Annotated in this window: 47 protein-coding genes and 4 pseudogenes (2 of these 51 cut by a window edge); 30 read left to right on the forward strand and 21 right to left on the reverse strand. The window is 70.8% G+C overall.

All coding sequences use genetic code 11. From position 1 onward, the window contains the following. Window positions 1-630, reverse strand: partial view of an FAD-dependent oxidoreductase gene (locus ACIGWZ_RS01365; protein WP_400059577.1) — the 5' end (the start) only. 738 nt of this gene lie to the left of the window's left edge; the window shows 630 of its 1,368 coding nt (coding positions 1-630); the start codon lies at window positions 628-630; its stop codon lies beyond the left edge, outside the window. A 188-nt stretch (window positions 631-818) separates the two neighbouring features. On the opposite strand from ACIGWZ_RS01365, the gene ACIGWZ_RS01370 reads away from it, so the two are divergent. After that, window positions 819-1,643 (forward strand): DUF6214 family protein, encoded by an 825-nt coding sequence (locus ACIGWZ_RS01370; protein ID WP_400059579.1) that lies wholly within the window; start codon window positions 819-821, stop codon window positions 1,641-1,643. A gap of 16 nt (window positions 1,644-1,659) precedes the next feature. Here ACIGWZ_RS01370 and ACIGWZ_RS01375 read toward each other — a convergent pair whose 3' ends face one another. Further along, a complete protein-coding gene (locus tag ACIGWZ_RS01375) occupies window positions 1,660-2,322 on the reverse strand; it encodes a TetR/AcrR family transcriptional regulator (protein WP_400059581.1) in 663 nt (220 codons plus the stop codon). 630 nt (window positions 2,323-2,952) lie between these two features. Here ACIGWZ_RS01375 and ACIGWZ_RS01380 point away from each other — a divergent pair. The 7 genes and pseudogenes from ACIGWZ_RS01380 to ACIGWZ_RS01410 all read left to right on the forward strand — a co-directional run. Next, window positions 2,953-3,107: pseudogene (locus tag ACIGWZ_RS01380) on the forward strand (AAA family ATPase); the annotation flags it as partial. 96 nt (window positions 3,108-3,203) lie between these two features. After that, the gene (locus ACIGWZ_RS01385; RefSeq protein WP_400059583.1) at window positions 3,204-3,740 is read left to right on the forward strand and encodes an SMI1/KNR4 family protein; all 537 of its coding nucleotides are present in this window, start codon (window positions 3,204-3,206) and stop codon (window positions 3,738-3,740) included. A 317-nt stretch (window positions 3,741-4,057) separates the two neighbouring features. After that, window positions 4,058-4,375 carry a hypothetical protein gene (locus tag ACIGWZ_RS01390; RefSeq protein WP_400059584.1) on the forward strand — a complete coding sequence of 106 codons (318 nt, stop codon included), beginning with the start codon at window positions 4,058-4,060 and terminating at the stop codon, window positions 4,373-4,375. Between the two features lie 207 nt (window positions 4,376-4,582). Next, window positions 4,583-5,392 (forward strand): hypothetical protein, encoded by an 810-nt coding sequence (locus ACIGWZ_RS01395; RefSeq protein WP_400059586.1) that lies wholly within the window; start codon window positions 4,583-4,585, stop codon window positions 5,390-5,392. Window positions 5,393-5,816: 424 nt separating this feature from the next. Further along, on the forward strand, window positions 5,817-6,755 hold the full coding sequence (locus ACIGWZ_RS01400) for a YcxB family protein (RefSeq protein ID WP_400059588.1): 939 nt from the start codon (window positions 5,817-5,819) through the stop codon (window positions 6,753-6,755). A 280-nt stretch (window positions 6,756-7,035) separates the two neighbouring features. Next, window positions 7,036-7,224, forward strand: coding sequence for a hypothetical protein (locus ACIGWZ_RS01405; protein WP_400059590.1), 189 nt, complete (start codon window positions 7,036-7,038; stop codon window positions 7,222-7,224). 315 nt (window positions 7,225-7,539) lie between these two features. Beyond that, window positions 7,540-8,078: pseudogene (locus tag ACIGWZ_RS01410) on the forward strand (Tn3 family transposase); the annotation flags it as partial. Between the two features lie 47 nt (window positions 8,079-8,125). Here the strand turns inward: ACIGWZ_RS01410 and ACIGWZ_RS01415 are convergent. Continuing rightward, complete coding sequence (locus ACIGWZ_RS01415) at window positions 8,126-9,022, reverse strand: LysR substrate-binding domain-containing protein (protein ID WP_400059592.1); 897 nt, start codon at window positions 9,020-9,022, stop codon at window positions 8,126-8,128. Window positions 9,023-9,146: 124 nt separating this feature from the next. Here ACIGWZ_RS01415 and ACIGWZ_RS01420 point away from each other — a divergent pair, with 124 nt between their 5' ends. Together ACIGWZ_RS01420 and ACIGWZ_RS01425 are read left to right on the forward strand one after the other, a co-directional pair. Further along, window positions 9,147-9,656 carry a nuclear transport factor 2 family protein gene (locus tag ACIGWZ_RS01420; RefSeq protein WP_400059595.1) on the forward strand — a complete coding sequence of 170 codons (510 nt, stop codon included), beginning with the start codon at window positions 9,147-9,149 and terminating at the stop codon, window positions 9,654-9,656. 51 nt (window positions 9,657-9,707) lie between these two features. Further along, window positions 9,708-9,828: pseudogene (locus ACIGWZ_RS01425) on the forward strand (zinc-binding dehydrogenase); the annotation flags it as partial. Window positions 9,829-10,110: 282 nt separating this feature from the next. Here the strand turns inward: ACIGWZ_RS01425 and ACIGWZ_RS01430 are convergent. After that, a complete protein-coding gene (locus tag ACIGWZ_RS01430; protein WP_400059597.1) occupies window positions 10,111-10,545 on the reverse strand; it encodes a hypothetical protein in 435 nt (144 codons plus the stop codon). Between the two features lie 470 nt (window positions 10,546-11,015). Further along, a complete protein-coding gene (locus ACIGWZ_RS01435) occupies window positions 11,016-12,605 on the reverse strand; it encodes an APC family permease (protein WP_400059599.1) in 1,590 nt (529 codons plus the stop codon). 295 nt (window positions 12,606-12,900) lie between these two features. Between ACIGWZ_RS01435 and ACIGWZ_RS01440 the strand changes: the two genes are divergently transcribed. Beyond that, window positions 12,901-13,419, forward strand: coding sequence for a lytic polysaccharide monooxygenase auxiliary activity family 9 protein (locus tag ACIGWZ_RS01440; RefSeq protein ID WP_400059601.1), 519 nt, complete (start codon window positions 12,901-12,903; stop codon window positions 13,417-13,419). Window positions 13,420-13,579: 160 nt separating this feature from the next. Beyond that, window positions 13,580-14,527, forward strand: coding sequence for a hypothetical protein (locus tag ACIGWZ_RS01445; protein WP_400059603.1), 948 nt, complete (start codon window positions 13,580-13,582; stop codon window positions 14,525-14,527). A gap of 169 nt (window positions 14,528-14,696) precedes the next feature. Here ACIGWZ_RS01445 and ACIGWZ_RS01450 read toward each other — a convergent pair whose 3' ends face one another. Continuing rightward, window positions 14,697-15,101 (reverse strand): DUF779 domain-containing protein, encoded by a 405-nt coding sequence (locus tag ACIGWZ_RS01450; RefSeq protein ID WP_400059605.1) that lies wholly within the window; start codon window positions 15,099-15,101, stop codon window positions 14,697-14,699. Window positions 15,102-15,411: 310 nt separating this feature from the next. Here ACIGWZ_RS01450 and ACIGWZ_RS01455 point away from each other — a divergent pair, with 310 nt between their 5' ends. Beyond that, a complete protein-coding gene (locus tag ACIGWZ_RS01455) occupies window positions 15,412-15,969 on the forward strand; it encodes a PadR family transcriptional regulator (RefSeq protein ID WP_400059607.1) in 558 nt (185 codons plus the stop codon). Window positions 15,970-16,034: 65 nt separating this feature from the next. Further along, complete coding sequence (locus tag ACIGWZ_RS01460; protein ID WP_400059609.1) at window positions 16,035-17,756, forward strand: acyl-CoA dehydrogenase family protein; 1,722 nt, start codon at window positions 16,035-16,037, stop codon at window positions 17,754-17,756. Between the two features lie 84 nt (window positions 17,757-17,840). On the opposite strand, the gene ACIGWZ_RS01465 is transcribed toward ACIGWZ_RS01460, so the two are convergent. After that, complete coding sequence (locus ACIGWZ_RS01465) at window positions 17,841-19,946, reverse strand: trehalose-6-phosphate synthase (protein WP_400059611.1); 2,106 nt, start codon at window positions 19,944-19,946, stop codon at window positions 17,841-17,843. A gap of 57 nt (window positions 19,947-20,003) precedes the next feature. Further along, a complete protein-coding gene (locus ACIGWZ_RS01470; protein WP_400059613.1) occupies window positions 20,004-20,936 on the reverse strand; it encodes a carbohydrate kinase family protein in 933 nt (310 codons plus the stop codon). A 345-nt stretch (window positions 20,937-21,281) separates the two neighbouring features. On the opposite strand from ACIGWZ_RS01470, the gene ACIGWZ_RS01475 reads away from it, so the two are divergent. The 5 genes from ACIGWZ_RS01475 to ACIGWZ_RS01495 all read left to right on the forward strand — a co-directional run bounded on the left by ACIGWZ_RS01475 (window position 21,282) and on the right by ACIGWZ_RS01495 (window position 25,031). Further along, window positions 21,282-21,779 carry an FBP domain-containing protein gene (locus tag ACIGWZ_RS01475; RefSeq protein ID WP_400059615.1) on the forward strand — a complete coding sequence of 166 codons (498 nt, stop codon included), beginning with the start codon at window positions 21,282-21,284 and terminating at the stop codon, window positions 21,777-21,779. A 285-nt stretch (window positions 21,780-22,064) separates the two neighbouring features. Then, window positions 22,065-22,913, forward strand: a complete 849-nt coding sequence (locus ACIGWZ_RS01480; RefSeq protein WP_400059617.1) for a dienelactone hydrolase family protein — start codon at window positions 22,065-22,067, stop codon at window positions 22,911-22,913. A gap of 81 nt (window positions 22,914-22,994) precedes the next feature. Further along, on the forward strand, window positions 22,995-23,657 hold the full coding sequence (locus ACIGWZ_RS01485) for a lysophospholipid acyltransferase family protein (protein ID WP_400059619.1): 663 nt from the start codon (window positions 22,995-22,997) through the stop codon (window positions 23,655-23,657). A gap of 215 nt (window positions 23,658-23,872) precedes the next feature. Then, window positions 23,873-24,214 (forward strand): hypothetical protein, encoded by a 342-nt coding sequence (locus ACIGWZ_RS01490; RefSeq protein WP_400059621.1) that lies wholly within the window; start codon window positions 23,873-23,875, stop codon window positions 24,212-24,214. Between the two features lie 382 nt (window positions 24,215-24,596). After that, entirely contained in the window at window positions 24,597-25,031 is a 435-nt protein-coding gene (locus ACIGWZ_RS01495; RefSeq protein ID WP_400059623.1) for a hypothetical protein, read from the forward strand. 217 nt (window positions 25,032-25,248) lie between these two features. Here ACIGWZ_RS01495 and ggt read toward each other — a convergent pair whose 3' ends face one another. Further along, window positions 25,249-27,120 carry a gamma-glutamyltransferase gene (ggt, locus tag ACIGWZ_RS01500; protein ID WP_400059625.1) on the reverse strand — a complete coding sequence of 624 codons (1,872 nt, stop codon included), beginning with the start codon at window positions 27,118-27,120 and terminating at the stop codon, window positions 25,249-25,251. Between the two features lie 368 nt (window positions 27,121-27,488). Here ggt and rox point away from each other — a divergent pair, with 368 nt between their 5' ends. Next, window positions 27,489-28,934, forward strand: a complete 1,446-nt coding sequence (rox, locus tag ACIGWZ_RS01505; protein WP_400059626.1) for a rifampin monooxygenase — start codon at window positions 27,489-27,491, stop codon at window positions 28,932-28,934. 112 nt (window positions 28,935-29,046) lie between these two features. On the opposite strand, the gene ACIGWZ_RS01510 is transcribed toward rox, so the two are convergent. From ACIGWZ_RS01510 to ACIGWZ_RS01520, 3 genes are all read right to left on the reverse strand, one after another. After that, window positions 29,047-29,658 carry a DinB family protein gene (locus ACIGWZ_RS01510; protein ID WP_400059628.1) on the reverse strand — a complete coding sequence of 204 codons (612 nt, stop codon included), beginning with the start codon at window positions 29,656-29,658 and terminating at the stop codon, window positions 29,047-29,049. A 69-nt stretch (window positions 29,659-29,727) separates the two neighbouring features. After that, window positions 29,728-30,903, reverse strand: coding sequence for a GDSL-type esterase/lipase family protein (locus ACIGWZ_RS01515; protein ID WP_400059630.1), 1,176 nt, complete (start codon window positions 30,901-30,903; stop codon window positions 29,728-29,730). Between the two features lie 145 nt (window positions 30,904-31,048). Beyond that, window positions 31,049-31,984 (reverse strand): LysR substrate-binding domain-containing protein, encoded by a 936-nt coding sequence (locus ACIGWZ_RS01520; protein WP_400059632.1) that lies wholly within the window; start codon window positions 31,982-31,984, stop codon window positions 31,049-31,051. 264 nt (window positions 31,985-32,248) lie between these two features. Here ACIGWZ_RS01520 and ACIGWZ_RS01525 point away from each other — a divergent pair, with 264 nt between their 5' ends. The 3 genes from ACIGWZ_RS01525 (at window position 32,249) to ACIGWZ_RS01535 (ending at window position 34,925) form a co-directional block, all read left to right on the forward strand. Beyond that, window positions 32,249-33,415 (forward strand): MFS transporter, encoded by a 1,167-nt coding sequence (locus tag ACIGWZ_RS01525; protein WP_400059634.1) that lies wholly within the window; start codon window positions 32,249-32,251, stop codon window positions 33,413-33,415. An 81-nt stretch (window positions 33,416-33,496) separates the two neighbouring features. Then, window positions 33,497-34,297, forward strand: coding sequence for a thioesterase family protein (locus ACIGWZ_RS01530; RefSeq protein WP_400059635.1), 801 nt, complete (start codon window positions 33,497-33,499; stop codon window positions 34,295-34,297). Window positions 34,298-34,586: 289 nt separating this feature from the next. After that, on the forward strand, window positions 34,587-34,925 hold the full coding sequence (locus tag ACIGWZ_RS01535) for a hypothetical protein (RefSeq protein WP_400059637.1): 339 nt from the start codon (window positions 34,587-34,589) through the stop codon (window positions 34,923-34,925). A 239-nt stretch (window positions 34,926-35,164) separates the two neighbouring features. On the opposite strand, the gene ACIGWZ_RS01540 is transcribed toward ACIGWZ_RS01535, so the two are convergent. Further along, the gene (locus ACIGWZ_RS01540; protein ID WP_400059639.1) at window positions 35,165-35,863 is read right to left on the reverse strand and encodes a 2-phosphosulfolactate phosphatase; all 699 of its coding nucleotides are present in this window, start codon (window positions 35,861-35,863) and stop codon (window positions 35,165-35,167) included. A gap of 155 nt (window positions 35,864-36,018) precedes the next feature. Between ACIGWZ_RS01540 and ACIGWZ_RS01545 the strand changes: the two are divergent. From ACIGWZ_RS01545 to ACIGWZ_RS01555, 3 genes and pseudogenes are all read left to right on the forward strand, one after another. Next, a pseudogene (locus tag ACIGWZ_RS01545) lies at window positions 36,019-36,177 on the forward strand (IS5/IS1182 family transposase); the annotation flags it as partial. Between the two features lie 142 nt (window positions 36,178-36,319). Next, on the forward strand, window positions 36,320-36,841 hold the full coding sequence (locus ACIGWZ_RS01550) for a cupin domain-containing protein (RefSeq protein ID WP_400059642.1): 522 nt from the start codon (window positions 36,320-36,322) through the stop codon (window positions 36,839-36,841). Continuing rightward, the gene (locus tag ACIGWZ_RS01555) at window positions 36,811-37,236 is read left to right on the forward strand and encodes a VOC family protein (protein WP_400059644.1); all 426 of its coding nucleotides are present in this window, start codon (window positions 36,811-36,813) and stop codon (window positions 37,234-37,236) included. Before ACIGWZ_RS01550 ends, ACIGWZ_RS01555 begins: the two co-directional genes overlap by 31 nt. Window positions 37,237-37,372: 136 nt before the next feature. Here the strand turns inward: ACIGWZ_RS01555 and ACIGWZ_RS01560 are convergent, their stop codons facing one another. The 5 genes from ACIGWZ_RS01560 to ACIGWZ_RS01580 all read right to left on the reverse strand — a co-directional run bounded on the left by ACIGWZ_RS01560 (window position 37,373) and on the right by ACIGWZ_RS01580 (window position 45,683). Continuing rightward, window positions 37,373-39,124, reverse strand: a complete 1,752-nt coding sequence (locus tag ACIGWZ_RS01560; protein ID WP_400059646.1) for a PKD domain-containing protein — start codon at window positions 39,122-39,124, stop codon at window positions 37,373-37,375. Window positions 39,125-39,412: 288 nt separating this feature from the next. Beyond that, window positions 39,413-41,503, reverse strand: coding sequence for a serine/threonine-protein kinase (locus ACIGWZ_RS01565; RefSeq protein WP_400059648.1), 2,091 nt, complete (start codon window positions 41,501-41,503; stop codon window positions 39,413-39,415). Between the two features lie 36 nt (window positions 41,504-41,539). Continuing rightward, window positions 41,540-43,726, reverse strand: a complete 2,187-nt coding sequence (locus ACIGWZ_RS01570) for a protein kinase (RefSeq protein ID WP_400059650.1) — start codon at window positions 43,724-43,726, stop codon at window positions 41,540-41,542. Between the two features lie 4 nt (window positions 43,727-43,730). Continuing rightward, on the reverse strand, window positions 43,731-44,603 hold the full coding sequence (locus ACIGWZ_RS01575; RefSeq protein ID WP_400059652.1) for a serine/threonine protein kinase: 873 nt from the start codon (window positions 44,601-44,603) through the stop codon (window positions 43,731-43,733). A 177-nt stretch (window positions 44,604-44,780) separates the two neighbouring features. Then, window positions 44,781-45,683 carry a LysR family transcriptional regulator gene (locus ACIGWZ_RS01580; RefSeq protein WP_400059654.1) on the reverse strand — a complete coding sequence of 301 codons (903 nt, stop codon included), beginning with the start codon at window positions 45,681-45,683 and terminating at the stop codon, window positions 44,781-44,783. Window positions 45,684-45,753: 70 nt separating this feature from the next. Between ACIGWZ_RS01580 and ACIGWZ_RS01585 the strand changes: the two genes are divergently transcribed. Together ACIGWZ_RS01585 and ACIGWZ_RS01590 are read left to right on the forward strand one after the other, a co-directional pair. Then, window positions 45,754-46,695, forward strand: a complete 942-nt coding sequence (locus ACIGWZ_RS01585) for an NAD-dependent epimerase/dehydratase family protein (RefSeq protein ID WP_400059655.1) — start codon at window positions 45,754-45,756, stop codon at window positions 46,693-46,695. A 14-nt stretch (window positions 46,696-46,709) separates the two neighbouring features. Then, the gene (locus tag ACIGWZ_RS01590; protein WP_400059657.1) at window positions 46,710-47,627 is read left to right on the forward strand and encodes an aldo/keto reductase; all 918 of its coding nucleotides are present in this window, start codon (window positions 46,710-46,712) and stop codon (window positions 47,625-47,627) included. Here ACIGWZ_RS01590 and ccrA read toward each other — a convergent pair. From ccrA to ACIGWZ_RS01605, 3 genes are all read right to left on the reverse strand, one after another. Then, window positions 47,611-48,960, reverse strand: coding sequence for a crotonyl-CoA carboxylase/reductase (gene ccrA / locus ACIGWZ_RS01595; protein ID WP_400059659.1), 1,350 nt, complete (start codon window positions 48,958-48,960; stop codon window positions 47,611-47,613). The genes ACIGWZ_RS01590 and ccrA overlap by 17 nt on opposite strands. Window positions 48,961-49,034: 74 nt before the next feature. After that, entirely contained in the window at window positions 49,035-50,843 is a 1,809-nt protein-coding gene (locus ACIGWZ_RS01600) for an ABC transporter ATP-binding protein (RefSeq protein WP_400059661.1), read from the reverse strand. Beyond that, window positions 50,821-52,629 (reverse strand): ABC transporter ATP-binding protein, encoded by a 1,809-nt coding sequence (locus ACIGWZ_RS01605; protein WP_400059663.1) that lies wholly within the window; start codon window positions 52,627-52,629, stop codon window positions 50,821-50,823. The genes ACIGWZ_RS01600 and ACIGWZ_RS01605 overlap by 23 nt, the downstream gene beginning before the upstream one ends. A 408-nt stretch (window positions 52,630-53,037) precedes the next feature. Here ACIGWZ_RS01605 and ACIGWZ_RS01610 point away from each other — a divergent pair, with 408 nt between their 5' ends. Beyond that, on the forward strand, window positions 53,038-54,069 hold the full coding sequence (locus ACIGWZ_RS01610; protein ID WP_400059665.1) for a GDP-mannose 4,6-dehydratase: 1,032 nt from the start codon (window positions 53,038-53,040) through the stop codon (window positions 54,067-54,069). A 513-nt stretch (window positions 54,070-54,582) separates the two neighbouring features. Further along, a protein-coding gene (locus ACIGWZ_RS01615) for an AAA family ATPase (RefSeq protein ID WP_400059667.1) crosses the window boundary here: on the forward strand, window positions 54,583-56,925 show its 5' portion. The gene runs 558 nt beyond the window's last position; the window shows 2,343 of its 2,901 coding nt (coding positions 1-2,343); it begins with the start codon at window positions 54,583-54,585; the stop codon falls past the right edge of the window.

A 56,925-nucleotide genomic window follows, 5' to 3' on the forward strand; every position in this document is an offset into this window, starting at 1 on the left:
CTCCCGTAGCTCCTTGGTGGTGAACTTGGCCTGCGAGGGGCCGCGTCGGCCCACCATCCAGATGTCCTCGACGCGGCTGTCGGCGAGCGCGCCGAGCGCTCCCTGGGGCATATCGGTGGTGGCCAGCTCCGCGGCGCCGCGGGCCAGGATCCGGGCCACATCGACGGCCACATTGCCCACCCCGATCACCACCGCGGAGCGGGCGGCCAGGGCGAAGCGGGCGGCCGCGGCGTCCGGATGCGCGCTGTACCAGGCGACGAAATCGGTCGCGGAGTGGCTGCCGGGGAGGTCCTCGCCGGGGACGCCGAGGTGCCGGTCGGTGGCGGCTCCCACGCAGAACACCACCGCGTGGAAGATCTCGTGCAGCTCCGGCAGGCCCAGCCCCGGGGCGCCCACCTCCACATTCCCCAGGAAATGCACCCGGGGGTGCTCCAGCACCGTACGCAGGTTGCCCTGCAGCGACTTGATCTTCTCGTGGTCCGGCGCGACGCCGTAGCGGACCAGGCCGTACGGGCACGGCAGCCGGTCCAGGACATAGACCTCGATGTCCGGTACGGCCTGCTGCTCGACCAGGGATTGCGCGGTGTACACACCGCTCGGTCCCGATCCGATGACTGCGACACGAAGCACGGGTGGCCCCTTCCGCGGAGTACCCCCAGGATCGCACCGGCGGCCCCGCGACGGGAGATGAGCTATCGGGGTTGCTCCCGGTGCGATGAGCGTGCCGCGCCACTGGGGCTGATGAACAGGGAGCTACGTTTTCCCCTGTGTCGGAAAGCGACTTTTATACCGTTAATAGCCGATATAAAGCTCGGGACGTGGCCGTGGAGTGGCCCGCTTGGGAGCTCCAGGGGTACGGCTCCGCCGCGCCCGCCCCCGAGCACGCCGCCGCCGGCGACCCGGACGTACTCCTCGGCCTCGAGGCCCCGCCGCCCCGGCTCGATCCGCTGGGCCCCTGGTTCAGCGCTCGGCTGACCTTCGCCAGCGGCGCCCGGATCGATGTCCTGGTGACGGTCTCCGACGACGGCCTCACCGTCGAGGACATGCGGGCGGATCCGCCCCTGACCCTCGACGGGATGGCCACCCTGGCGCGCTGGATCGACGGCCCCCTGGACGAGGCCTGTCGACTGGCGACGGGGCGGCCGCGAAAGGGCCGGCCGACGCTGGACCTGCACCCGGAACCGGAATCCGCCCAGGGAGCGGATCGCGACGCGGCGGGAGACGAGGTGATCGCGGCGCGGCGCGCGGAGGACGCCGAGGCCGCCCCGGTGGACGCCGTCGTCCGCGGTGACGGCGTGCTCTGCGGCCCGGGGAGCGGCCCCGGGGACGACGACCGTACGGCTGTGGCCGGTATCGCCGCCCCCGTGGCTGCGGTGTACAACCGTCACCCGAAGCCCTCCGGGTCCACCGAGCCCGGCGCGCCCACCGCTGCTGCCGTCGCCCCGCCCGCCGTCCTCACCCGGTCGCGCACCACCGAGCGCCGCAAGCTCGCCGCGGACGCCTACCGGGCGGCGCAGCGGGACGGCCGGGACCCGGTGCTGGCCGTCATGAACGCCACCGGCCGTAACCGCCGCAGAGCGCTGCGCCTGATCGCCGGGGCCCGCGACGAAGGATTCCTGACACCCCGTCACAACAAGCGCTGACGGCGCCCTCCTCAGGTCACGTTCCGGCCCGCTCGGGAGCGGGCGGGGCCCCCGCCCGGGTCCCGCCCGGCGGCCGTGCTTCCGGTGGTGTTCCCCGCTCCCACTCCAGCCCGTAGCGCTGGAACAGCTCGGCGCGCATCACGGCCTGCGGAATCGGCGCTCCCGGCAACAGCATCGGCACCACCGAACCCATCAACTGCGCCCGCAGCAGGGGGTAGTCCGCGTCGGGATCCGGTGATCCGTACGCGACGACCACCCCGCGCAGCAACTGCGCCAGCCGCTGCTGCTCGGGGCACTGGATGAATCCCTCGGCCGTGAGAATTCCGGCCATATGGGTCCGCATCAGCAGCGGGTGGTCCTGCGCCAGCCCGAGGATCGCGTCGATGGCGCGTGCCAGCAGCTCAGCCCCCGCGTCCGGCCCGCTCGGCTGCGGCTCCCGCTCCAGTGCCGCCTGAAGCGTCAGATGCATCAGGCGATGCACGGCCGACTGCAGCAGCTGCCGCTTGCCGGGGAAGTAGTACGAGATCAGGCCGCGGGCCGCCCCCGCGCGCTCCGCGATATCGCCGAGCGTCGTCGCGTCGAAGCCGCGCTCACCGACCAGCTCGACGGTTGCCTGGAGCAGCCGCTCCCGGGAGCGCCGCCGCAAGGCTTCATTGACCGATGCGCTCCGGGGGGACATGCTGGACTCCTGCGTTGACTGGCTGAGAGCCAGTATACTCGGGGGGCCCGGATTTCTGCGGTCTGAGCAGGGATCCGGTCAAGCTGCCTGATTCGGGCGACGCGGGGGATCGCCCGAATCGGGTCCAGGCAGGGCCGGGGTTGGCTCCGTGACCAGCGTCTTGCCAGGTCATGGGGTTAACCCCGGTTCACGTCAGGTTGCAGGGTGGCTCCATCTTCGGTCCAGTGTGATCATGCCTGTGCTGACTGGTTGCCGACTTTCCTGATGCCCCGTCAGGTCCCTTCGAGACGTCCTGTGGGGCGATCCGGCGGTGGCCGTGACGGTCCAGTGATGCTGGCTGCGCGAGCCCGTCGGCCTGGTCGGCTTGACGCCACGATGCATCTCAAGCCGATCATCGCCATTGACGGATGCTTCATGGCGGAAGCGGCACCCCGGACTGACGCAACATCGCATGGTGGAAACCCGCGAGGCGCTGCTGGACCCGAGCCCCGGTCATCCGGTAGATCGCCATCTCTCTGCACTCGACCGCGCCACGGGCGCAGCCCACCGACTCCCGCAGCAACCCCGGCGACTCGCGCTGGAATGGGCCCCCAATGAGGCCGGCATGCCCAGAGCCGCGCCTGAAGGAGAGGGGAATGGCTATGCAAGACCTTCACCGACCCCCGACTCTGCGGGCCATCGTCGACCGCCTCGCCTTCAACGGCACCATCATCGAGACCCGCACTGACTCCTCTCGCCTCGCCGGCACACGAGCCCGGACTGAGGAACCCGCCGAGGTCGGCTGAGTGCGATAGCTGCCGATCTTGACGTGAGCAACGAGGGGGTGAGGGACACCGGAACGAAAACCGGTGCTAAAAGATTGTTGTATGTGGGTTCAGCGAGTGATCGAACTGACCGGGTGGGAGCCGCTCGGGATCTCCGTCGACTGGGCGGCGATCGAGGGAGAGCTGGGGGTTCCACTGCCGGCGGACTACAAGGAGCTCTACGAGGTGTTCGGCGGCGGCGTCTTCAGTGATTCCGTCTACTTTCTGGGGCGCGACGAGGGCCTCGCGTTCGACTTCCTGACACAGTGGCGGGTCTCTCTGTCGGTCGACCAGGACAGCAAGCTCGGAGACGTCTCCGCCGTCGAGCCCTTTGCGACCTACGCGCCGGGCGGCAAGGGGCTGGTCCCCTGGGGCTCCACCGAATGGGCCGACGAATACTGCTGGCTGATCGATGCCGAGCGGCCGGGCGATTACCCCGTCCTTGCGCGGTCCGATGACGGCGTCGCATGGAACCGGTACGACATGTCCACCTCTGAGTTCCTCTACCGCGTCCTTGCCGATGCCGATTTTCAACCTTTCGGGATCGCGCAGTACGACCTCGGCACGACATTCAAGCCCGGCTCCGGCGACCCCATCGACGACCAACCGCTCTGACGAGAGACTGGTCGCCCCACGTTCGTGGACACGGCAGTGCCGTCGTTTCTCATCGAGATCCGTGAGCCAGATGATCACCAACCCAACTGCCTCCGGAACCGGTCGTTGTCCCGTCTCAACGAACCGAGTCGATGCCGATTCGTCTCAACGCATCCAGTCGCCGCAGGTCGGCGATGGGAGGGGTAGGCCCGCCACATGGACGTGCTGATCGTCTCCGACGAAGGCCCCGACCGGTGACCGACCGCTTCCACCAGCCCCGCGCTACCAGCCCGCGTTGTTCAGGCGACGGGCTGCGGCGCCGCCTGCACGACGCGGGCATGTCCGCGTGGGAGCTCGCCGACCTCCTCGGAGTCCACGAGCACGACGTCACCATGGACGCCCTGCCCAACCAGCTGCTGCACGTCGTCCTCGAACTCGCCCGGCGCCTGGACCTCCACCCCGCCGGCCTCGCCCCGTACGCCGAAGTCGTCTACCGGGACCCCGTGATCATCACCGGCCGCAAAGCCACCCGCGGCCATCCCCTCAGCACCGCTCAGAAGGAAGCGAACAAGCTGATCAGCCGCGAGCGCGCGGCCAACGAGCACGGCTTCGCCGACCTGTGGAGAACTGGCGGACCCTCACCAAGGTCCACATGAACGCCCGACACGCGACCACGCTCCTGTGGGCCCTCCTCGTGCTGACGAATGCCGACGTCCAACGGTGACGGGCGATCACCCAATGCCGCGAAGTCAAGGCGTCGCGGCCGAGGCGAGCACCCCGGCCTCGGCCCGCGCCAGACCCGTGACCTGCAGCTTTAGGTTGGACGATGCCTATTGTCAGTGCGGTGCGCTTCACTGTCCGTTATGGAGCTCACGCAAGCGACCGTCAACGACCTGCTGGCCGAAATCGGCCCGGGAGACGGCTATATGTACCTGCCCAGCGACCTGGACCCGCAGGAGCTGACCGACCTGCTCGACGGCAGGTACGGCGCCGCGCGCACCCTTGTCCTCGACGGCTTCACCGATCCGACGGTCGACGAGTCCAGGGGCGCGGCTCTTCTCGTCCCCTTCGAGGACCGGGCCGTGAACATAAGGGCGTGGGCGTACGGGGGTCAGTGGGTCGGCGCGGGTACGGCGCGGGACGCCGAGGGGGCCGAGCGGCCGGTGTTGGTGGTCGCTCACAGGGAGGTGCCAGGGCCCTTGGCGGTCGCTCCGGATGAGGTCGAAGACGAAGGCATCGACTGGGTGGAGCGGCTCATACGGATCACCGGCTGGACACAGCCCGACCAGCGGCCGGACGTGGACTGGGCGGAGGTGGAGTCGCGTCTGGGCAGCGCGTTGCCGAGCGACTACAAGCGCATGGTCGAGACGTTCGGCGAGGGCGCCTTCGACGGATACCTGGACCTGAACCAGGAGCCGTGGACGCGTCTCAGGGAGGACGGTTTGCTCATCTGGGCGGGCACTGAGCACGAGGACCTGTACTGCTGGAGGGCCGACGGCGACGACCCCGACCGCTGGCCCGTCGTGGTCCGGTCCTTTGACGGCGAGGACGTCCCCTTCGACTGCCAGGCCGCGGAGTTCGTCTGCCGCATCCTCATCGACCCGCACCACCCCTTCACGATGGCCCGCTATTTCGACACCCACTGGTTCATGAACTACCGGGAAAACGGCTGACCGCACCCCGCCGCCAACGGCCCCCGGCTCTCCTCGGAGCCTACGAGGCACTCCAGACCCGGCACCGCGATTCCGGCGAACCGGCAATGTGCCGGATGATCACCTGCTACCGAGCACGCCCACGACCGGCACGAGCATCTCAGCCCCGCCCACGCCAGCCCCGTGACCAGCGAATTCAGGGTGAAACGCGCCGTTCGGACACTCCCCAGGGGCCGATCTTGGCCTGGCCCCGCCCATTCGGCCCCGGAGCCCTCTTAGGCCCGCGGGGGACGGTCTTGGTCTTGCCGAGGTGCCCGTACACCGTCGACCGCGACGCTCCGAACATCACGTGACCTCGATGACGTACGGCGCCGACCACCGCCCGGTCGCCGGAGCGGCTGAGACGGCCTCTACGATCCGGTTGATCACCGAACCGGGGAGGGACATGACCGAGGGCCGGGAAACGGACGCGGTCGTCGAGAGACCGGTGGAGCTGGCCTACCGGCCGACCGTCGGCGAATTGGCGTCCGCACTGCGGGCACGCGCGAGGAGCACCGGCGCGGGACGCTTTCAGCGCCGGGCGCTGGTCTGGACGGTGGCGGTCACGACCGTCGGCGCGCTGCTGTCGGCGGCCGGCTCCGGCCACCGGGACACACCGTGGCCGCTGTATGCGGGGGTGGTGGTCTTCGCCGCCTTCATGACTGCGGTGCCGTGGCTGCAGGCACGCCGCCTCCACCGGCTCGCCGAACGGCAGGGGGACATCCGCGGGACGGTCGACGACACCGGGGTCCGGCTCACCACCGCGCACAGCTCGGCCGGCCTCGACTGGCACCTCTACCCGCGCTACGCCGAGACCCCGGAGCTGTTCGTGCTCCTCAGCGCCGACAAGTCCGCCGTCGGCTTCCTCGTCCTGCCCAAGCGGGCCGTGGCGGACCCGGAGGAGGTGGACCGGCTCCGGGCGGTCCTCGACCGGCGGCTCGTGCGCGCGGACGCCGCCGAGGCGCCCGGAGGCCCGCGGAGCCGGGGCCGGGCCGTCGGCCGCGGTGCCGGCTCCGTCGGACTGTTGCTGCTGGGGCTGCTGCTGTTCTTCTTCGCCTTCGCCGCCGTTCAACAGGCGGCGCACCCGGACCGCTTTCCCGGGATTCAGAACAACACCGCCCCGATATCGGCCGTCATGCTGGGGCTGGGGACGCTTGCGGTCGCCGGGGCTTGGTGGCTCGTACGGCGGATGACGGCCATGCGGACCGTGACCGCCGTGCTCGCCGTCCTTGTCCTGCTGGCCGGTGGCGCCGCCCTGTACCGCGTTGGGCCGATGCTCCACTGCTGGGGATCGGGCCGGATCGCCCGCGGGCCCGAGGGCGCCTACGTCTGCTACGACTTCTGAGCGGGCCACGGTCTCCGAGCGGGCCCGGCTCCACTGGGCGAACCACCGGTGGACCGTCCTGCCGGGGTCGCACCTGGAGACGTCGGGCCTGCCTCGGTCGAGCCCGGCCAATGCGGCGATCGTCCCGCCGAGCACCCGGTCGCGTACCTCGCCCTGGCTGGTGACCCGCTCCACCATCGCCCGGGCGAGGACCGGGTCGCCGTACGGGGCGTCCGAGCCGAACAGGGTCCGGTCCGGGATCTCCTTGATGGCGAGCCGGACCGAGAAGACGATGTTGGCCGTGGACAGCTCCAGGTACATGTTCGGGGTGTCCCGGACCAGCTCGATGGCCGCCATCCAGTTCAGCCCTCCGAGCTGGCTGACCACCAGCGGAACCGTCGGATACCGGCCGGCGAGCGCCGCCAGAGTCCTCAGGTCGTCCGCCGTGGTCGGGGCGAATCCGTGCACGACCACGGGCAGCCGGCCGTGATCGGCCGCCGCCTGGAGCACCGGTTCGATCATCCCTGCCCGTCCCGGCGGCGGCGTCAGCTCGCCGATCCCGTGCATCCCACGCCCGACCACCTCGCGTTCCACGGTCGCGGCAATCTGTTCCGGCTCCAGGTCCAGCGGTACGGACAGGAAGCCGATGAACCGCTCCGGCCGTGCGGCGAGTGCGGCGTCCAACTGCCGCCACGCGCCGCGATATGCCTCGGCCGTGCCGGCCCGGCCCCCGATGGCCTCGTCCAGGACCGCCATCTCCCGGCGCAGCGAGGTAAGGTCACCGGCCCGCTCCGGGTGCGGGCGCCTGCTGAACCTGGACGGCGGGGTGAAGCCGGAGATGGTGGCCACCGACAACGCCTCGTACTCCGACATGGTGTTCGGCCCGTTCAAGATCCTGGGCTACAACTTCTCACCCCGGTTCCGGGACCTGGACGACCAGCGGTTCCGGCGGGCCACGATGCCCGGGGTGGAGACGGGCACGTACGGCGCGGTGGAGGAACTGGCCCGCAACATGGTCAGCCTGGGCAAGGTGATCACGCACGGGCCAGACATGCTGAAGGTCGCCGGCTCCCTGGTCACCAACCAGGTCCGGGCCTACGACCTGCTGCGCGTGGTCGACCCGGTCGACGACACCTACCGGCGGCAGATGAACCGCCGGCTCACCGTGCAGGAATCCCGCCACGCCACAAGCTGGCCCGGGACGTGTGCCACGGCAAGCGCGGCACCCTCCACCAGGCGTACCGCAACGGGATGGAGGACCAGCTCGGCGCGCTCGGCCTCGTCCTCAACGCCATCGTGCTCTGGACGAGGACGATGACTGCGGCGGTCATGAGTGAGTGCCGGGGCATGCGACTCGAGCCGGACAGCGGGGCGGAATGGCAGCCGCCGCGCTATGTGGGTCCGCCGACCAGCATGAGGGCGGACTCGTTGAAGGTGCGGATGCGGGCGGTGGTGGCGTCGGCGCGCCATTGGAGGGCCCATTCCAAGGGTGGGGCGCTACTGATCGGAACGTAAGCGACGTCGGGGCGAGCGTAGTAGCGCCGTACCTGCGCACCGACAATGAAGGCGCCCTGACCGGTGCCGATGAGGGTGAGCATCTCGTTGAACGTCGCGGTCGCGGGGCCGTGCTCGATCGGGCGTCCGGCCGGGGTGGCGCGGGGCGTGCAATTCCGCTGCAGGGAGTCCGGCACGTTTTCGGGCAACCGCAGGAGTCTCACCCGGGCCAGATCCTCAAGGGACAGCGACTCGCGGCGGGCGAAGGGATGTCCCGAGGGAACGGCCAGCATGCGTGCCTCGCGCACGAGTACCGGGCCGGATACGAGTCCGGGTTCGTCCACGGGGTGGTGGGTCAGGGCGATGTCGACCTCGCCATCACGGAGCCAGGGGAAGACTTCGGACATCTGCGCCTCGCGCAGCCGTACCTCGCAGCCCGGTTCGCGCCCGCGGAACAACTCGGCGGCTCCGGCCAGGAGCTGGCCGCCGGCGGCGCCGACGAATGCGACGCGCAGTGTGCCGGTGAGGCCGCGTCCGGCATCGACCGCCCGCTCGAAGGCGGCGGCGATCTGGATCCAGGCGGGCCGGAGCTCCTCCTCCAGCTGCCGGCCGACCGCGGTCAGTTCCACGCGGCGGCTGGTGCGGTTGAACAGCGGGACGCCGACACGGCGTTCCAGTTTGGCGATGGTCTGGCTGACCCGGGTGGTGGACAGGTGCAGACGCCCGGCGGTCCGGCCGAAATGCAGTTCCTCGGCCAGGGTGAGGAAGGCGTCCAGTTCATGTCGTTCCAACATCGCGCCCCCTGCATCGTGAATCCGGACTTCACGATCGTTGCACAGGTCGGCGTTGATCGGACCGCTGCGCCCAGCGAGGGTTGATGCAGTTCGCACGCCCAACTGACCTGCATAGGAGCATGCAATGTACGTAACCGAGGCGCACGCCCTTTCTGCCCCTGCCGCCGAGACCGAGAAGGTTGTCGCGGAGCTGCGCGACCGTACGGAGATCCTCGACGCGCTGTACCGGTTCGGCCTGGGCCAGGACCTGAAGGATCCGCAGCTGTTTGCCTCCGCCTTCGCCGCCGACGCCGAGCTGGACTTTGCCCCGGCGGCGGCGAAGTGGGGAGGCAGACCGCCGCTGATGGTCGGCCGGGACACGATCGTCACCACGATCCTCGGCCTGTTCACCGGCCGGGTGGACACCACCCACCAAGTCACCAATGCGCGCATCGCCGTCGACGGCGCCACCGCGCGTCTGACCGCGCTGGTGGAGGCCCAGCACCTGCTCGTTGCCGACCGCGGAACCTTTGCCCTGCTGAAGAACCCCTACGCCGTCGATCTGGTCCGCGACGGCGACCGCTGGGTGATCCGCAGGATGCGCATCGACAACGCCTGGTTCACCGGCGACCCCGCCGCGATCTTCGCCGCCTGACCATCGAACGCGAGGAAGAACCTGATGTCTGCACATCATGCACCGGGCACTCTTCTCGCCGACCGCGGACGCCTCACCGTCCCGCTGCACGCCGTGTTCCCGTTGAAGGAGACCGTCACAGCGCACGACGCCGGCGCCACGGGACACGCGCGGCAAGATCGTCATCACCGTGTCGCGGGGCGACTGCGGGGATCGTCCGAATCGGGCCGCTCCGGCGCTGTGGCCGGCGCCCGCGTCTCCGCGTTTCTGCGCTTCTCGTCGTTCCGCTTCGGTGCGTCGTTCTGCTTCCGTGCTTCCGTGCCGCTCACCGCAACTTGAATCGAAGCCGACCCTGTCCTGGACGCCGCACGCGCCGAACGGGCGGCGTCCACCGAGGATGCCGCCCGTTCGGCGCTCCGCTCCGGCGAAGGGCGCCCGGCCGCTCCCTGCCGGGCCCGCTCCGACGCCCCGAGCCTCAGTCCTCGACAATCCCCGGCGACGAGGTGCACAGCGCCCAGATGACGAACGCGTCGATCGCGATCATGACGATGGCCCACAAGGGGAAGTAGGGCAGCCAGATGAAGTTGGCGACCATGCTCACGCCCGCCACGATCACGCCGACCACACGCGCCCAGGTGGCACCGGTGAACAGGGCGACGCCGGCGCAGGCGACGATGATGCCGAGAATGAGATGGATCCAGCCCCAGGAGGTGAGGTTGAACTGGTAGGCGTAATGGGGGGCGGCTACGAACACCTTGTCCGTGGCGATGGCGGAGATTCCCTCGAATATCGCCATGATGCCGCCGAAAACCATCAGGACCGCGGCGAAGACGGTCCACCCCGCCGCGGCGCTACTTCCGCCGGTGCGGGAGGTGTTGCCCACGGGGGTCTCCCCGGCGTGAGTGGCCATTTTCGGGCTCCTTTTCGCGAAAGTCGCCGCGTCCGGACCAGCCGACCCGCGGCCTCATGAACCAGACTGACACGTCGTTTACGGGTCAGCATCCGAAAGGGCATCGCGCAAGGTCAGACGGCATTCGGGGCACATTCCGACCGGCTGCCGACGGAATCCGTACGTGGCCGAACGATCCGGCAATCGGGAAAACGGAAAGCCGGTAAGCGGTCATGAGCTCATGAGCTCATGAGTCCGCGAGTCCGCGAGTCCGCGAGTCCGCGAGTCCGCGAGTCCGCGAGTCCGCGAGTTCGTGGGTTCGCGAAAGGCCACGAAAGATCGGCGTGAATGGCCGTGAATCGCCGTTAAGGGCGTGCAGGAATACCGCACCGGACGCGCGGGACGACCGTGGGGCTGTGCCGAATGCGAAAATGGCACCCCCGGCGCCGAGTTGACGGCGCATCGGCAGCGGGAGAATCGGAAATCGGGAATCAGTCCCGCTCCGTATCCTCCGTATCCTCCTCATCCGCCTCGTGGGCCGTGACGGCGATGATCTCCTTGCGGAAGAATGCGGGGCTGAGCACCCGGTACACCAGCATCAGCACGGCGCCGAGGATCAGCCCGCCGAGGCCGGTGACGAAGACGCCGCCCAGCTGCCAGTGCGGCGGGAACGGCAGGGTCCATGAGGTGCTGCCGTAGTCCGGGGCGGCGTATACGACACAGGCGTAGACGAAGAAGTAGAGCAGCATCACGCCGCCCAGGCCCGGCATGATCCCCTTGGTCCACAGCGTGCGGGGGCTGCGCCGGAGCACCTTGCGGAAGTACCAGACGCAGGCGAAGCCGGTGAGCCCGTAGTAGAAGGCGATCATCAGGCCGACCGATCCGATGGAGTCCGCCAGCAGGTTCTCGCTCACCCGCGACAGCAGTACGAAGAAGACGATCGAGGCCAGGCCCATGCCGACGGTGGACCACGTCGGGGTCAGGAAGCGGGGGTGGATACGGGCGAAGTGCGCGGGCAGGGCCTTGAACGTGGCCATGGAGAGCGTCGTGCGGGCCGTGGGCAGGATGGTGGTCTGGGTGGAGGCCGCGGCGGAGGTCAGGACCATGAAGATCAGCAGCTTCGTCAGGGCCTGGCCGCCCGCGCCGCTGCCGAAGATCTCGTTGCCGAGGTTGGACAGCACATCCGCGGCATTGTCCGGATTGGCCAGCCCGATGCCGGTGGCCTTCACGCCGGCAAAGCTCTGCGCGGACGTGGTGACCAGGAGGTAGACGCAGAGCAGGATGACGGTGGAGGCGACCGCGGCGCGCCCCGGGGTGCGCGTACGGTCCGTGGTTTCCTCGTTGACCGATACGCAGCTGTCCCAGCCCCAGTAGATGAACACGGTGGTGAGGATGCCCGTGGTGAAGGCCTCGAGCGAGCTGATCCGGGTGGGGTCGAACCACGACCAGGCGATGTGCTGGGACGTGCCGGGCGCCGCACCCGAGTAGACCCTCACCAGCGCCGTCACCGCGAGCACCAGCAGCATCACCACTTCGACGGTCAGCAGGACCTTCTGCAGGTTGGCCGAGACCTCGATGCCGATGTAGCAGATCCACGTCATCAGGGCGATCCACACCACCCCGGCCACCATCGTCCACAAGGTGCTGTGCGCCAGCCCTGGGGCGCCGACCAGCTGGAACCCGTACTGGCCGGCGATCTGCGCCAGATTCGCCATGACGATGATGTCGGCGGCGACGATGCCCCAGCCGCCCAGCCAGCCGGTGTGCGGGCCGAACGCCCGCGAGGCCCAGGTGAAGGTGGTGCCGCAGTCCGGGTCGACCTGGTTGAGCCCCTTGTAGCCGTAGGCGATCAAGAACATGGGAACGAACGCCAGGATGATGATGACCGGCGACTGGAGGCCGACCACGGCCACGATGACGCCGAGGGTGGCGGCCAGGCTGTAGGCGGGGGCGGTGGACGACAGGCCGATCACGGTGCTGGCGAACAGTCCGAGTGCGCCGCCTTTGAGGCCCTTGTCCGTGCCGGCCGAGTGTGCTCCGCCGGAGGAGCCCGTGGGGGGCGGGGCAGCTGACGACGGCATGGTCTCCTCCGCTCGTTGAACAAGCGGCACGTCGCAACGAGCGGCGCCTCAACCCGAAATTCTCCTCCGTTCGCAAGGAGCTTTCAACACGAGTGGCTTCGGCGGGAGGGCCCCGGCGGTGCGGAGCGGTCCCCGGTACGCGCACCACGCACGCCTCTTGACCGTACACCGTCAGTGAGTAAAGTCTAGACCAATTGGCGTGCCGCCGCGGATCGCCCTCGGTCGGCGGGCACACCCCCGCACCCTCGCGTCATCCACCCCCCATTCAACGAGCGCGAAAGGGTTGACAGTTGACATGAACCGGAAAAGAAGGCTGGCCCTCGCCATCGGTGCCGGAATCGCACCGCTCCTCGTCGTCACCATGCCGGTCAGTCCGGCCAGTGCACACGGCTATGTGTCCACGCCGCCCAGCCGGCAGGCGCAGTGTGCCGCCGGCACCATCGAATGCGGCCCGATCAAATGGGAGCCGCAGAGCGTCGAGGGGCCCAAGGGGCTGACCAGTTGCAGCGGCGGCAACAGTCAGTTCGCCGATCTCGACGACGACTCCAAAGGGTGGCAGGTCACCCCGGTCGGCGGCTCCCAGACCTTCAGCTGGAAACTGACGGCACGTCATTCCACCAGCACCTGGCAGTACTTCGTCGGCGGGACGAAGGTCGCCGAATTCGACGACGGCGGCGCACGGCCGCCGGAGACGGTCACGCACACGGTCGACTTCGGCGGCATCACCGGCAAGCAGAAGGTCCTCGCGGTCTGGAACGTCGCCGATACCGCGAACGCCTTCTACGCCTGTATCGACGTCAACATCCGCGGCTAGGCGCTGCGGAGGCGGTACGGAGGCGTGCGCGGGCGCGTGCGGCGTCCATGCCGCCTCCGTACCGTCGCCGAGCAGGAGGAGCATGCCCGTGCGGCAGACGCACCCGTTACGATCGGCCCCATCACGGCCGTCGTTCGTGGCCGCTGCCGGGAGGAAAGAGATGGGACTGTTCCGCCGAGGACCGAAACGGGATTCCCGCGACCTCGCACGCGATGCCGAGTTCAGTTTCTTCTCCGAGCGCGAGGGCGGCTTCTTCAGATCGCAGGTCCGGCAGGCCTTCGCCGAACAGGGCCTGGAAGTCACCGCCTACGCAGGGGTGGTCACCGACTCCGCGGGACGTCAGTTCGGCCTCGGCAACCTCGCCGCCGTCTGCCACCGCGACCGGCGCGGCGAACGCAGCTGGCCCGCGCTCATCCGGGACCACGTCGGCAAGGTCCTGCGCACCATGGACGGCCCGCAGCCCCTGGAGATCCTCTCCGAGGACGAGATCCGGGCCTGCCTCTACCCCCGCATCGTCGCCCAGGAGACCCTGCCCGCCTCGGATTCCTTCCGGTACGGCCGCGAGCACGCCCCGGGGCTGCGCGAGGTGCTCGCCCTCGATCTGCCCGAGGCGGTGCAGACGCTGAGCGAGGACTCGCTGGACGATATCGGGGACGTGGCCGAGCTGCGGATCCGGGCGATGAACAATCTGCGCGCGCTGCCGGTCGAGGGGCACGAGACGGTGCGCCGCGGCGACGGCTCGTCGTTCGAGGTGCTGCTCGGCGACTCGTTCTTCACCGCGAGCCGGGTGCTGGTGCTCGACGAGCTGGTGCAGCGGCTCATGGGCGCCGAGCTCACCCCGGACGGTGCGCTGGTCGCGATGCCCTTCCGGCACCAGCTGGCCTTCCACCGCATCCAGGACGCCCAGGTCATCCCGGCGCTCCAGGCCATGGCGCAGTTCGCGGCGGCCGGGCACGAAGACGCGGCCGGTGCGATCAGCCCCAAGGTCTACTGGTGGCGCCGGGGCGTGCTGACCCCGTTGAGCGAGCCGCACGGCGACGGGCTGCGGGTGGTCGTGGACATGGACTTCCAGGACATGCTGGAGCGACTGGTGCAGGACGAGGCCTGAGCCGTCCGGACCCCCGTGGCGCAGCCGCAGCCGCGCCGCCTCCGCAGCCGCCGTAGCGAATCCGTAAGGAAACGGTCCGCGCCGGGAACCCTTACGGCCTCCCGCCCGTTCTCTTGAGTGAGGTCCCGCGTTCTCCCCCGTGCGCGGGGCCTCACCGCTGTCGGCACCGTCACTCCCCGAGAGCGGCCCGTTCCTCTTCGGTGAACAGCCGCGACCGGATCAGAAAGCGGACGCCCTCCGGCGCCTCCAGCGAGAATCCGCTGCCCCGCCCCGGGACGACGTCCACGGTCAGATGCGTATGCCGCCAGCGCGCGAACTGGTCCGCCGACATCCAGAACCCCACCGCCTCTGGTACGCCCTCCACGGCCAGCCGCGCCAGCAGCACGTCCGACGACCCGGTACGGAATTCCCCGGCCGGGTAGCACATGGGGGCGCTGCCGTCGCAGCAGCCGCCGGACTGGTGGAACATCAGCGGCCCGTGCTGGGCGCGCAGCAGCCGCAGCAGCTCGACGGCCGCCGCGGTGAGCCCGATCCGTGCCGCCTCCGCCGCCTCGGCCCCCCGCTCCTGCGCCATCACAGCCCTCCCGGCCTCGTCGCCGAGCGGCCGACCGGGGGAACCTGCATTTCGTGCGGGTACATCCGCCAACCCCTTCCTGACCAGCGAAAACGAACGAACGCCGCGGCTCGTGACGGCGGCGCGTCGGTCCGGAACCGGGCCGGATCGCGGTCACCGGGCCGGCCCGGCGGCGGTGGCTCAGTCAACCCGTTGCCACGTTGCACGAGGGTTGCACGCCCTCGCCGCGCGGAGAACGCCGTCGGTGAGCCGCGTCTCACCCGGGCCGTGCCGCTTGTCTATGCAACGAGTTGCATAGAAGGATCGGGGCATGGCGCTCGAACACGCGATCCTCGTCTCCCTGCTGGAGAAGCCGGGCTCCGGCTATGAGCTGTCCCGGCGGTTCGAGCGGTCCATCGGATACTTCTGGACCGCCAGCCACCAGCAGATCTACCGCGTCCTCAAGCGCATGGAGAGCGACGGCTGGATCGACGTCCGGGAGGTGCCGCAGCAGGCCCGTCCGGACAAGAAGGAGTACTCCGTCGCGGCCCGCGGCCAAGCGGCCCTCTCCCAGTGGCTGCACGAGCCGATCGAACCCGAGAGCATCCGGCACGAACTCGCCGTGAAGATCCGCGGTGCGGCCTTCGACGACCCGAGCGCGCTGATCGACGAGGTCGAGCGGCACCGCCAGGTGCACTCCGACCGGCTCGCGCACTATCTCGCGGGGGAGCGGCGGGACTTCACCGGCCCCGATGCCCCCGGAACGCCCGACCCCGGGCGCGAGCTCCAGCACGTCGTGCTCCGCGGCGGCATCGCCTACGAGCAGATGACGCTCGCCTGGCTCGACGACGTACTCGCCACCCTGCGTCGGCTCGCTCCCGAGCGCTGAACCGACGCCCACCCCGTCCATCGACCCACCGACCCTCAACTCCCGAGCCGGAAAGGCGAACACCCATGGCCGACCCGCTGCTGTTCAACCCCCGCACCTACGACCCGGCGCACTTCGACCCCGAGACCCGCAGGCTGCTGCGCGCCACCGTCGACTGGTTCGAGGAGCGCGGCAAGCGCAAGCTGATAGAGGACTACCGCTCCCGTGCCTGGCTGGCGGACTTCCTCGCGTTCTCCGCCAAGGAAGGGCTGTTCGCGGCCTTCCTCACCCCCGCCTCGGCCGCCGACGGGCACAAGGACAAGCGCTGGGACACCGCCCGGATCGCCGCCCTCAACGAGATCTTCGGCTTCTACGGGCTCGACTACTGGTACGCCTGGCAGGTCACCATCCTCGGCCTCGGCCCGGTCTGGCAGAGCGACAACGCCGCCGTCCGGGCCCGCGCGGCCGAACTCCTCGCCCAGGGCGAGGTGTTCGCCTTCGGCCTGTCCGAGAAGGCCCACGGCGCCGACATCTACTCCACCGACATGCTCCTGGAGCCCGACGGCGACGGCGGCTTCCGGGCCAGCGGCTCCAAGTACTACATCGGCAACGGCAACGCGGCCGGGCTCGTCTCCGTCTTCGGCCGCCGCACGGACATCGAGGGCCCGGACGGCTATGTCTTCTTCGCCGCCGACAGCCGCCACCCCTCGTACCACCTCGTGAAGAACGTCGTCGATTCCTCGAAGTACGTCAGCGAGTTCCGCCTCGAGGACTACCCGGTCGGCCCCGACGATGTCCTGCACACCGGCCGCGCCGCCTTCGACGCCGCCCTCAACACCGTCAACGTCGGCAAGTTCAACCTCTGCACCGGCGCCATCGGCATCTGCGAGCACGCGATGTACGAGGCCGTCACCCACGCCCAGAACCGCATCCTCTACGGCCGCCCGGTCACCGCCTTCCCGCACGTCCGCCGCGAACTGACCGACGCCTATGTCCGCCTCGTCGGCATGAAGCTGTTCAGCGACCGCGCCGTCGACTACTTCCGCTCCGCCGGCCCCGACGACCGCCGCTACCTCCTCTTCAACCCGATGACGAAGATGAAGGTGACCACCGAGGGCGAGAAGGTCATCGACCTCATGTGGGACGTCATCGCCGCCAAGGGCTTCGAGAAGGACACCTACTTCGCCCAGGCCGCCACCGAGATCCGGGGCCTGCCGAAGCTGGAGGGCACGGTCCACGTCAACCTCGCCCTGATCCTCAAGTTCATGGGCAACCATCTGCTCAACCCGGCCGAGTACGCGCCCGTACCGACCCGCCTCGACGCGGCCGACGACGCGTTCCTCTTCCGGCAGGGACCGGCCCGCGGCCTGGGCGCCATCCGCTTCCACGACTGGCGCACCGCCTACGACGCCTACGCCGAGGTGCCCAACGTCGGGCGCTTCCGGGAGCAGGCGGACGCCCTGTGCGAGTTCGTCACCACCGCCGCCCCCGGCGAGGAGCAGAGCCGCGACCTCGACCTCCTGCTCGCGGTCGGCCAGCTGTTCGCGCTGGTCGTGCACGGCCAGCTGATCCTGGAGCAGGCCCGCCTGACCGGCCTCGACGAGGACGTGCTCGACGAACTGTTCGCCGTCCTCGTACGCGACTTCTCCGCGCACGCCGTCGAACTGCACGGCAAGGACTCCGCCACCGAGGAACAGCAGCGCTGGGCGCTGGGTGCGGTCCGGCGCCCGGTCGTCGACGACGCCCGCTCGACGCGCGTGTGGGAGCGCGTCGAGGCGCTGGCCGGCGCGTACGAGATGGCCCCGTAACACCGGGGCACGACGCCCGCACGAGTGACCGGCAGGCTCGGCCGACATCCGCGGATGCCGGCCGAGCCTGCCGCACGGTGGTCGTCATGCGTTCCGGATGGCGGTGATGATCCGGCGCGCCCACTGGACGGGGGTGTGGTCGTCCAGCAGACCGGCGAGTCGGGTGATGTGGTCGCTTCGGTGGCCCGGGGACGTGCTCAGCGCGCGGTCGAGCGTGTCGACGAGATCCTGGGCGGAATGCGGGTCCGTGAGAAAGGCCGCGGGGGCGAACTGCGCGGCGGCTCCCGTATGGCGGGAGAGGATGAGGATCCCGCCCCGGCCGGCGGCGGACTGGGCGGCAATGAATTCCTTGGCCGTGAGATTCATACCGTCGGCCAGTGAGGTCACCCAGAACACGTCGGCCGCGAGGTAGTGGTCCACCACCTCGGCGAAGGGCAGGGCTCTGGGGATGTAGTCGACGGGTTCCCAACCGCCGGTGCGCCAGGTCCGGTTCAGTTCGGTGACGGCATTTTCCAGGCGCGTACGGGTGGTGTCGTAGGCGCGGATGCCCGGTTCGGGCGGCGGGCAGACGAGGCGGAAGCGCAACCGGCCGCGCAGGTCGGGCCGCTGGGCGAGCAGCGTGGCGAGGGCCTGCACTTTTTGCAGGGGTGCCTTGGCGTAGTCGAGGCGTTCCACCGACAGGACCAGAATGGAGCCGTCCTCGCGACGCCGGGGCGGGCGGGCGCGGGCCAGCGTCTCGACCGTCGGGCGGTCGATGGGCAGCGGGTGCACTCCCACCCGGGGCGGGCGGCGGGCCCCGGCGAGAGCGTGCCGGAAATGGTCGGCATAGCCGGCGGTGTGGAACCCGGCCCAGTCCAGGCAGGCCAGCGAGGTTCGGATCCGTTCCGCGGTGGGGATGCGGGCGAACACCTCCGGTGCGGGGAACGGGGTGTGGTGGAACAGGCCGAGGCGCAGGTCGGGCCGTGCGGCCCGCAGGATGCCGGGGACCAGCCAGAGGTTGTAGTCGTGGAGCCAGACGGTGGCACCGCGGTCGGCGTGCGCGGCGATGTGATCGGCGAACGCCGCGTTGACCCACTCGTAGTCGGCCCAGGCCGAGGGGTCGTGACGGATGAGGTCGGGCCGGGACATCAGGGCGGGCCAGAGCGTCTCCTTGCACGCGCGGTGGAAGTAGCCCGTCCAGTGAGCGGGCGTCACGGGCAGAAAGGCCAGCGGCAGGCCGGTGTGGTGCGGGCCTGGAGGGGTGCTGGAGAAGTCGTCGACCAGGGCGGCCGTCCAGATGGCATCGAGGCTGTCGGTGCCGCCCTGGAACAAGCCCTGCAGGCTGGGCAGGATGCCGTTGGGACTCACCGGCTGCTGCCATGATCCGTCCGCCCAGCGCACGGGCGGACGGTGGTAGCCGATCACGGTGGAGAAGGTGGGCTCCACCCAGCCCAGGTGCTCCAGGGCGGACAGGATCGCGCCCGCGCCCCGCCGGCCCGGCCGGTGCACGGGAGACTCGGGCGGTAGCCGCTTACGGAGGGCGGGCTCGGCGTCACCCATGATCACGCCGTGGGCGCCCAGCCGGAACAGCGACAGGTCGTTGAGGGAGTCGCCGGCCACCAGGACGGCGGCCATGGGCCATTGCAGCTTGCCCGCCAGCAGAGCGAGAGCGTTGCCCTTGCTCGCCGCAGCGGGCAGTACGTCGAAGTAGCGGTCGGCGGAGTAGGTCCAGCCGCAGCCCAGCTCGGCCACCGCCGCGCCGATCTCCTCCGACAGCAGCTCCGGCTCGAGATAGAACGAGCAGCGCCCGTCCTGAGCGACCCCGTCCTGGTGCACGAGCTCGGGGAAGCGCTGCAAGGCCGCCCGCACACGTTCCTCCCCGGGCCAGCCCATCCGCAGCTGGTTCTGCAGGACGTCGAGGCGGCTCATATCGGTGGCGTCGACGACGCTCGCGCCGACGTCCGCGATGATCCAGCGGGGCCGCGGGACGAGCGGATCGCGGGCCAGGATTCCCTCGACGGAGGGCAGTCCACGGCCCGTCGCGAACACCAGGGTGATCTCCGGATGACGCGCCAATGCCTCCCGGAGCCGCCGGCGGTCGCAACGGTCCCCGCCCAGCAGCGTGCCGTCCAGGTCGGTCACCAGCACCCTGACGCCGTCCACGGACGCGGGCCCGCCCGCCGCCCGTTCGCCCACCGGCAGTCCAGCCATGCTTCGCCCCTGTCGTCGTCGGAATGCGTAGGGAGTCGCCGAGGAAATGCGCAGGGATCAGCCCGGAAGGCGCGCCACCCACTGCTCCAGACCCGCCGCATCCAGGGCCGCGCCGGAGCCCGTTGCGGTGACCGACGCCGTACCGCAGGCGACGCCCGCGGCCAGGCATGCGGCGAGCGTCCCGCCCTCCAGCCGGCGGTGCAGGAATCCCACGTTGAAGCAGTCGCCCGCTCCGGTGGTGTCCACGACCTCCACCGGGAGGGACGGCTGCGCGACCCGTTCACCGTTCTCCACCGCGACGGCCCCCCTGCTGTCCTGCTTGACGACCACCGTGGAGACCAGGCCCGCCAGCACCTCCACGGCCTCGTCGACGCTGCCGGTACCGGTCATCCGCAGGGCCTCCGCCGCGTTCGGGGCGAACACATCGACCTGGCCGAGCGCCTTTTGCACCGCCGGCATGTCGACGCTGCCGGGGTAGTCCTGACAGTCCATGAACACCGTCGCCCCCAGCCGCGCCGCGACATCCAGCGCATCGGAAACTTCCGGCCCGTACTGCAAGTACGGCAGCATCAGCGCCGCCGGCCGGTACGTTGCGATCAGCTCACCGAGGGGACGGGCGTCGACCGGATCCTCGTAGGCGATCATCGCCCGGTCGTCCGGGCGGGACAGCGCGACCGTGACATTGCGGACCGGTCGCGGGTGATGCCGAAAGCCGTGCTCGTTCATGTCCTCCGCACGCGCCACCGCGAGGACCTCTTGACTGAAAACATCAGTGCCGAAGTCCGCGGCCCACACCGCCTCGCGTCCCAGCCGCCGCAATCCCATGGCCAGGGTGAACGCCCCACCGGGCACCATGCCGAACCCCTGGGCCCACACCTCGTTGCCGAACGCCACCGGACCCGCCAGCCCGCGGAACACCAGGTCGACCGAGTAGGCCCCCACCACGAGCACCCGCCCGCCGGCCGCGTCCGTACCCGCCGGCCCGGCCATCAGCGGCCTCCCGCACAAACCCCGAACTGCCGCCGTTCCCGAAGGGCAGCGGCCGAGGGGACAGCCTCAGGCGCTCCAGCGACCGGGGAGCCGCAATGCCGATGCATCATGGCGGGACTGTAAGCAAACGCGCAGTGAACGGGACCGGCAACTCACGGGTATGTCCGAAAAAGGACGCCGTCGGCCAACCTCCCGCCTTCCTCCGACAACGGGGACGCTACGGGGGAACAACGCGCCCGGCAGCCGGGGCGCCCCTCCCGGCGCCGCATCACCGCAGGCCGGTACGCCGGACCGGGGAAAAAATCCCGCGACGCAGGACAAACGGGAGTGTTAGCTTCCGCAGCCATGGACCCGATCGGCGAAAAAGACATCCGTGCCTCCTTCGTGAACTGCTCGAAGGGCGAGGCAAGCCGGCTCAGCGTGCCGCGGGATCTGCCCGAACTCCCCTGGCCCGACCTGGACTTCCTGGGCTGGCGCGACCCGGGAGCGCCCGATCGCGGCTATCTCGTGACCGAGTACGCGGGCGATCTCGTAGGCATCACGCTCCGCACCCCGCAGAGCGTCCACAGGAGCTTCACCAGGACCACCGCCTGCGCGATGTGCCTGACCGGACACCCGGGATCGGGGGTGGCCCTGCTCGCCGCGCCCAGGGCCGGCGCGTCCGGCCGCCAGGGCAACACCGTCGGCGCGTACTTCTGCGCCGACCTGGCCTGCTCCCTCTACCTCCGCGGCAAGAAGCAGACCGGGCTGCTGCGTTATGAGGAGTCACTCACTGTGGAAGAGCGCATCAGCCGTACGCTCGGCAATCTGCACGAGTTCCTCGACAAGGTCCGCGCGCCCTGACCGTGCCCGGCGACGCCGAGACCCGAGACGGCGTCGGTCGAAACGGCGGCGGCGAGTCGGCGGCGTCCGAGAGGCTCGTGGCGACGGGCAACTCCCCGGTGGCGGACCGGTGGAGGCGCCGCTCCGCGCGGCGAGGCGTGGGCGGCGCACCGGGGCTACCAGTGGGTAGTCTCGCGTTGCACCGCGCCGGACGGGCAGTCGAGGCGCCCGGACCCGGAGCGCCGCCCGACCGGCGCCCCGGCCCGGCGATCCGACCGGCAACCGAATCCAGGACGGCGGCAATCCATGGCAGATCACGACCTGACCGGCTTCGACCGCAGCACCTTCACCCACGACGGCACCACCCGCCGGATTCTGCGGCGTGGCACGGGGCCCGCGGTGATCGTGATCGCGGAGATACCGGGTATCACGCCCAAGGTGCTGGAATTCGCGGAACGCGTGGCCGCAATCGGCTGCACCGCCGTGCTCCCGGTGCTCTTCGGCACGCCCGGCCGCGGCGCCGACCCGGTGGCCGACGGCCGGCTGAAGGTGGGGCGGTACCTGGCCTCGTCGATGGGGAAGGTGTGCGTGAGCCGGGAATTCACCGTGCTGGCCACGGGGAAGTCCTCCGCCGTGGTGACGTGGCTGCGAGCCCTGGCCGCGCACGAGCACCAGCGCTGCGGCGGCCCCGGCGTCGGGGCCGTCGGCATGTGTCTCACCGGCGGCTTCGCCCTGGCCATGGCCACCGATGAGCGCCTTCTCGCCCCGGTCCTGTCCCAGCCGTCCCTCCCGCTGCCGCTCACCAGGAGCCGGGCCGCCGGTATCGATATCTCCCCGGAAGATCTCGCCGCCGTCCGGGGCCGCTGCGAGCGTGACGGCCTTCAGGTCATGGGGCTGCGGTTCCGCGGCGACCGGCTCGTACCGGGCGACCGGTTCGCCTTTCTGCGCCGCGAACTCGGTGAGGCGTTCCTCGCCGTCGAACTGGACGACTCCGCGGCCAATCCCGACTCCGCAATGCCGCCGCACTCCGTGCTGACCGAGCACCTCGTCGACGAACCCGGTCAGCCGACGCGCGCGGCGCTGGACGACGTGCTCGACCTCTTCCGTACCCGCCTGCTCGAGCAGCACCGCGACACGGACGCCCCGGCAGGCTGAGTACGGATACTCAGGCACGCCTCGCCGTCGGCCGGGGACGATGAAGGCCGCTACCCGGTGTCAGCCAAGGAGGAACAGCACATGCTCAGCCACCTCGCTCGCACGGTGGTGCCCGCCCTCGGTCGCTTCACGGTCACGGCTGCGCCCGACGCCGAGTTGGCCCCGGGCAGCATCATCGCCGCGAACCACACCTCGCTGCTGGACCCGGCGGTGGTGATGGCCGCTCTGCATCGCCACGGCGTCCGTCCGGTCATCCTGGCAACCGCCGGTCTGTGGCGCATCCCCGTCCTCGGCCGCGCGCTGGCTCGCGAGGGACACATCCCGGTCCACCGGAACGACGTCCGGGCGGCTCGTTCACTGGACGAAGCCGAAGCCGCCCTCGCGAGTGGCCGGTTCGTCCTCATCTACGGAGAGGGCGGCCTTCCGCGACGCACGGACTCCGGCGAAACCCCACCCGGTCCGTTCCGTCACGGGCTCGCCGCGCTGGCACAGCGCACCGGAGCCCCCGTCGTCCCGCTCGGGCAGGCCGGTGTCCGTCGGCTCTCCTCCGGCAGCAGGGCCAAGCAGATCGCCGGCTTCCTCACCGCTCCCGTGCGCCGACCGGACCTGCATGTCCACATCGGGGCACCGGTGCAGCTGCCCGGCGACAGATCCGCGGCCACGGCCCGCGCCCGCGCCGCAGTCACCGAGGCCTGGCGAACCGCCGCCGAACGGATCGGCGATCCGGTGGCGCTCGCGGCCTGAGCCCCGGCGGGCCGGACACGCTCGCGAGCACGATTCCGCACAGAGGCATGCCCGTCATGGCAACGGCAGGGATATCGGTAGCGGTTGCACGGCGCCGACCGCCGACGCACGCGGTGGGACGACACCATGAGGCGGTCTTGTCACGGACAGGCCGTCGCACTCACAGTTGCCTTGTACAACGGGTTCGGTGCGGGCCGAAAAGACGGGGGACACAAGTGAATCGCACGCGGAGCGTCGTGGTGTCGGTGGTTGCCACGGGGTTGGCAACGGCTTTGCTGACAGGGTGTGGCGGCATCGACGGGAAGATCGGGGACTACGACAAGGTCACCGTCTGGCCGAATGCCGATCCCCGGGGTCAGCAGCCGGTCGCCGAACTGACCACACTCACGCCGGTGACCGTCGAGTGCTACACGCCGGGCGAAGTGAATGCGACCGGATACGGCTACGGCGCGACGTACAAGATCTCCTATGACGGCGGATCCGGCTATATCGACGAAAGCACGTCGATCATGAGCGACGGCGGCGAGGTGTCCCCCAGCCGGGTACCCAAGTGCTAGCAATGGCCGCGCGCGGCATGACGTGTAGTGCGTCGTGCGAGCCGACCGACGCGCTGCTGTGCGGTGACGGCCCGGTACGAACGTTGATCGATCGCTGCGTGCCCGATGAGTCGGTCGTCGCGGGTCTGACCCCCATCTGACCTGCAGCGATATCGCCGTCGCTCGAGATGCTTGTGCCTCGTTCGGCCAGTAGCATGAAGAAGTGAGGATCGCAACCGGGGCGGCACGCCCCGGGCGGCAAGGCTCCCGAAGGATGGGGACCGTTCAGCCGCGAGACGTGCTTCCGCTTCGAGCGGTGACCTCTGCGACCGCACCGCATATTTCGCATGCGCTGTGGCCATCCACCATCGAATTTCGATGGTGGAAGGAAAGGTAAAGACTCATGCGAGTACCACGTATCAAGCGTTCTCTCGCTGTAGCAGCTGCCGGTCTGATGCTGGCAGGTGGCGCAGCTTTGGGCGGGGCGGGTGCGGCCACGGCCGCTCCTGTCAGCACGCCCAACGCGGTCAGCCACTTCCACTTTGACGACTGCGGCTGGAACGGCTGGTGGGACTACTGCGGCGGTTACGGCGGCTATGGCGGCTACGGCGGTTATGGCGGCTACGGCGGCTACGGCGGCTACGGCGGCTACGGCGGCTACGGCGGCTACGGCGGTTATGGCGGCCACGGCGGTTATGGCGGCTACGGCGGCTATGGCGGCTTCGGCGGCGGCCACGGCGGCTACGGCGGCGGCGGCTTCGGCGGCGGCCACGGTGGCGGCGGCGGTGGCGGCTTCGGCGGCGGCGGTGGCGGCGGAGGCGGCCACGGCGGTCGATGAGACAACTCAGAAAGGACAGCGGCCTCCCCAAGTGGGAGGCCGCACTGATGCCCCGAGGGGCCTACCGCACGCCTGTGCCGGGCACGGGGGCCGGGCCTGGCCGACGGCAGCGGGTCGTGGCCGAGAGTGCGGCCCGACAACGCATCCGGGTCGCGATGCCCTCAGGCCCGGTGGGCTTCACCGGGCCCGAGGTCCGACGGACCGGTCACCGCACGCGTCAACCGGCCTTGTGCACGACCATCGCCGACCCACCGCCCCGGCGCTTCGGTTCGGCGACCGCCTGGGTCCGCCCGTCGGAGAGGAACTCCAGGGCGGCGACGGCACCGATCTCCGGTGACGGGGTGAAGGCCTTCGGGGCCTCGACGAAGTGCTGGCCGAGCCTGTCCAGCGCCGTGCGCTCAGGGGACTTGAGGAACGCCGGCTCCGCCTCGGTGTCGGCACGGTTGCGCTGCGAGATCCGCGGTGCGGCGACCGCCTGGGGCAACGTCATGCCCAGGTCCACGCGGTTGACCAGGGTCTGCAGCACGGTCGTGATGATGGTGGCGCCGCCCGGCGAGCCGACGGCGATCATCGGACGGCCGTCCTTCAGGACGATCGTCGGGGACATGCTGCTGCGCGGACGCTTGCCGGGGCCCGGCAGGTTCGGGTCGGGCACGTCCTTGGAGATCGGGGTGAAGTCGAAGTCGGTCAGCTCGTTGTTGAGCAGGAACCCGCGTCCGGGCACGGTGATCGCCGAGCCGCCGGTCTGCTCGATGGTGAGGGTGTACGAGACCACGTTGCCCCAGCGGTCGGAGGTGACGAGGTGCGTGGTCGAGGGCCCCTCGTACCGCTCGGCGGTGCCGGTGCCCTTCGCACAGCCGTTACCGGGGTGCCGCGGATCCGCGGGGGCGACCGGACTGGTGAGGGTGGAGGTGGGGCTGATCAGGCAGGCCCGGTCCTTGCCGAACTCCTTCGACAGCAGTGGCTTGGTGGGCACGTCGGAGAACGCCGGGTCGCCCACCCAGCGGTTGCGGTCGGCGAAGGAGATGCGGCTGGCTTCGAGGTAGTGGTGGAGCGCCTGGACCCGGTCGGCCGCGGACAGGTGGTAGTTCTCCAGGATGTTGAGCGCTTCACCGACGGTGGTGCCTCCGGAGGAGGAGGGCGCCATGGAGTAGACGTCGAGGCCGCGGTAGGTGGTGTGGGTCGGCTCACGGCGCAGCGCGGTGTACTTCGCGAGGTCGCCGGCCTTCATCAGGCCGGGCCGTATCTTCGCGTCGGAGCCCGGCGCCACGGGCGGATGCTGCACGGTGCGTACGACATCGCGGCCGATTCCGCCCCGATAGAGCGCGTCCATCCCCTTGCGCGCGAGCTGCCGGTAGGTACGGGCGAGGTCGGGGTTGCGGAAGCGCGTTCCGACGACGGGGAGTTCACCGTGCGGCAGGAAGAGCTTCGCGGTGGAGGAGATGTTCCGGAAGCGTTCCTCGTTCATTTCGGTCTGGGCCCGGAACTCCTCGTTGACGACGAAGCCGTCGTCGGCGATCCGTGTGGCCGGCCGCAGGGCCTTGGTCGGCGAGAGGGTTCCCCAGTCGTGCAGCGCCTTCTGCCAGGTCGCCGGCGTGCCCGGTACGCCCACGGACAGACCGGAGTTGACGGCCTCGGGGAACGGAATGGGCTTGCCCGTCGACGGATCGACGAAGGCGTCCGACTGCATCCGGGCGGGGGCGGTCTCCCGGCCGTCGATGGTACTGACCTTGCCGGTACGGGCGTTGTAGTACGTGAAATAGCCGCCGCCCCCGATACCCGCCGAGTACGGCTCGACGACTCCCAGGGCCGCGGCGGTGGCCACCGCGGCATCGACGGCGTTACCGCCATGGCGCAGCACGTCGATGCCGGCCTTGGACGCGTAGGGGTTGACGCTGGAGACCGCGCCACCGCTGCCGGTGGCGACGGCTTCCTTGGCGGGCGGCTTGTGCCCGGGTCCAGCTGCGGCCGAGGCGGCGTCGGCTGCGGTGCGGGCGCCCGGCTGGGCACCGGCACTGAGGGAGAAGACCAGTGGGACGGCGATCGCCACGACGGAGGCGGCGGCGACCACGGTGCGGCGGACAGGCATGAAATGCCTCCTGGTAACTCTGGACGAGCTGAGATTGCTGGAACCCTGACAGGAGGTGATGGCCACGGCAACGGACAGTGGCATTAATTGCGCTACTTCTGAGGTTCCCGCTCGGTAACCGTCCCGGACGGGTCCGTGCCGCGGAGGCCGCGAGGCCGTGGAGTACCTGGTCGGCCGGCTTGCCGAGGCAGGCGACGAGGCGAAGGCGGAGACCGTCGTCCCCGAGGGCGGCGGGCGACAAATGAGAAAGGCAAGGAGAGTACCCACTCCTTGCCACTCTCAACTTATAGCGCACCGGGGGGCTTGCCGCAAGCCCTGGGTCGTGCCGCAGAATCACCGACCGAAGCCAAAACAGAAATGGTGGTTCGATGATCGACGTAATCATTGCCGGCGGTGGACCGACCGGCTTGATGCTGGCCAGCGAGTTGCGACTGGCCGGAGTGCGCGTGGTCGTGCTGGAGAAGCTGACCGAGCCGACCACCCAGTCCCGCGGCCAGGGCCTGCACGCACGCAGCGTCGAGGTGATGGACCAGCGCGGCCTGCTCGACCGGTTCCTGGCGGTCAGTGAGACCTTCCAGGCCGGTGGTCTCTTCGGCGGCATCGCGAAGCCGTGGCCGGAGCGGCTGGACACGGCCCACCCGTACGGCGTCGCCACCCCGCAACCGCTCACCGAGCGGCTGCTCAATGAGCGTGCCCTCGAACTCGGTGCCGAGATCCGGCGCGGCTGCGAAGTGGTCGGGGTGAGCCAGGACGAGGACGGGGTGAGCATCGAGCTGGCGGGGGGCGTAACCGGCGGGGAGAACACGAGCCTTCGCTCGCGCTACCTCGTCGGGTGCGACGGCGGCCGCAGTACGGTGCGCAAGTTGATCGGCGTCGATTTCCCCGGCGAGGCCGCCACGGTCGAGACGCTGCTGGGCGAAATGGAGCTGACCGAGGATCCGGCGACGATCGCCGCCGTCGTCGAGGAAGTCCGCAAGACCCAACTGCGGTTCGGCGTCACCCCCTCCGGGAACGGGGTGTACCGCATTGTCGTGCCCGCCGACGGGGTGGCCGAGGACCGTGCGACCGAGCCGACCCTCGACGACTTCAAGCAGCAGCTGCGGGCCCACGCCGGCACCGACTTCGGTGTGCACTCGCCGCGCTGGCTGTCCCGGTTCGGCGATGCGTCACGGCAGGCCGAGCGCTACCGGGTCGGCCGGGTGTTCCTGGCCGGCGACGCGGCCCACATCCACCCGCCGACCGGCGGGCAGGGGCTCAACCTCGGCGTGCAGGACGCGTTCAACCTTGGCTGGAAGCTGGCCGCCGCGGTCAACGGCTGGGCCCCGGAGGGTCTCCTCGACAGCTACCACGCCGAACGGCACCCCGTGGGCGCCCGCGTACTGGACAACACCCGCGCGCAGATCACTCTCCTCGGGACCGATCCGGGTGCGACCGCGCTGCGGGAGCTGTTCGCGAAGCTGATGGACTTCGAGGAGGTGAACCGGTACGTGACCGAGATGATCACCGCGGTCGGGGTCCGCTACGACTTCGGCGAGGGCCACGAACTGCTCGGCCGACGGCTGCGGGACGTCAAGCTGAAGCAGGGTCGCCTCTACGAGCTGATGCACGGCGGCCGCGGACTGCTGCTCGACCAGACCGGCCGGCTCTCGGTGGCGGGCTGGGCGGACCGGGTCGACCACGTCGTCGACGTCAGCGAGGAACTGGACGTGCCCGCGGTACTGCTGCGGCCGGACGGCCACGTGGCGTGGGTCGGTGACGGTCAGCAGGATCTGCTCGGCCGGCTGCCGAAGTGGTTCGGCGCTCCCGTCGTCTGAGCGCGCGCTTCCGGCCCGAAAGGTCCGCCGCCCGGCAGTCGCAACGATTGCCGGGCGGGCGTGCAGAGCCATTGATACCTCGGCACGGTCGGCGGTTGCGCCGGCCCTCGCCTCACTCGGTCTGGTCCGGCCGTGCGTCTCGGTCGGCCTCCCGAGCTGCACGCTCCAGCCGACTGCGGTAGCTCTCCCACCACGCCGAGTCGCCCGGCGGCATGCTGTCGTTGCCCTGGTTCACCCCCACGGCGCCGTCCATGAGTTCCCGGAGGATGTCGGCCTGCCCGGCGTGCCGGTGGGTGTCGGCAGTCACGCGCACCACGGCACGAAGCAACGTCACCTCGTCCCTGCCGCTCGGCCACCACGGCACCCTGCCGACCGTGTCCAGCGCCAGCGCGTCGATCGTCGCGTCCGCGTGCGCCCAGGCCCGGCGGTAGAGCTCCACGATGTACTCGCGTGACTCGTCAGCGGTGACCCACATGTCCGCGTTGGGCTCAGCGCCGTCGTCGAGCCAGGGCAGCGGCTCGCCGGACGGCCGTCCGAACGTGTCTCCGAGGTAGCCCAGTTCCACGCTTGCCACGTGCTTCACCAGGCCCAGGAGGTTGGTGCCGGTCGGCGTCAGCGGGCGGCGGATGGCGTACTCCGAGAGTCCATCGAGCTTCCACAGCAGGGCATCGCGGGCGGACTGCAGAGAGAAGTGGAGGTCGGCCTTGTGCTCCGAGGCGGTCATGGGGCCAGTCTGCCGTTCGCGCGATCTTTGTCCACCGCCCTTTCGCCACGCGCGGTGAACCGGATCCGGTCATCGATCGGCGGCCCCGGTCGTTCGGCGGAAGGGACCGTCGTCCGCGAAGGCGTGGGCGGCGAAGCGCTTGCCCATCCGGCGGTAGGCGGCGGCGGTGGGGTGCAGGCCGTCGGCCAGGTCGGCCACCTCGTCCGGGCCGAGCAGCTCGCGTCCGTCGAGAAAGTGGAGGTGAGGATCGTGGGCCTGCCGGGCCGCCACGATCCGGGCCAGCTCGGCACGGACCACCGTCAACGACAGCGCCCCATCGGCCACATCGGCCGGGTCGCCCAGGGCTGTGATCTTCCCGTCCGGGCCCATCGCGGTCGGGCCGGGCGTTTCCTCGAGGGCCGGACAGCTCACCGGGGACGTCAGCAGCAGCGGGGTGTCGGGGTGTCCGTCCCGGATCGTGTCCAGGAATCCGTGCACCGCCGGGCCGAACGTCCGCAGCCGGAAGGCGGCCAGGCCCACGATGTTGATGCCCACCTTGAGGCTGATCAGGTCGGCGGGCATATCGCGGACCGTCCGGGCGACATACGGGTCCAGCAGGGCGTTGCCCGCCTGGCTGAGATTGATCACCTCTACGCCTCCGAGCGCAGCCGCCACCACCGGCCAGGTGCCGGTCGGGCCATCGGCCTCGATGCAGTGGCTGAGGGAACTGCCGTGGTGCACCCAGCGGCGCCGCCCGTCCGGCAACGGCGCCAGCACCTCGCCGTCGGCCCGCAGCGCCACCAGTTCCGTGGGGGTCTGCTGCGGCAGCCACAGCTCGACGTGCTTCATGCCGGCCGGCAACCCGGCGAACCGTACGGTCCCCGGCTCGCCCGGGATCACTCGCTGCACGGCCCCGGGGCCCGCCATCCGCACCACGTTGCCCACCGGCGCTTGCCGACGACCGGCCGGGGCGCCGTCCACCAGCAGTTCCAGCATCCCGGTCGAGCGGGGCCGGGGGTCGCTGTCGAGCTGTCCTGTGGAGGTGAGCACCTCGAACTCCAGGGCACGCGCATCCGTACGGAAGACCAGCCGCACCCCCGAAGGCATCAGGGTCACCCCGTGGACCGACGGGTCCTGATACTGCTCCTTGGTCCACGCGGGCAGTCGGCGCGGCATCACCCCCGACGGCGTCGTCTCCAGGTCCAGCGCACCCCGTATCTCCACCGGCCCGTCCCGCAGCGGAACCGCCCGCATCGCCACCGTCATCGCTCCTGCCCAGGTCAATCGCTCTCCGGCCCGGATGCGTGTACGCACCCGCGAGTTCCCGCCGCCACCCTGACACACCAGCACTCCGTGCCGTTCGAACTTCCCCACGTTGTCCGGGGAACGCGGTGAGTCCTTCGTCGGCGTTTCACCCACACGCCGTCCGGCCGGTGGAGCGGTGCTCCACTGTGGTGCCCATCTCGCGTGCCAGGGCCACGGTCAGTGCGCGGAAGAGGCGCACCTCGGGGTTGCGGTCGGTGGTGCGGGTGGCAAGCACGCTGTGGGCACAGGGTGCGTCGAGCACCGGTACGTAACGGGTTCCGGGCCAGGGGTAGTAGCGGGCGAAGGACTTGAGTCCGGAGCCGGCGCCGCGGCCCGCCGCCACGCTGGTGAGGACGTCCTGCGGGGTGAGGGCGCAGTCGGGCGCACGGTGTTCGCCGGTCTCGAAATACAGGTAGTCGCTGAAGTTGCGGGGGGTGTGCGGGGGCACCCGCAGATAGGGCAGGTCGATGACGTCCGCCACGCGGACGCCGGTGTCGGCGGCGTCCGCGAGCGGGGAGCGGACCGGGACCGCGACGATCCTCTGCTCCGTGGTCAGGATCTCCACGTCGATCCCCTCGGCCTCGAAGGCCGGCCGTACGAACGCCACATCCACGCGGTCCTCGCGCAGCGCACTGAGGTGTTCGGTGAAGGTCAACTGGACGAGTTGCAGCGGCACTTCGGGCCGGGCGCGACGGAAAGCGTTGACGGCGGCCGGGGTGACCTCGGCCGAGCCGTGCCCCATGACGCCCACCCGCAGGGGGCGGGCAGGGGCCGGCGGGGCGAGGGCGGCCTCTGTCACGTCCTCGACGGCCGCGTTCGCAGCGGCGAGCAGGATGCGGGCATGGGAGGCGAGCCGCTGTCCGGCGACGGTCGGCGTGACGGGGCCGTTGCCGCGGTCCAGCAGCCGGGTGTCGAACTCTCGCTCCAGTTGCTGGACGTGCTGGGTGACAGCGGCGGGTGAGAGGAAGAGCCGGGAGGCGGCCCGTCCGTAGTGCTCCTCCTCCACCACCGCCAGGAAGGAGGACAGCTTCCGCAGATCCATACGGGCCACGATACGACCGCGATACGCCTGGTCACGACGGCGTTCAGGATTCCTGAACGGGGCAGCGCCGGGCACTGACCGGGCCGTACAACGGTCGGTATGACCAAGACAACGGTCGGTACGACCAAGACAACGATCGGTACGACCGAGACGACGGTCGGTGCGACCAAGTGCGCCGCCCCAGCCGCTTCCCCTGCCCTCGTCCCTCCCGCCTCGCCGTCGGGCGTGGGCGTGCCCCGGCACTGGCTAAGGGCGGGCTGGGTGATGACGGCCTCCGGGTGGAGCGCCAACCAGTTTTCCGCCCTGCTGGGCGCCTACCGCAGTGAACTGGGCCTGACCACGGCCAGTACGACGGCACTGTTCGGCATCTACGTGCTGGGGCTCATCCCCGGCCTGCTGCTGGGCGGGCCGCTCGCCGACCGGAGGGGGCGCCGCCCCGTCGTGTTCCTCGCGCTGGGCACGTCGGCATTGGCCACGTGCCTGCTGATGATCGGGCCCGTCGCCGCCGTCTTCCTGTGGCCCGGGCGCTTCCTGACGGGGATCGGCGCGGGTGCCCTGCTGGCGGCGGGCGGCGCCTGGATCAAGGAGCTCTCCTCGCCTCCGCACGGCACCGCGCCCAACCCGGGAGCGGCGGCCCGTCGTTCGGGGCTGTTTCTGTCCGCGGGCTTCGCGACCGGCGGCCTGGCCGCAGCCCTCATCGCCCAATGGGCCCCGCACCCCATGGTCATCGCGTACGTCCCCCACCTGATCATCTCCGCCATCGCCGCGCTGAGCGCCGCCCGGGCCCCCGAAACCTCGCCGGCCCATGCCCATGCGGCCCCGTCGGCTCCCGCCCCTGTCGCGCCGGGGGAGCGGCGCGCCTCGGGGTCCGATTTCCGCCGACTGGTCGTCCCCGTGGCGCCGTGGGTGTTCATCGCGCCGGCGGTGGCCTTCGCCACGCTGCCCGGGCTGGTCGACTCCGACGTGAAGGGCTGGGAGACGGTCTACGCCGGCGTGATCACCGCCGTCACGCCCGGCGCCGGCATCATCGTGGCGCCGTTCGCGCGGTCGCTGGCCGCCCGGCACCGCATAGCCACCGGCGCGATCGGACTGGCGGCCATCGCTCTCGGACTGCTGATCTCCGCGCTCGCCGCGGCGCAGGCCCAGCCCGTTATCGCCCTGATCGCTTCGGTGGCGCTCGGTGCCGGCTACGGGCTGTGCGTCGCCTACGGCCTCACCGAGGTCGCCGCCCTCGCGCCGGCGCACCAACTGGCGCGCCTGACCTCCTCCTTCTGGACGGTGGCCTACCTGGGCTTCCTCGCCCCCTACGTGATCACCCTGTTCACCGGCGTCTTCTCACCCCCCACGATCCTGACCGCCGCCGCCGTACTGGCCCTGATCACGCTGGCGACCCTCGCCTATCGCGGCACCCGCCAAGCCCACGCCCGCTGACCCGCCCCGTCGTACACGCTGACAGTGCGCATGCTGCACACATGATGTGCGGCGTATTCATCGAAGGTGCAAGGTGTCGCGATGGAGAAAACAGAATCGCTGCCCGAGGCTTTCTATTGGCCTCTCGGTGACGGGCGATATGCGAGCAGTTCCGCCACCGCGGGACCGTGGACCTCAAAAGCGCAGCATGCCGGCCCGCCCTCCGCATTGCTGGGAAGGGCGCTGGAGCGGCACGCATCACGCGAGGGTTTCCGTGTCGCCCGCATCACGCTGGAGCTACCGCGCCCGGTCCCTGTCGGCGACCTACAGGTCACCGTCCGCACCCTCCACTCGGGCAGGCGCACCGACTTGCTCGAAGGTGAGCTGACATCGGGCGGGAAGAGAGTGCTGACCGCACGGGCATGGAGAGTCGCCGGCAGTCCTGCCGACACTCCGAAGCTGCGGCCCGTCCCCGCCTCCCCGCAACTGCCGCATCCGCAGCCTCCCCACACGATGGCAGGCGCTCACCTGGACGGCTACATCTCCGCAATGGAGTGGCGGTTCGAGCCTGGAACGGGGTTCGACACGCCTGGCCCGGGCACGGCCTGGGCGCGACAACGCATCCCGCTGGTGGCCGACGAGGACGATACGCCCCTGACGCGCGCCCTCACCGTGGCCGACAGCAGCTGGGCCGTGGGCTTCGAACTCGACCATCGGCAGGGGCTTGTCATCAACACCGATGTCACGCTGGCCTTGCACCGAGAGCCTGTGGGGGAGTGGTTCTGCATGCGCTCCGCAACCGCCGCCAGCCCCCACGGTTCGGGCTTGGCGTTGGGGCAGCTCGACGACGAGGCCGGCGACTGCGGCCGCATCCTGCAGACGTTGTTGATCGCTGATCGCTGATCGCTGACGGGCTCAACGGGCTTCGGGAGGCATGAAGACACGCGGATCGTGACCACCGCGAACGGCGCGTGGTGCGCGAACTCATGGGTATCGAGCACGTCGAGCGGCGATACGTATCATCAAGCGCACGCTGGATCGCCGGACCACGTCGACCCACTGACCGACAACCGTGTCCGGCTGCCCTGGCCTCCGCCCTGGCCTTGGGCCCAAGTGACCGCACCCGGCCCGACACCGCCGTCCCCGTGACGGCGATGCCGGACGGGTGCGGATCTCGTTCCGGAAGGCAGCAGTGACGAACAACGCGTATCCCTTTGCCGACGGCCGCAACCTCGTCTGGGAGTTGACCGGCTTCGACACCCGGGACGAACTCGTGGACTGCATCCAGCTGACCCGGGAGCAGTTTCTCCGCATCCGGCACCTTTTCGACCGTGGCGCGGACGTCTGGATGATGGCCGGCGTCCATCCCGTAGACCCCGGCCTTCGGCGTCCGATGGAGGAAATCCTCGGTGCCGTCCGCTTCCGGGAGGGCGTGGACTACTTCCTCGGAGCCCGCCAGGACCTGCCCGCCGGAGGGCTGTGGTCTCCCTCGACCGGTACGCAGGCCCCCGGTCCGGTGCCGCCGCCCTAGGGGGTGTCCGCAAAGTCCCGCCTGGCTCGCGGCGCCTGGCACGCACGCTCGCTGCGTTGTCGGGATCGTCCACGTAGCCCGCTACGAGGACGACCCTCCGCCTTGCGATCGCACGCACCAGACGCCGCCAGCCCCGCCCTCCGGGCGGACGACAGGACTTTGCGGACACCCCCTAGGAGATGGCGGCACGCTTCGGTACCCGTGAGCTCTGCCGCCTGAAGGTCCAAGGTTCCAGCGGTTCAGCGCAGACTGGACGGGATGTCGGGCACCGCAACGGGACGGAGCACTGTCAGGGAATCTTCCTGGCGCGCCGTCATCGCAAAGGGGAACCTGTCGATTTCCAGGCAGAGATCGACGTCGTCCGGGTGGTATCCGCTCCGCAGCCCACCGGCGAGGTCTGACGCGGCACGGGAATTCCTCGCGCGGTGGAGATACGGGGCCGCATCGACATCGCCTCCGGCCATACCTTGACCAATGTATTCAGCGCAGGCCAGGTCCTCGTCGGCCCGGCCGCCCTCGCCGGTGACAACGAACGTCACCGGACCGGAATCCTGGGTCCGCAGAAACCTCGCGGTCGGGCCGGCCACCACGAAGCTCGCGCACAGGACCAGCGGCGCGTTCGCGACGGCCAGCGCGCCCACGGTTCCTGCCGTCGTCTTCTGCACCAGCGTGCGACCAGCGAAATCGCAGGACCTGAGCAAGCCGGGCGAGTTCACCGCGTCGAAGCCCGCTGCCGGAGCTCCGTCCTTCAAAGCCAGCCAATCCGAGTGGCTCTCCTTCAAGGCAAGTGCCTCACTCTCCGTCGAGGCCAGGACGATCCTCTCGACGCCACGCGAGAAGGCCCAGGCAGCCACGGTGAAGGCGCGCATGACGTCGATGACGACTGCAACACGGGGAACGCCGGTCAACTCCGGGATGCCGACGAAGTGATGCTCCATCGCACCATTTTGACGCCCCTGGATCATCCGAAGGGCACGATGGCTGTGGCTGTGGCTGTGGCTGTGGTTGCGTGTGGTTCATCAGGAGTGGCTCCAGGTCGGCGTCCTTCTCGATGTAGAGCCGCAGGACGACCACCAGCTGACGGGCGTCGTCCATCACCACGCTGCGGCGGGAGGGCGAGGACCCTTTGCGCAAGGCCGTCCGCGCAGCCTCGTGGTGGAGGACAGGGTGCGGCTGGTTCTCCGCGTACGTGCGCGCGGGCCTTGCCTGGCGCCAACTTGCCCCACTGTTCGGGGTGTCGCAGTCGACGGCCCCACCGCAGCCGCCCGGCGGATCGGCGTTGACCTGCGCGTTCATGCCGAGATCGCGGGACCGGTTCGGCCGCGGAATTGACCCGGAGATTCGTCGCCGAATTGACCAGGAAATTAGGTCATCCGGACCGTAGAATCATGATCATGACTGAAAAGATACCCTCTGCCTCCACGACCGCGGCGCCGTTCCAGGCCGTGCTGACCCGCTGTGCTGACGCCGAGACCTGCGCCGACCCGAGCAGTGTGATGACCCTGCTGGGCGAGTCGCACGACGCCGGGAGCGGCTTCACGAGCTACCGGTCGACCTTCGCCAAGGGAGCGGTGGGGGCACCGGCCCATTTCCACACCAAGGCGACGGAGCTGTTCTTCGTGATCAGCGGATCCCTGCAGGTGCTGGTGGGCGAGGAGATCACCGTCCTGAACGAGGGTGACTTCCTGGCCGTGCCGCCGCACACCCCGCACGCCTTCGCCGCGGCGCCCGGTGCCGAGGCGGACGTCCTGTTCGTGTTCACCCCGGGCATGGACCGGTTCGACTACCTGCGCCTGCTCGGCCGGGTGCTGCGCGGCGAGGCCGACCCCAAGGAGATCGCCGAGTCGGGCGAACGCTTCGACAACCACTACGTCGACAGCCCGGTATGGCGTGCCGCTCTCGAGGGCGTGGCGTGATCGACTCCACGACCCACATCCGAGTGGCCCGGCCCTCTCGGGACCTTGGTGCCGCGGAGCGCTTCTATGTGGACGGCCTCGGGCTCGACGTGCTGTGGCGGACCACCGAGCGGGTCCCAGGTGGGCACGATCTGCTGATGGTCGGCCCTCCCGGCGGGTCCTGGCACTTCGAGCTCACCCGCGACCCCGAGGACCCGCTGGAGCCGACCCCGACCGTGGACGACCTGTTCGTGGTCTATCTGGGCAAACCCGTGGACGAGGCCCTGGTCGACCGCCTGGTAGCCGCCGGCGGAAACCGGGTTCCCGCGCACAACCCGTACTGGGACGAGTACGGAGCAACGGTTGCCGATCCGGACGGCTACCGCCTCGTGTTGTGCTCGCGCACCTGGGGGTAGACACGCCTGAGTACGATCCGAGCCCAGCCGGCTGAGTGCTCGGCTCGGCTCGTGCTGGGCGGGTGAGGCACACCCACGCCGGCGCGGAAATGCCGAGGGGCGGCTCGGGATCCGCGAGCCGCCCCTCGGCGGAGTTTCAGTGCGCGGTGACGGCCCGGGCGGCCTCGAACAGGATCTTCCTTCCGTCCTGTCCGGTCATCACGAGCCGCGGCAGCCAGGGCCCGTTACGGGTGTAGGCGTGGGTGACCGTCGCCTCGCCGGTCTCGCGCTGCGTGCCGTCGCCGAAGTACCAGTGGTAGTGGTACCCGGCGGCCAGTGGCTTTCCGGCCACCGTCACCGACATGTGTGCCTGACGGCCCACCTGCACGCTGTCCGGGACGTTGAGCTGTGCCCGGGGACCCTGCCGGGGGAGGTGGAACCACTTGCGGACACTCGGGTTGAGGAGGAATGCGTCGGCGTACTGCCGGGCGCCCTCGATGTCGGGGTGACCGACGGCCGCGCTCAGGCACTGCACCGGGGTCGAGCTGAGTGCGGGGCAGGCCCGGGTGCGCAGCGGGAACGCCGGGTCGGTCACCGGAGTGTTCCAGACCTTGGAGTCCCGGGTGAGCAGGGCGTTGTCCACGGTGAACAGTCCGTCGGCGGCGACCGCGTACGGACCGTCCGTGGACGCCTTGTTGGCGGCGGCCGCCGCCTGACGGTAGGCGGCGTTGGCCAGTTGCGTGTACTGCTCGTAGCGCTCCGCCACGTTGCCGAGGGCGCTCCTGCAGGAGGTCAGCCGGCCCGCGGTGATTCCGGGGGTGGAACAGGTCTTCACCGGGATCGGAGAGCTGCTGCGGCTCAGCGCGTAGTAGAAGTCGGCCACGATCACCTTCGGCCGCCCCGGCAGCGCATGGGCCTTCTCGATCGCCGCCTGCATCCCGCGTCCGCCGTATCCGACCTTCGCGCCGCTGAAGTAGGGCACGTCCTTGGCCGGGTTCTCCGCCGCCGCGCCGACGCCGGAGCACTCGCGCTTCACCGCCCGGGGCAGGTCCTTCGAGCCGGGGGTGATGCCGACGCCGATGCCGAAGAAGGGATCGAGGTCGTTGATGCACCCGTTGATCACGACCAGGTCGAGACCGTAGCCCCCGGCCCGCGCCTGGGCGCCCGCCTTCTCCAACTGGCAGAAGACGTCCGGCATTTGCTGGGTGACCTCGCCGAACTCCATCTCGCCGTCGCCGTCCGGGTCCTGCTTCTCCGTCCTGCGCAGACAGGCCGCGTCATCGTTGCCCGCGGGCAGCTCGGGCGCGTCGAGCACCGCGCCGGAGATCGCGTAGTCCATGTGCTGAAAACCCCGGCCGGTCGCACGGCCGAGCAACTGGCCCGTCAGGTAGGGGAACTTCTGGTCGTGGTCCAGGCCCTGCCCCCAGACGACGGAGTCGCCGACGGACGCCACCCGCACCGGGTCGCACCCCCGCCGTACCGTGTCCCGCCAGACCTTGCCGTAGTGGCCGGGTGCACGGCCGCCGGAGGCGGCGATGCGGGCGTCGACCTGCAAGGCGGTCTCGGTTGCGGGCACCCGGTCGAAGGGGATGCGGAACTTCGCCGTCCCGACATCGGTGGCCATGTCGAGGTGCCCGCCTGCCAGTTGTTCCGCACCGGCGCGCACCCGCCACTCGACCGTGACTCCGGCCTTCGCCGCGGCGGGGTCGTAGATCTGTACCCGGCCGTGCACGGTTCCGCTGCACACCGGATTGGGCGTCAGGTCCACGTCGAGGACGAGGGGGAACGCCGATCCCGGCAGGGCGCCGGCCTGCGCCTCGGCGGGGAGCCCGCCGAGGAGCTGTCCGAGGAGCACGGCGGCCGCGCCGACGGCCGCGAAACGCCTCGCCGCCGACGAACGACGGGCCACCCCATGTCCGCCCGGAACGGAACCCGTGCCGCTGCCCGCACGCCTCGGCACAACCCACCGCGACCACGCCCGTCTCACGCCAACACCCCTGTCTTCACTGCGATTTCGGTCCGTGCGGAGTCAACGGGAATCCGCATCGGTAGGGATGATCGCAGTCGGGAGACCGGTATGGACCGCGAGTGCGGTCACATACCGAGTGAAACTGATCACTTACCCGCAGTTACGGTCGGTCGGATGCCTCACGGCGGCAGCTCCCTCCGGTCTGCGAGGTGGTCGCCGAGAAGCGCCCTAGTACACCGGCAGCGCCAGCAGCGTCGTGTTGTTCAGGACGAAGAGGCGGTTGGCGTCGGCTGCGATGGAGCGCTTCTGGCCGCCGAGGGCGTAGGTCTGGGCCTGTCCCTCCCCGGAGCGCGGCAGCCCGCTCACCCCGATGTCGTCACTCTCCACGATCCAGACGCTGTTGCCCTGGACGACCGGAGGCCGCCAGGGCGGGGCCACGCCGGAGATGAGTACCATGCGCGGTTCCACGCCGCCGTCGGTGCGCACCCACCTCGGCACCTCGCAGTTCAGTGCGTAGACCATCCCGTCCGCCACGGCGGGAGGGCCCCATCCGGCGGTGTCATCCTGCTCCCGGGGCGGCCGCAGCGGATCCAGGGCCCACTTCTCGTGGCCGCTTGCGATCTCGACCGCCGCCAGGCTGCGACCGCCGAGATAGACGGTTCCGCCGTCGATCGCAGGCGGCAGCGGTCCCGCGGCCTGCCCCTTGCGGACCCAGGCGCGGGAGCCGTCATCGGCCCGGACGGCGGCCACGTCTCCCGCCTCGGTGCAGACCACCAGATGGCCGGCGCCGAGGGCCGCGGCGGGGTGGCCGCCCGACAGCGCCAGCGGCGGCCGCCGGGTCCACTTCACCTTCCCGTCGGTGCCCACACAGCGCAGCCGGCCATCGGAGGTCAGCAGGTAGACGGCGTGGGCGTCGGCGGCAAGCAGGGCGCCCACCTCCGCGTCCACCGTCCACCGGGGGGATCCCGTGGCGGCCACCCAGGTGCGCAGCGTGCCCTCGCCGTCGGCGGTGGCCACCAGCCGGTCCCCGATGGACAGGTAGCCGGCCTCCGCCTTCGCGTCGCCGATCCGCCACCGCTCGCGGCCGTCGGTGACCCGGCGCGCCGCGACGCCGCCCCCGGAGGCCGCGTACACCACCACGTCACGCACCGGCAGCGGCGCCGGCGATCCGGGGTCGGCCACGTCCTGGATGGGGCCCCACAGTTCTTGCGGGGAGCCTTCGGCGGAGCCGAGCGGCGCGGCCCGCACCTTTGCGGCCGGCGGGATGCCGAAGGGGTCGGTCGGGGGGGCACCGCCGTCGTCACGGCCGAGCCACCAGGCGGTGCCGCCGCCCGCCGCGGCCAGCACCACCCCACTGCCGGCGGCCGCGGCCAGCAGCCGCCGCCGGGTCAGGCGGGGAGCGCCGTCCCCGGCGGCGGGCGAGGGTCCGGTCGAACGGCTCGTCAGGCGGCGTGCCGCCGTCTCCCGTTCCCGGATCTCCGCACCCAGCGGGCCGGACTTCCACAGCCGTTCGGGGTTCCGCGGCGCCGCCGCGGCCTCGGCGACCTGGGTGGGCAGCGGGCGGGCCGCCGGGTCCTTGGCGAAGCAGGGCGTGACGAGGTACCGCAAGCCCTCCGGAACGGCCTCCAGGTCGGGGTTGCCGTGCACGACCTCGTACAGGACGGCCGTGATCTCGGCGCCCGTGTACGCCGGCCGGCCGCCCGCGGCGTAGGACAGGACGGCGCCGAGGGAGAAGACGTCGGCCGCCGGTCCGACGCGTTGCCCGAGGACCTGTTCCGGTGCGCCGTAGCCGGGTGTGACCGGGATCTGTCCGGTACGGGTGAGGGTCAGGCCGTGCTCGGGGCGGGCGATGCCGAAGTCGATCAGGCGGGGGCCGCGCGAGGTCAGAACGACGTTGGGGGGCTTCACATCCCGGTGGACCAGCCCCGTGGCGTGCACGTCCTGGAGCGTGCGGGCCAGTGACCGCGCCAGCTCCCGCACGGCGGCGTCGTCGAGCGGCCCGAAGCGTGTGACGGCGTCGTCCAGCGTCGGGCCGGCCAGGAACTCCGTGGCGATCCACGGCCTGCCGCCCTCCAGTTCGGCGGCCAGGACGCGCGCCACGCCCTCGCTGGTCACCGCCCGCGCGGTGTGCGCCTCCCGGAGGAAACGCTCGGCCAGATGCCCGTCGTGGGCGAGTTCCGGCAGCAGGACCTTCAAAGCGGCGGGGCTCCCCGAGGCGTCCGCGCCGAAGTACACCTTGCCCATACCGCCCTCACCGAGGACGCCGTGCAGGCGGTAGGGGCCCAGGCGCAGCGGATCTCCCTGGCCGAGGGGTTTCACAGGCGGTCGTCTCCTGGATCGGGAACGGGACGGGCGTCAGACGAGCGGGAGGGCGATGGTCCGCTTCTCCTGGCGGACGTACAGCTGGCCGCCCTTGGGGTCGGCGGTCAGGACGAGGGGCTCGGTCTCGTACGTCCAGACGGCCTGACGGGCGCGCAGGTCGACGGCGCGGAGGCCCTTGTCGTCGGCGCAGTAGGCGTACCGCTTTCCGATCGCCGGCGCCACGTCCCGCGTGCTCTTCCGGCCGGACAGCCCCTTCTCCTGCCAGTTCAGCGTGCCCGAGACGGCGTCGACGGCGATCAGCCCCCGGTCGGCCTCGGCGCAGTAGAGGACTCCGTCGTGGAGGGTGGGCGCGCCGTACCGCCGCTCCTCGCCCGCGCTGTCGCCGACGTCGCGCCCGTTGCCGAAGAGCCATTCGAGACCGCCGTCGGACAGCCGGCGGGCGGTGAGGTGCTCGGCACCCAGGTAGAGGTTGTGGTCGTCGGTGACCAGCCGGGACGGCGGGGCGCCCGCGAACGTCTCGGACATCTCCCACAGTTTGCGGCCGTGGTCCTTGTCGTGCGCGGAGAGGCCGATGAACGACGAGCCCATCGACGGGCTTCCGCAGAGCACCACCCGGGACCCCACCACGGCGCCGCACAGCACGGGCGGGACGCCTTCGGCCCTCGGCCCGTCCACCCGGCTGCGCCAGCGCTCCTTGCCCGAGCCCAGGTCGGCCGCGACCAGGTACCAGCGCCCACCGGAGGCGGCCCGGGCCACCAGGTACGCGACGCCGCCGACCACGCACAGCAGCTGGTTGTACTGCTCCTTGCCGGTGAACGCGGAGAGTTGCACCTGGGGCTTGCCCAGTTGGCCGTCGGACTGCGAGACCTCGCACACCGCCAGCGACGCCGCCTTCTCCTTGTACCCCCGCAGGGCGTACATCCGGGTGCCGTCGGTGGCCGACCGCCAGGGCTCGGCGACGTTCGCCTGCCAGGTCGACTTGCCCGACTCGGCGTTGACGCCGCACAGCACGATCCCCGCGCGCATGGCCAGGTTCCGGCCCACGTTCATCACCTCGCCCCCGGTGTCCGGGCACCACTGGGCGACGCTCCACAGCGGTGTCGGGGGCTTCGGCCGGTCGACGGCGTCCTTCTTCTTCGTACCGCCGCCCCCGGTGTCCCCGGAGTTCGCGAGCAGGGCCCAGCCCCCGCCGCCGAGGATGCCGCCCCCCAGGAGGGCGCCCCCGGCCACGGTCAGCAGTCGCCGCCGCGAGACGCCCGGTACGGAGGCGGCCTCGGCCCGCGGCGCCTCGGCGGGCACCGGCGGCGGCAAGCGGTGCGGCGGCTCGCGCCACACCTCGTCGCTGCGCCGGGCGATCTCCCGCAGCACCGCATCGGGCAGCAGGACCGCGAAGCCGCCGCGGTCGCCCGGGACGCCTCCCGGACCGCCCAGCGCGGTGCGCAGCTCGGTGGTGGACGGGCGGTGCGCGGGATCCTTGGCCAGACAGCGGACGAGCAGGGGCCGCAGCGCCTCGGGAACCCCGCCGAGGTCCGGCTCGCCGAACCGGACGCGGTACAGCAGGTCGGTGGGGGCACCGCCGCCGAACGGGCCGCGCCCGGTGACGGCGAAGACCAGCACCCCGGCCAGGGCGAACACATCGCCCGCCGCCGCGTGTTCCAGGCCCGCCGCCTGTTCGGGCGACATGAACGCCGGCGTCCCCACGGCGCTGCCGACGCTCGTCAGGTGCTCGTCGCCGAAGGCCCGGGCGATGCCGAAGTCGATGATCCGCGGGCCTTGCGCCGTCACCAGGATGTTGGACGGCTTCAGGTCGCGGTGCACCACCTCCGACCGGTGAAGCTGCTCCAGCCCGGCGGCGAGGGACGCGCCGAGGGCGCGCACGGTGGGCTCGGGCAGCGGCCCACCCGCCTCGACCGCGGTGTCCAGCGGCGGGCCGAGGACGTACTCCGTCGCCAGCCACGGGGTCGGTGCCTGGGGATCGGCGTCGACGACCGCCGCACCGTGACCGGAGCCGATGACGCGTGCCGCGTCCGTCTCCAGCCGGAAGCGGTTGCGCAGCGTGGTGTCCGCGGTGAGACGGGTGTGCAGCGTCTTCACCGCGACGGTGCGGCCACCCGCCGAACGGGCCAGGTAGACCGTGCCCATGCCGCCTCCGCCGAGGCGGGCGAGGAGCCGGAACGGTCCGGCGGTGTGCGGGTCGTCGTGGAGAAGTGGGGAGATCATGGCTTCAGCGCCCTTGGGTGGGGAGTGCGACGGCGAGGACCTCCGCCGACTGACGGGACAACGCCTCGACGACCCGGCCGGGCAGCGACACCCGCTCCGTGGAGCCGGTCAGTGCGCCGTACGCCGCGCCCGGCAGCAACTCCGCGAGCACCCGTGCCGGGTCGGGCCGGCCCTGCGGGTCGCGCGAGCGGCACGCCGCGATGAGGTCCCGCAGGCCGGCGGGTATCTCCTGCAGCTCGGGCACGGTGTTCCCGGTCGCCGCGTACGCCAGCACGGCACCCAGGGCGTAGACGTCCGCGGCACGGTCCAGCGGGCGGCCCGCCGTGAGTTCGGGGGCGAGGCAGCCGGAGTCCAACCCTGCTGCCGGTGCGGCGGAGCCGCCGACCGCCGGGTTCGCGCGGGCCGCGCCGAAGCAGCCCAGCAGCGGCCCGCAGGCGGTCAGCAGCACGGCCGCCGGGCAGATACCGCCGTGCACGATGCCCAGGACGTGGGCCGAGGCCAGGGCTTCGGCCAGCGTGCCGCCGAGCGTGCGGACCAGCGGTTCCGGCAGCGGGCCGCCGTGCGCGGCCAGGACGGCGGGCAGCGGCAGCGCGGGCCGGTAGGGCGAGATGTACCAGGGGAAGGCCGGCGTCCCCCCGAGCTGCACGATCGGCCAGAACCCGGGCTGCGTCAGCCGGGCCGCCTGCTGCGCCTCGGCCGCCCACCGTGCCGGATCACCACCGGGCGGCGGCAGGCACACCAGCGCGGTGTACCCGCCGTCGGCGCTACGGGCCAGATAGCGGCGTTCGGGAACGCTCCGGCTGCCGTCCGCGTCGAGACGGGCCAACGTCACAAAATCGCCGATCCGCGCAGGATCGTCCTGCCGCAGCCTCTCCACTTGGCCAACTCCCCCGTCAGGCTCGTTACGGACGTGAGCCTATACGCGAGGTACATGCGGGGTGGAAGGGGCCCGGATCCAGGCCGACGGACACCGGCGGGCCCCCGTCGGCCCACCCCGGAGAAACAACTGCCCGCCAGGAGAAACAAGCGCTCGCCAACCGAGGCGGGCGGGAGCTCAGTGCTGCGCCGCCTGCTCACGGAGGGCCTGGATGAATGTCGTGACGTGCGGGCGGTCGCGACGGCGGCCGATCGTGGCAACGCCGATGTGCCGGGTCGGAGCCGGTGGCCGGACCGGGACGGTGCGCAGACCCGGCACCGTCGGGACGAGCGCGATGGAAGGGATCAGGGAGATGCCCATTCCCGCGGCGACGAGCGAGCGGGCGAAGAAGTAGTCGGTGGTGGTGCCGCGCACTTCCGGTTCGAAGCCCGCGCGCTCGGCATAACGCCGCAGGTACGCCTCGGTCTTGAGGCAGCCGAGCACCCAGGGCTCGGCTGCCAGCTCGGCGATGTCGAGCGACGCGCGGCCGGCGAGTCGATGCCCCTCCGGCATGACGACGTGCAGCGGATCTTCCAGGAGTGCGGTCCACCGCAGGCCGGAGCCGGGGCCCGGCCCGACGGGCAGCGGGCCGTCGAAGTGGTAGGCGAGTGCGAGGTCGACGGCGCCTTGGCGAACAAGGGGCAAGGTGCTCTCGGGTTCACCCTCCCTGACGTGGAGCACGGTGTGGGGGTGGGCTGCCATGAGCCGGGGGAGAGCGCCGGGCAGCAGGTGCCTGCCGCCGCTGGTGAAGGTGGCGACGGTGAGCTGTACGCGGCCCGTGCTGAGCCGGTCGACCTGCTGTTGTGCAAGTTCGAGCTCGGCGGCGACGGACTCGGCGGCCCCGACCATGATCCGGCCGGCCTGAGTGAGCGTGACCCCGCGCGTGCTGCGCGCCACGACCTGGGCGCCGAGGCTGCGTTCCAACGCCGCCACCTGCTGGGAGACGGCAGAGGGGGTGAGACGGAGAGCCGCAGCCGCCTTGTTGAAGCTGCCGTGCTCCGCCACCGCCCGCAGGACGCGGAGCCGCTGCACATCGATCAACAGTATTCCTTAATACGTTTTCAGTAAGTGACTACTTCTGCTGATGACGGTAGGTGTCGAGGATGGCGGCATGCAAAAGATCTGCGTCATCGGCGGAAGCCGGTACTTCGGCAAGGTCCTGGTCGGACGTCTGCAGGCGGACGGCCACCAGGTCACTGTGCTCAACCGTGGCTCCACCCCGCCGGCCTCCGGTGTCGAGCACCTCGTCGCCGACCGCAACGACGAGGCCGCCCTCATCGCTGCGCTCGGCACCCGCACCTTCGACGTGGTGATCGATCAGGTCTGCTACACCCCCGTGCAGGCCGCGACGGCCGCCCGCGTCTTCGCCGGCCGCACCCGGCGCTACGTCATGACCTCCACGATCGAGGTCTACGACCCGGCGACCGCCGCGCTGCCGGCTGTGCCCGCGGGCACTTCGGTGCCGGAGGAGCACGTGGACCCGGCCGCCTGGCTGGTGGCCATGGACCTGCCCTGGCACGACGAGGCCTACCTGGAGGCGCACTACGCCGAAGGCAAGCGCCAGGCGGAAGCCGTCTTCGCCCGCGCCGACGGCTTCGCATTCGCCTCCGTGCGCAGCGCACACGTACTGGGCGGCGGTGCACAGGAATTCACCGGCCGACTGGCGCACTACGCCGAGCGCATCGCCCGGGGCGAAGAGATCACTGTCCACGCGAAGGCGCTGCCCACGGTGTTCATCCACTACGAGGAGCTGGCGGACGTGCTGCTGTGGGCGGCCACCACCAGCGACTTCACCGGTCCGGTCAACGCCTGCTCCGACGGCCTGCTCGACGTGCGCGACCTGGTCGCGACGGTCGCCGCGCAGGCCGGCCGGGCGCCCGTCCACCGGACGGCCGCGGCGGGCGGGACGGCCTCACCGTTCTCCTTCGACCGCCACTACCCCATGAGCAATGCCCGCGCGAAGGAGCTGGGCTTCGCCTTCTCCCGCACGGCCGACTGGCTGCCCGGCGCCGTCGCCGAAGCCCTCGCCCTGTCCGCCGCCCCCACCACCTGAGGAACACAGCCACCATGCAGTACCGCTCCATCGGAGACACCGTCGTCAGCGCCATCGGCCTGGGCGCCATGCCGCTGTCCATCGAGCACCGCCCGGACGAGGCGCGGGCCATCGCCACCGTGCACGCCGCCCTCGATGCCGGCGTCACGCTCATCGACACCGCCGACAGCTACCACTGGCACGCCGGCGAGGCCGGGCACAACGAGCTCCTCATCGCCCGCGCCCTGGCCCGCTACGGCGGCGACACCTCCGGCGTCCTGATCGCCACCAAGGGCGGCCGCGGCCGGCCCGGCGACGGCAGCTGGACCGTCAACGCCACCCCCGCCCACCTCAAGCGGGCCGCCGAGGCCTCGGTCAAGCGACTGGGCGTCGACGCGATCGGCGTCTATCAGCTGCACAAGCCGGATCCGGCCGTGCCCTGGGCGGAGTCCGTCGGCGCCCTGCGCGAGCTGCTCGATGCCGGAGTGATCCGCGCCGCCGGGATCTCGAACGTGACCACCGGTCAGATCCGCCAGGCGCACGAGATCCTCGGCGGCGGGCTCGTCTCGGTCCAGAACCAGTACTCGCCCGCCGTGCGCGACAGCGAGCCCGAGCTGGAGCTGAGCACCCGGCTGGGCCTGGCGTTCCTGCCCTGGAGCCCGCTGGGCGGGATCTCCCGCAGTTCCCTCGACGGTCCTTCCGGTTCGACCGCGGCGGATACCGCCTTCCACCGGATCGCGGCGGAGCGCGGTGTCGGCCCGCAACGGATCGCCCTGGCCTGGCTGCTGGCCCGTTCCCCGGCGGTGATCCCGGTGCCGGGGGCCAGCCGCCCGGCTTCCGTCCAGGACTCGGCCCGGGCCGCGACGCTCGTGCTGAGCGCGGCGGAGCTGACACGGCTGGACGAGGCCCGAGCAGGGCACCCGGCCGACGGAGTGGTCAGCGGAACCGGTTGATCGCGTCGAGGTGCTTCGCGCGCATGTCCTCGTCACGTACGCCCAGACCCTCGGTCGGGGCCAGGCACAGCACGCCGACCTTGCCCTGGTGGACGTTCCGGTGCACGTCGTGGACGGCGAGCGCGGTGTCGGCCAGCGGGTAGGTGCAGGAGAGGGTGGGGTGGATTTTGCCCTTGACGACGAGGCGGTTCGCCTCCCAGGCCTCGCGGTAGTTGGCGAAGTGGGTGCCGACGATGCGCTTGAGGTGCATCCACAGGTAGCGGTTGTCGAACTCGTGGTGGTAGCCGGAGGTGGAGGCGCAGGTGACGATGGTGCCTCCCCTGCGGGTGACGTAGACGGACGCCCCGAAGGTCTCCCGGCCGGGGTGCTCGAAGACGATGTCCACGTCCTCGCCGCCGGTCAACTCCCGGATGCGGGCGCCGAGCCGCTTCCACTCCCGCGGGTTCTGGGTGTGCTCGTCGGTCCAGAAGCGGTAGTCCTCGGCCGAGCGGTCGATGATCGCCTCCGCTCCCATGGCCCGGCACACCTCGGCCTTGCGCTGACTGGACACCATGCAGACGGGGTTGGCACCGCCGGCGAGGGCGAGCTGGGTGGCGTACGAGCCCAGGCCGCCGCTGGCGCCCCAGATCAGGACGTTGTCGCCCTGCTTCATGCCGGCGCCGTTGCGGGAGACCAGCTGACGGTAGGCGGTGGAGTTGACCAGACCCGGCGCGGCGGCCTCCTCCCAGGTGAGGTGGGCGGCCTTGGGCATGAGCTGGTTGGCCTTGACCAGGGCTATCTCGGCCAGGCCGCCGAAGTTGGTCTCGAAGCCCCAGATCCGCTGGGCCGGGTCGAGCATGGTGTCGTCGTGTCCGTCCGGGCTCTCCAGCTCCACCGACAGGCAGTGCGCCACGACCTCGTCGCCGGGCTTCCAGACGTTCACCCCCGGGCCGGTGCGCAGCACCACGCCGGCCAGGTCGGAGCCGAGGATGTGGTACGGCAGGTCGTGCCGCTTGGCGAGCGGCGAGGTGCGCCCGTAGCGCTCCAGGAAGCCGAAGGTCGGCAGCGGCTCGAAGAGGGACGACCATACGGTGTTGTAGTTGACCGAGCTGGCCATCACCGCGACCAGCGCCTCGCCGGGGCCCAGTTCGGGCATCGGCACCTCGTCGACGCGCAACGACTTGCGCGGATCCTTGTCCGCGCCGGTCATGCCGCGGAACATCTCGGTGTCCTCTTTGTGGACGGTCACGGCCCGGAAGGACTCGGGCAGGGGAAGCGAGGCGATGTCCTCGGGTGTGCGGTCGGGCGCGCTGATCGCGGCGCGCAGCTCGCTCAGGGCATGGCTGTCGGACATGGTGGATCGGCTCCTGTCGGGCGATTCGTCGGGGCGTATGGGGCGCTACGGGGTGGTGTCGGTGCGGCGCCGGTTCAACGTGGTGAGGCACCCTCCAGCCCGGCACCGGGCTCCACGGCCGAGTGCAGACGGGCGTAGGCCCCCGCGGCGGCCAGGAGCTGGTCGTGGGTGCCTTGCTCGACGATGCGGCCGCCTTCCATGACGACGATCAGGTCCGCGTCGCGGATGGTGGAGAGGCGGTGGGCGATGACGAAGCTGGTGCGGCCCGCGCGGAGCGAGTGCATCGCGCGTTGGATGAGGGCCTCCGTGCGGGTGTCGACGGAACTGGTCGCCTCGTCCAGGAGCAGGATCGAGGGCCGCGCCAGGAAGGCCCGGGCGATGGTGATGAGCTGCTTCTCGCCCGCGCTGACGTTGGTCGACTCCTCGTCCAGGACGGTGTCGTAGCCGTCCGGCAGGGTGCGGATGAAGCGGTCGGCACAGGTGGCGCGGGCGGCGGCCACGATCTCCTCGCGGGTGGCGTCCGGGCGTCCGTAGGCGATGTTCTCGGCGATGGTGCCGGAGAAGAGCCAGGCGTCCTGGAGCACCAGGCCGATGTGGGAGCGCAGGTCCTCGCGGGTCAGGGTGGTGATGTCGGTGCCGTCGAGGAGGATGCGCCCGCCGTCGGTCTCGTAGAAACGCATGAGGAGGTTGCCCAGGGTGGTCTTGCCCGCGCCGGTCGGACCGACGACCGCCACGGTGTGGCCGGGTTCGACGGTGAGGGAGAGGTCCTCGATGAGGGGGGTGTCGGGGGAGTAGCGGAAGCAGACGCTTTCGAACCGGACCTTTCCGGCGGCCTTGTGGAGTCGCGCGGGGCGGTCGGGGTCGGGTCCCTGCTCGTCCGCGTCCAGGAGGTCGTGGATCCGCTCCGCGGAGGCGAGGGCGGACTGCAGGCGGGCGGCGATGCCGGCGACCTCGACGATCGGCAGGCTGAACTGCCGGGAGTAGAGGACGAACGCCTGGACGTCGCCGATGGACAGGGCCCCGGCGACCACGCGCAGCGCGCCGACGACCGCCACGACGACATAGCCGAGGTTGCCGATGAACATCATCGACGGCTCGATGGCGCCGGAGGCGAACTGGGCTTGTGCGCCGACCCGGTAGAGGGCTTCGTTGTGCTCGTCGAAGGCGCGCTCGGCCTGCTCGCGCCGCCCGAAGCCCTTGACCAGCGCGTGACCGGTGTAGACCTCCTCGACATGGGCGTTGAGCGCTCCGGTGGCGGACCACTGACGGGCGAACCGCGGTTGTGCGCGCTTGCTGATCCGGGCCGCGAGCACGGCGGACACCGGTACGCAGGCCACCATGATCAGTGCCAGTAGCGGCGAGATGACGAGCATCAGCACCAGCATGCTCAGTACCGAGAACACCGCCGTGATCAGCTGGCTGAGGGTCTGCTGGAGGGTCTGCTGGAGGTTGTCGACGTCGTTGGTCACCCGGCTGAGCACCTCACCCGCCGGGTGGCGGTCGAAGTACCGCAGCGGCAGACGGGCGAGCTTGGCCTCCACGGACCGGCGCAGCGCGAACACCACCCGCTGCACGACCGCCGAGACCAGCCGCCCCTGAAGGAGGGTGAGGAAGGAGGCGGCGGCGAAGAGCACCAGCGTGATCAGCAGCACACGGGCGACCCCGTCGAAGTCGACTCCGCCGGATCCACGGGTGTGCCGGATGCCGTCGAAGACGAGGTCCGTGGCCTTGCCGAGGAGCATCGGGCCCGCCGCGTTGAGCGCGACGCCGCCGATGCCGAGGACGACCGCCACGGTGACCAGGGCGCGGTGCGGTCGCAGCAGTGCCAGCGTGCGGCGGGCGGGGCCGCGCCGCCCGCGGCTAGAGCTGTCCGCCGGGACCATGGACGGCCTCCTGAGGGGTCGTGGCGATTCCGGCGTCCGGGCCGGGGCCGCCGTAGTGGCCGGTGAGCGAGGTGAGTTGGGACCGGGCAATGTCCCGGTACGTCGTACTGGTGCGCAGCAGTTCCTCGTGCGTTCCGGTGGCGACCACCCGGCCCGCGTCCAGGACCACGATGCGCTGTGCGTGCTGGACGGTGCTGACGCGCTGGGCGACGGTGAGCACCGTCGCCCCGGAGATCTCCGGTTCCAGGGCGGCCCGCAGCGCGGCGTCCGTGGCGTGGTCCAGCGCGGAGAAGCAGTCGTCGAAGAGATAGATGTCGGGCCTGCGCAGCAGGGTGCGGGCGATGGCCAGGCGCTGCCGCTGCCCGCCGGACACATTGGTGCCGCCCTGCGTGATCGGCGCGTTCAGCCCCTGCGGCAGGCGCTCGACGAAATCCCGGGCCTGCGCGATCTCCAGCGCGTGCCGGAGCTCGTCGTCGGTGGCGTCGGGATTACCGAAGCGCAGATTGTCGGCGACGGTGCCGGAGAAGAGGTACGCCCGCTGCGGGACGAAGCCGACGGTTCGGCGCAGCACCTCCGTGTCCAGTGTGCGTACGTCGACGCCGCCCACGTAGACGCAGCCCTCGGTGGCGTCGAAGTGCCGCAGCACGAGGTTGAGCAGGGTGGTCTTGCCGCTGCCGGTGCTGCCGAGGATCGCCACCGTCTCGCCGGGGCCGGCGCTCAGATCGATCCCGCTCAGCACCGGCTCCTGCGCGCCCGGATACCTGAACCCGGCGCCGCGCAGGGTCAGTCGGCCGGTCGCGGGCACGGCGCGGACGGGCCGCGGCGGTGTCGTCACGCTCGGCTCGGTCGCCAGCACCTGCTGGATGCGCTCGGCCGAGACCCTCGCCCGTGGCATCGCCAGACACACGAAGGTCACCATCACCACCGACATCATGATCAGCGTCAGATAGCTCAGAAACGCGCTGAGCGCACCGAACCGCATCGCGCCGGCATCGATGCGGTGCGCGCCGAACCACACCACAGCCGCCATGAAGGCGTTCAGGACCAGCAGTACGACGGGGACGATGGTGGCCAGCAGCCGGCCGACGCGCAACGAGATGTCACACAATTCGGAATTGGTTCGGCCGAATCGCGCGCCTTCGTGGCCGTCGCGCACAAAAGCCCGTACGACGCGGACTCCCGTGATGCGTTCGCGCAGCAGGCCGTTGATGCGGTCGAGGTATTTCTGCATACGGTCGTAGAACGGATCGGTGCGCCCGAGAATGAGGCCGAATGACATTCCGAGGGCCACCATCAGTGCCACCAGAAGCAGCGAGAGCGGAATGTCCTGCTGGAGTGCGAGCGCGATGCTGCCCAGACACATCAGGGGCGCCGACACGATGACGCCGAACGCGGACAGCGCCAGCATCTGTACCTGCTGGACATCGTTGACGGTACGCGTCATCAGCGACGGAGTGCCGAACTGCCCGACCTCGCGGGCCGAGAAGTCCAGCACCCGGCGGAAGACGGCCGAGCGCAGGTCGCGGCCGATCACCATGGCCGTACGTGCGCTCAGCGACACCGCGCCCACGGACGCCGCGACCTGTACGAGCGCGACGGCCAGCATGCCCAGTCCGGTCCGAGTGATGTAGCCGCTGTCGGCCTTGACCACGCCGTTGTCGATGACCGCGGCGCCCAGCGTCGGCAGGGCCAAGGTCGCCAGGATCTGGGCCAGTTGCAGCAGTACCAGCAGGACGACGAAGCGCCGATGGGGACGCACATGGGTTCGTAGCAGTCTGAGCAGCACCGGGCGACGCTCCAGGAGACGGGCAGGTCCGGTCGGTGGCGCGGATGAGGCGCCCACCGGGCCTGGACGGGGCACACCCGGACAGTGCAGCGCACCGCGGACCGGAAAATCCGTAGTGTCCCGGTGGCGGGTGCCGCGGGCCGCACGGGATGCGGCGACGCCTCTGGAACGGACCGCGAACTCAAGGTGGCGGGGACTCCGGAATTCCGTAGTGTTCCCGGAATTTCTTGACACCACGACCGGCCGCTTGGAAGCGTGCGCTTACCCGGCGTCCGGACCGCGGCGTTTTCGACGCCAATAGACGCCGATCGATGCCATTCGAGGCCAAGTGGCCAATTAGCCAAAGTTCAAGTAGCAGACTCGGCTCTGCGTTTGGGCGGTCTGTTCTGTGCGGAGGAAAGGAATGAGATGTCCAAGCGTGCGCTGATCACCGGAATCACCGGGCAGGACGGCTCCTATCTGGCCGAGCACCTGCTCGCGCAGGGGTACCAGGTGTGGGGCCTGATGCGGGGGCAGGCGAATCCCCGGAAGTCACGGGTCAGCCGGCTCGTCTCCGATCTGTCCTTCGTCGACGGCGACTTGATGGACCAGGCCAGCCTGGTTTCGGCCGTCGACAAGGTGCAGCCCGACGAGATCTACAACCTCGGTGCGATCTCCTTCGTGCCGATGTCCTGGCAGCAGGCCGAACTCGTCACCGAGATCAACGGCATGGGCGTGCTGCGCATGCTCGAGGCGATCCGCATGGTCAGCGGCCTGAACGGCTCGCGGAACGGTGACGGTGGCCAGATCCGCTTCTACCAGGCGTCCTCGTCGGAGATGTTCGGCAAGGTCGCCGAGACCCCGCAGTGCGAGACCACCATCTTCCGGCCGCGCAGCCCCTACGGTGTGGCGAAGACCTACGGGCACTTCATCACCCGGAACTACCGTGAGTCCTTCGGCATGTACGCGGTCTCCGGCATGCTGTTCAACCACGAATCCCCGCGCCGCGGAGCGGAGTTCGTCACCCGGAAGATCTCCCTCGCGGTGGCCCGCATCAAGCTCGGCTATCAGGACAAGATGTCCCTGGGCAACCTCGACGCCGTGCGCGACTGGGGCTTCGCCGGAGACTACGTTCGCGCCATGCATCTGATGCTGCAGCAGGACGAGCCGGGCGACTACGTGATCGGCACCGGCCAGATGCACTCGGTCCGCGACGCCGTCCGCATCGCCTTCGAGCATGTGAACCTGAACTGGGAGGACTACGTCAGCATCGACCCCTCGCTGGTGCGCCCGGCCGAGGTGGAGATCCTGTGCGCGGACGCCGAGCGCGCCCGCACCCAGCTGGGCTGGGAGCCCACCGTCGACTTCCCCGAGCTGATGTGCATGATGGTCGACTCCGATCTGCGCCAGGCGTCCCGCGAGCGGGAGTACGGGGACCTGCTGCTGGCCGGCAGCTGGTAGTCCGCCCGGGGCCACGGGATACCTCGGCATGCGATGTGTGCCCGGGCGTATCCCGCACCGCTTCGGCACGGCGACCGCGCCGCCACGCGGAGCCGGGAACACTACGGGATTTCGCGTAGTCCTCCCTGTGGAATGGGTGTGTGCACCACGGAACCCACGGGTGTGCACCACACAGCCGGCGACCGGCCGCCGTACCCCGGCGGACCGGTCCGGCACCCTCGCCAGGAGGAGGACGCAGCGCCATGACGACGACCGCCGCGGAAGGCGCCGGGCCGTGACCTCGCGGCCGTGGCCGGTTAGGTGCGGGTGGCCCCGCGGGCTCCACCGCAGTGGTGGCACGGTTGAACACCCACCCGCGGACGTGGAGTCCGCGCGACGAGGAGCGTTGCTGGCCACGGATTACCTAGATCATGTACGCTGACGCACGTCGGACATCACCCTTTAGGGTGATTTACAGTGCGATGTGGTGACGCCCCGTCACATCCGTTGTGTCTCCGAGGTGCGAGGAGTCCTATGGTGCGGAGCCGGAGCGCAGATTCTGACTTAGGCAGCGCCTTGGTCGGCCGAGGCGATGTGGTAGGCGAGCTCAACCGCTTTGCTCGACAGGCGCGTTCCGGGCGCGCCTGCTCGGCGGTCGTGACCGGCCCGACCGGAAGCGGCAAGTCCGCCCTCCTGCACGCCTTCCTCATGGGGGACGGCTGCCGTCACGCGACGGTTCTGCAGGGCACCTGCGAGGAGGGCGCGTCGAGCGAATCCTTCGCCGGGATACGCGCCCTGCTCGGCCCGATCGCACCGGGCGCCCCACTCGACGGAGCCACCCGCTACGCCCTGCCCGCCCTCACCCCCGGCGCGCCGGCGGGTGAGCCGCCGCACGCCCCCGCCGTCCAGCACACCTTCCACGGCCTGCACCGCTTCGCGGTGGACATGCTGAGCCGCCGCCCGCTCGTCCTGGCCCTGGACGACATCCATCACTGCGACGAAATCTCCCTGCGCTGGCTGGACTTCCTGCTGCGCCGGTCCGACGACCTCCCCCTGCTCGTCGTCCTCACCCGGCAGACCGAGGCCGCCGCCCTCACCCGCCGCGTTCCGGCCCACCACGCCCTGACGGACCTGGCCGCCCAGCGCCGCACGACGACGCTGCGCCTGCGACCGCTGACCGAGGCGGATGTCGCGGAGATCGCACGCGGGTTCTTCCCGGCACCCGCCGCCCCCGTCTTCGTCACCCGCGCTCGGGCCGCGACCGGCGGCAACCCCCGCCTGCTGGACCGGCTGCTGCGCGAACTGCGGGCCGAGGGCGCCGGTTCCGGCGTGGGCAGTGCCGACCGGATCGCCGAGACCGGCGGCCGCGTCCTGGCGCGCTGGGCACGCGAACTCCTGGACCGCCGGCCACCCTGGGTCGAGCAGGTCGCACGGGCCGTGGCGGTCCTCGGCGAGCGGGGGACCGACCACGTCGGCGCCCTGGCCGCCGTCCCCGCCGATGTCGTCGAGGACGCGCTGACGGTGCTGCGCGAGGCCGGACTGCTGGCGCCCGGCGGCAGGCACCTGGCGGACGACGCGGTGCGCGCCGCGGTGCTGACGCCCCTGGACGCCCAAGTGCTGTCGGGCCTGCGCACACGGGCGGCCCTGCTCCTGAGCGACGCGGGCCGACCCGCCGAAGAGGTCGCCCACCACCTCCTGCAACTGCCCTCGGCCCCCGAACCATGGATGGCCGGCGTCCTGCTGGAAGCCGCGGCCTGCGCCGAGCAGCGCGGCGCCCCGGAAACCGCGGCCCGCTACCTCTACCGGGTGTTGGAAGCGGACCCCGACAGCGTGGAGGTCCGCGTCCGGCTGGCCAGAACACTGGCCGAGACCGACCCGCCCGAGGCCATCGGCCTGCTCCGCGAAGCGCTGGGGCCGAGTGTCGACGTACGCACCCGGGCGCGGATCGCCGCGCAGTTCGGCACGACCGGCCTGGCCGCGCGCGAGATCTCCGTCGCCCTGGGCATCCTCGAAGACGTCCTGGACGCGCTCGATGCCGAACTCGGCCCCGACCCCCAGCCCGCCGACCGGGAACTGCGCACGCATGTCGAGTCGGTGCTCCTGATCGTCGGCTCGCACGGCCGCAGCACGTTCGCCGCGACGCGGAAGCGGGCCGCGGCGATGACCCTGCCCGAGGGCGACACCCCCGCCCAGTGCCAGAAGCTGGCGGCCATGGCCGTACTGACGGCGCTCGACGGACAGCCCCCCGAACCGGCCGTGAAACGCGCCCTGCGCGCCAGCTCCTGCCCCCAGCTGCCCCTGAAGAGCCTGTCCCTGATCAACTCCGCCCTGGTCCTCAGCCTCGCCGACCGCACCGAGGACGCGCTCCGCGCGCTGGACCGCGTCCTGTGCCACGGCCGGGAGAACTCCGCCGTATGGACCTATGCCCTGGCCCTGTCCACCCGCGCCGTGCTCCGGCACGGCCTGGGCGCTCTCCCGGACGCGCTCGCGGATGCCAGAACGGCGGTCGACATCAGTGGCGCGGAACGCTGGGCCGAGAGCATGGTCCTGCCGCGCCTGGCCCTGGCGGGCATCCTGGTGGACCGCGGTGAGGCCGCGTCCGCCGAGAGGCTGCTGACCAGCACCGAGCCCACCTGGCGCGAGCAGTCCGTGTGGACCTACCACCGCTACCTGATGGCCCACGGCCGTGCCCGCCACGCCTTGGGGGACGCGGAGGGCGCACTGGGACTGTTCCGCGAGTGCGGCAGATCACTGGAGGAGGCCGAAGTGCGCCATGCGGCATACCTGCCCTGGTGGGTGGAGGCGGCCTGCGTCCTCGCGGAACTGGGCCGTGCGGAGGAGGCCCAGGAGCCGGCCGCGCACGGCACCCGGCTGGCA

Origin of the sequence: Streptomyces sp. NPDC053427, assembly GCF_044544985.1 — a bacterium.
Classification (GTDB): domain Bacteria; phylum Actinomycetota; class Actinomycetes; order Streptomycetales; family Streptomycetaceae; genus Streptomyces.

Excerpts from the sequence above, each read along its gene's own strand:
- ACIGWZ_RS01395 (WP_400059586.1), top strand. The coding sequence starts at position 4,583 with ATGGAGCTCACGCAAGCGACCGTCAACGACCTGCTGGCCGAAATCGGC.
- ACIGWZ_RS01530 (WP_400059635.1), top strand. The coding sequence starts at position 33,497 with ATGGAGAAAACAGAATCGCTGCCCGAGGCTTTCTATTGGCCTCTCGGT.
- ccrA (WP_400059659.1), bottom strand. The coding sequence starts at position 48,960 with ATGTCCGACAGCCATGCCCTGAGCGAGCTGCGCGCCGCGATCAGCGCG.
- ACIGWZ_RS01455 (WP_400059607.1), top strand. The coding sequence starts at position 15,412 with ATGGCGCTCGAACACGCGATCCTCGTCTCCCTGCTGGAGAAGCCGGGC.
- ACIGWZ_RS01375 (WP_400059581.1), bottom strand. The coding sequence starts at position 2,322 with ATGTCCCCCCGGAGCGCATCGGTCAATGAAGCCTTGCGGCGGCGCTCC.
- ACIGWZ_RS01610 (WP_400059665.1), top strand. The coding sequence starts at position 53,038 with ATGTCCAAGCGTGCGCTGATCACCGGAATCACCGGGCAGGACGGCTCC.
- ACIGWZ_RS01415 (WP_400059592.1), bottom strand. The coding sequence starts at position 9,022 with ATGTTGGAACGACATGAACTGGACGCCTTCCTCACCCTGGCCGAGGAA.
- ACIGWZ_RS01440 (WP_400059601.1), top strand. The coding sequence starts at position 12,901 with ATGAACCGGAAAAGAAGGCTGGCCCTCGCCATCGGTGCCGGAATCGCA.
- ACIGWZ_RS01480 (WP_400059617.1), top strand. The coding sequence starts at position 22,065 with ATGGCAGATCACGACCTGACCGGCTTCGACCGCAGCACCTTCACCCAC.
- ACIGWZ_RS01390 (WP_400059584.1), top strand. The coding sequence starts at position 4,058 with ATGTCCGCGTGGGAGCTCGCCGACCTCCTCGGAGTCCACGAGCACGAC.
- ACIGWZ_RS01525 (WP_400059634.1), top strand. The coding sequence starts at position 32,249 with ATGACGGCCTCCGGGTGGAGCGCCAACCAGTTTTCCGCCCTGCTGGGC.
- rox (WP_400059626.1), top strand. The coding sequence starts at position 27,489 with ATGATCGACGTAATCATTGCCGGCGGTGGACCGACCGGCTTGATGCTG.
- ACIGWZ_RS01475 (WP_400059615.1), top strand. The coding sequence starts at position 21,282 with ATGGACCCGATCGGCGAAAAAGACATCCGTGCCTCCTTCGTGAACTGC.
- ACIGWZ_RS01485 (WP_400059619.1), top strand. The coding sequence starts at position 22,995 with ATGCTCAGCCACCTCGCTCGCACGGTGGTGCCCGCCCTCGGTCGCTTC.
- ACIGWZ_RS01445 (WP_400059603.1), top strand. The coding sequence starts at position 13,580 with ATGGGACTGTTCCGCCGAGGACCGAAACGGGATTCCCGCGACCTCGCA.
- ACIGWZ_RS01435 (WP_400059599.1), bottom strand. The coding sequence starts at position 12,605 with ATGCCGTCGTCAGCTGCCCCGCCCCCCACGGGCTCCTCCGGCGGAGCA.
- ACIGWZ_RS01460 (WP_400059609.1), top strand. The coding sequence starts at position 16,035 with ATGGCCGACCCGCTGCTGTTCAACCCCCGCACCTACGACCCGGCGCAC.
- ACIGWZ_RS01520 (WP_400059632.1), bottom strand. The coding sequence starts at position 31,984 with ATGGATCTGCGGAAGCTGTCCTCCTTCCTGGCGGTGGTGGAGGAGGAG.
- ACIGWZ_RS01510 (WP_400059628.1), bottom strand. The coding sequence starts at position 29,658 with ATGACCGCCTCGGAGCACAAGGCCGACCTCCACTTCTCTCTGCAGTCC.
- ACIGWZ_RS01495 (WP_400059623.1), top strand. The coding sequence starts at position 24,597 with ATGCGAGTACCACGTATCAAGCGTTCTCTCGCTGTAGCAGCTGCCGGT.
- ACIGWZ_RS01585 (WP_400059655.1), top strand. The coding sequence starts at position 45,754 with ATGCAAAAGATCTGCGTCATCGGCGGAAGCCGGTACTTCGGCAAGGTC.
- ACIGWZ_RS01420 (WP_400059595.1), top strand. The coding sequence starts at position 9,147 with ATGTACGTAACCGAGGCGCACGCCCTTTCTGCCCCTGCCGCCGAGACC.
- ACIGWZ_RS01550 (WP_400059642.1), top strand. The coding sequence starts at position 36,320 with ATGACTGAAAAGATACCCTCTGCCTCCACGACCGCGGCGCCGTTCCAG.
- ACIGWZ_RS01515 (WP_400059630.1), bottom strand. The coding sequence starts at position 30,903 with ATGACGGTGGCGATGCGGGCGGTTCCGCTGCGGGACGGGCCGGTGGAG.
- ACIGWZ_RS01465 (WP_400059611.1), bottom strand. The coding sequence starts at position 19,946 with ATGGCTGGACTGCCGGTGGGCGAACGGGCGGCGGGCGGGCCCGCGTCC.
- ACIGWZ_RS01555 (WP_400059644.1), top strand. The coding sequence starts at position 36,811 with ATGGCGTGCCGCTCTCGAGGGCGTGGCGTGATCGACTCCACGACCCAC.
- ACIGWZ_RS01430 (WP_400059597.1), bottom strand. The coding sequence starts at position 10,545 with ATGGCCACTCACGCCGGGGAGACCCCCGTGGGCAACACCTCCCGCACC.
- ggt (WP_400059625.1), bottom strand. The coding sequence starts at position 27,120 with ATGCCTGTCCGCCGCACCGTGGTCGCCGCCGCCTCCGTCGTGGCGATC.
- ACIGWZ_RS01400 (WP_400059588.1), top strand. The coding sequence starts at position 5,817 with ATGACCGAGGGCCGGGAAACGGACGCGGTCGTCGAGAGACCGGTGGAG.
- ACIGWZ_RS01590 (WP_400059657.1), top strand. The coding sequence starts at position 46,710 with ATGCAGTACCGCTCCATCGGAGACACCGTCGTCAGCGCCATCGGCCTG.
- ACIGWZ_RS01540 (WP_400059639.1), bottom strand. The coding sequence starts at position 35,863 with ATGGAGCATCACTTCGTCGGCATCCCGGAGTTGACCGGCGTTCCCCGT.
- ACIGWZ_RS01450 (WP_400059605.1), bottom strand. The coding sequence starts at position 15,101 with ATGGCGCAGGAGCGGGGGGCCGAGGCGGCGGAGGCGGCACGGATCGGG.
- ACIGWZ_RS01570 (WP_400059650.1), bottom strand. The coding sequence starts at position 43,726 with ATGATCTCCCCACTTCTCCACGACGACCCGCACACCGCCGGACCGTTC.
- ACIGWZ_RS01470 (WP_400059613.1), bottom strand. The coding sequence starts at position 20,936 with ATGGCCGGGCCGGCGGGTACGGACGCGGCCGGCGGGCGGGTGCTCGTG.
- ACIGWZ_RS01600 (WP_400059661.1), bottom strand. The coding sequence starts at position 50,843 with ATGGTCCCGGCGGACAGCTCTAGCCGCGGGCGGCGCGGCCCCGCCCGC.